Consider the following 56644-nt stretch of genomic DNA (forward strand, 5'->3'; position numbering starts at 1 on the left):
GCGCGAATTGCGCGGCGGGGGCGGGCGGTGGCGGTCGACGGTGACCTCCAGCGTCACCATGGTTCCCTGCACTGCGTCGCGGATCTTCGGCCGTGCCCGGCGGTCGATCACCTGGCTCGGCAGATGCAGCAGGAGATCGACGAGCCGCGGCGTCTCGCTGCGGCTGAGCAGGTACTGCAGCAGCTTGTCCTGCTTCGGACCGACGCCGGGCAGGCTGGTCACGGCAGCAAACAGCGGATTGAGCAGGCTTGGGCGCATGGATGCGAATCTAGGATCGTTTGGGCCCGTCTTGCCCGGCTTTGTGCTGGGCATCCACGTCTTTTTTTGTACCCTGAGCTCGCCGCTGGGCCATGCCAAATCGGGGGCTGACACGGCCCGGTCGAATGGCTATATCAACCCCGCCCGGCACGTCCGGGCTTTCTGCGTTTGACTGGATTTGAGACATGACGGGAACGACACGATCGAGCAGCGGGCTGGACGATCGCCGCAAGCGGCTTTTGTTCCGCTGCTGGCACCGCGGCACGCGCGAGATGGATCTGATCCTTGGCCGCTTCGCCGATGCCGAGATCGGCCATCTGTCGGATGACGAGTTGACCCAGCTCGAGGCGCTGCTCGAGGTCAACGATCCCGATCTCTATGCCGCCATCACCGGCGACAAGGTGCTGCCGGCTGACGTCACCGGCGCATTGTTCGCCCGCATCAAGGCCTATCCGATCGCGGACGGCGGCGTATGAAACAGGGCATGAAATCGCCGGCCGAGCTGCTTGCGCCCGGCCGGGCGCTGACGCTTGCCAATGTCGCGGAAGGCGCCGAGGGGCTCGTCGTCTCCGATCTCGCGCGGGCCATCGCGGCGCGGCCGAAGAAGCCGGCCGTCAGCCTGGCGGTGGTCTGCCGCGACGGCCCGCGCATGCAGCAGCTCGAACGCGCGCTGCAATTCTTCGCGCCCGATCTGCCGGTGCTGACCTTTCCGGCCTGGGACTGCCAACCCTATGACCGCGTCTCGCCGCATGGCGGCATCCTGGCGCAACGCCTGACGACGCTGGCGCGGCTTGCGTCCCTGACCGGCAGCGAAAAGCCGCTGATCGTGTTGACCACGGTGAACGCCGTCGTGCAGCGCGTGCCTGCGCGCGAGCTCGTCGCGGCGCAGGCGCTGTCGGTTGCCCCCGGCAATGTCGTGCCGATGGACACCATCGTGGCCTGGCTGGAGCACAACGGCTACAACCGCTCCTCGACCGTGCGCGAGCCCGGCGAATATGCCGTGCGCGGCGGCATCCTGGATCTGTTTCCGGCCGGCCTCGACCAGCCCGTGCGCTTCGACTTTTTCGGCGACAGCCTGGAATCGATCCGCAGCTTCGATGCCGAGACCCAGCGCACGCTGCTCGACATGCGCTCGCTCGACCTCGTGCCGGTCTCCGAATTCCAGCTCGTCACCGACACCATCCGCCGTTTCCGCATGGGCTATGTCGCCGAGTTCGGCGCGCCCGAGCGCGACGATGCGCTGTACGAGGCCGTCAGCGAGGGCCGCCGCCATCCCGGCATGGAGCACTGGCTGCCGCTGTTCCAGGACCGGATGGACACGCTGTTCGACTATCTGCAAGGCGCTCCGATCGCGATCGAGCCGCAGGCCGAGGACGCCGTCCGCGAGCGCTTCAAGCAGATCCAGGACTATTACGAGGCCCGCCGCGAGGCGATGGAGCATCCCGGCGGCGGCGCGATCTACAAGCCGCTGCCGCCCGATCGGCTCTATCTCACCGGCGAGGAATGGACCAAGCGCGAGAGCGAGATGCCGCTGGTGCGGCTGACGCAGTTCTCGGTTCCGGCCGATGGGACTAACGTCGTCGACGCCGGTGCGCGCAAGGGCCGCGACTTCGCGCCGGAGCGCAACGACACAACGGTCAACGTGTTCGAGGCCGTCGTCAGCCACGTCATGGCGCTGCACGCGCAGCGCAAGAAGGTCGTGATCGCACTGTGGAGCGAAGGCTCGCGCGACCGCATGACCTCGATGCTGCGCGACCACAAGCTGACCCATACCACCAGCGTCAACTCCTGGCGCACGGTGCAGGCGACCCCGCGCAACGAGACCATGCTCGCCGTGCTCGGTCTCGAGAGCGGTTTCGAAACCGACGAGATCGCTCTCATCAGCGAGCAGGACATCCTCGGCGACCGCCTGGTGCGGCCGCGCAAGGCCAGCCGCAAGCTCGACAATTTCATCTCGGAGGTGACGAGCCTTGCCGCCGGCGACATCGTCGTCCACGTCGATCACGGCATCGGCCGCTTCGTCGGCCTGCAGACGCTGGACGTCGCCGGCGCGCCGCACGACTGCCTCGAGCTGCATTATGCCGCCGAGACAAAACTGTTTTTGCCGGTCGAGAACATCGAGCTGCTGTCGCGCTACGGCTCCGACCAGACCTCGGTCGAGCTGGATCGCCTGGGCGGTGGCGGCTGGCAGACCCGCAAGGCGAAGCTCAAGAACCGCATTCGCGAGATCGCCGGCGAACTGATCAAGATCGCGGCCGCGCGCCATTTGCACGAGGCGCCGAAGCTGCCGGTGCAGCCCGGCCTCTACGACGAATTCTGCGCACGCTTCCCCTATGACGAGACCGAGGACCAGCTGGGGGCCATCGAATCCACACTGAAAGACCTCGAGCTCGGCCGCCCAATGGACCGGCTGATCTGCGGCGACGTCGGTTTCGGCAAGACCGAGGTGGCCCTGCGCGCAGCGTTTGCCGTGGCGCTCGAGGGCAAGCAGGTCGCGGTCGTGGTGCCGACCACGCTGCTCGCGCGCCAGCACGCAAAGACCTTCGCCGAGCGCTTCAAGGGCTTTCCCGTGAACGTGGCGCAGGCTTCGCGCCTGATCGCGACCAAGGAGCTCAACCTCGTCAAGAAGGGTATCGCCGACGGCTCGGTCGATATCGTCGTCGGTACTCACGCGCTGCTCGGCAAGGCCATCAAATTCCGCGATCTCGGCCTCGTGATCGTCGACGAGGAGCAGCATTTCGGCGTCACTCACAAGGAGCGTCTGAAGGCGCTGCGCTCCGAGGTGCACGTGCTGACACTGTCGGCAACGCCGATCCCGCGCACGCTGCAACTCGCGCTGACCGGCGTCCGCGAGCTCTCGATCATCGCTTCTCCGCCCGTGGACCGCCTTGCGGTGCGCACCTTCGTCGCTCCGCACGACCCGCTGATGATCCGCGAGGCATTGCTGCGTGAGCGCTATCGCGGCGGCCAGGCGTTCTACGTGGTGCCGCGCATCGACGACCTCGCCGAGGTCAAGGACTTCCTCGACAAGAACGTGCCCGAGATGAAGGTCGCGGTCGCACACGGGCAGATGCCGCCCGCCGTGATCGAGGACATCATGACCGCGTTCTACGACGGCAAGTTCGACATCCTGCTGTCGACCACGATCGTCGAGTCCGGCCTCGACATCCCGAACGCCAACGCGCTGATCGTACACCGCGCCGACATGTTCGGCCTCGCCCAGCTCTATCAGCTGCGCGGCCGCGTCGGCCGCTCCAAGCTGCGCGCCTATGCGCTGTTCACGCTGCCGGCGCAGCAGAAGATCACCGCGCAGGCCGAGCGCCGGCTCACCGTGCTGCAATCGCTGGAGACCCTCGGCGCCGGCTTCCAGCTCGCTTCCCACGACCTCGACATCCGCGGCGCCGGCAATCTGCTCGGCGAGGAGCAGTCCGGCCACATCAAGGAGGTCGGCTTCGAGCTTTACCAATCGATGCTGGAGGAGGCGATCGTCAACCTCAAGGCCGGCGTGTCCGAGCCCGCCGCCGACCGCTGGTCGCCGTCGATCACCATCGGGATGCCCGTGCTCATTCCCGAGGACTATGTCGGCGATCTCTCGGTGCGGCTGTCGCTGTACCGGCGGCTCGCAGATCTCGACACCGAGGAGGAGATCGAGAACTTTGGCGCCGAGATGCGCGATCGCTTCGGCGTTCTGCCCGACGAGGTGCGCTATCTGTTCAAAGTCGCCGCGATCAAGGCGTTCTGCCGCAGGGCCAATGTCGAGAAGATCGACGCCGGCCCGAAGGGCGCCGTGATCGTCTTCCGCGACAATTCCTTCGCCCATCCCGATCGCCTGGTGAGCTTCATCCGCAGCTACGGACAGGCCGCCAAGGTGCGCCCCGACATGAAGGTGGTGTTTTTGCAGGACTGGGAGACACCGGAGGAGCGACTTGCCGGCACGACGGAGATCATGCGGCAGCTGGCGCAGCTCGCGGAGAGCAAGAAGGCGGCGTGAGGCTCTTTGTGTCCCGGACAAGCGCAGCGAAGCGGAGCGCAGAGCCGGGACCCGGTTTTTGGAGGCAATGGTGGGCCCCGGTTCTGCAGCGCACCGCGAAGAGCGCTGCGCCCAGGGCACGAGAGCCGTTACGACGCCGCCCGTGACGCGTCCGCCGACAGCCGGGCCAGCAGCGACCGTGCCGTGTCCGACGGCGACAGCGAGTCCACGCTGACCACGGGCTCGCTGCGCATCTCGTGCTTGCCGTTCGAGGTATGCCGCATCACTGCCGACAAACGCCGCGCGATCATATGCGCGGTGCGGAAGTCGGTCTCCGCGAACACGACGATCACCGAGCCGTCCTTCTGCGCTACGCCGAAATCCATCTGCCGCATCAGGCGGCTCAAAATACGCGCGGCGTCGAGTTGGGCGCGGGAATTGCCGGGGTCGAAGGCGAAGCGTGCGACCGAGAGGCCGCCGCCGCGCGCCAGTGTCTGCTCGACCGCCTTGGCGAAATCGCGGGCGAAGGCTTCCGCCGTCAGCAGGCCGCTGCGCGGATCGAGCCAGCCGCCGGCATCGATCGAGCGCAGCGTGCGGCTCAATTGGGCTTCCATCGCGTGCTGGCGGATCAGCGGCAGCGCATTGGCCGCGACCCTGGCCGGCTCGCCGGGGATCAATTCGAGATTGGGCAGGTCGTAGGTCTGCGTCAGCTGGTGCGCGGTGACGACCACGGGCAGGCTGCGAAAGCGGGTGTCCTCGGCAAGCACCGTCAGAAAGGCGTCGGTGACGCGCGCGGTAAAGCCCTCGGCAAGGACGACGCCGTCGAGGTCGCGGGTGTTGAGGTGTTTCGCGGCGGCCTCGATCGAGAGCGCGCCGACGACGCCGACGCGTTCGCCGAGCGCGACGGAGAGTGCGGGGTAGGCCGCGCCACGGCCGATCAGCAGCACGGTGGCATCGCGTGCGGGGTCACCCTCCGGCAGCGCGACTTTCACTTCGGGCAGACGGCGCAGCACCGTGGCGTGCAACGTGCGCACGCGTAGCGCGGCGCGGAGCCGTGCGATCAGGCGGTCGGGATGGCCGCCGCGCGAGGAAAAGGGCAGGGCGTTGTGAGGCAGCGTGCCCGCCGCATCCACGGCGACGAAAGGAAGGTAGGGCGATTGCTCGGCGATCTTCCTTGCGAGCGATGCCATATGCGGCTCGTGTCCGCCCGACATCATGGCGAGAATCGCGGCCGGCTGCACCTCTTCGACCGCGCGTGCCGCGCTGGCCCAATCGATATCGACCACGGGAAACAGCCGGGCCTCGTCCAGCGCCCCGACGAAGGGCGGCCGATCGGCATTGGACACAAAGAGGATCGGGCCCGCCTGGGACATTCGACAAACTCTGATCACGCGACAGATGCCGCGCAATCTAGTTTGGCCGCCTTAATGCGGCGTCAACGTTCCTGGCGAAACTGCGCCTAGATCGGCCCGGAGCGGTCGCGAAAAGCTTCGACCATCAAAGGGTTAAGCCCGAGCTCGCTGAGCGCCTCGCGGGCGCGCGCATTGTCCTGGGCGCGCCCGGCCAGCCTGTGCCCGGACAACCGGTCGGGCAGCGCGGTGAGCAGCGCGCCCTGGCCGAGCCGGCGTGCCCATTCTTGCAAATCGTTCGAGAGGAAGCGGTAGCCGCCGACGGCCATGATGCCGGAGGGCGGCGCGGTGATGCAGATCGCGCCGCTCGGACGGTCGAGCCGCGCCGCATAACCGGTGTCGACAAAGTCGCGCGGCGGTTGCGCCGTCAGGGTGTCGCCGACCGGCTGGGGCGGCGCATAGGCCGCGATCGGCACCATCGCGCCGCGCAGGCCGAGCGTGCCCTTCGGCGTCAGCAGGATCTCGCCGGCAATGGACGAGCCGGACTGCTCGCGCGGAGCGCCGTGCGGCCCGGGCATCACCGCGACCGGCATGCCGTCCTCGCCGCGGCGGGCACCGAACAGGCCGGCTTCACCGAACAGATAGACGTCGGTCAGCGGCGCATGAGGCGCGATCCATGCTTCGCTCGCCGCCACTTGCTCGGGCGCGCGCCACAGGCCAATGATGTTGCGCAAGGAAGGCATCCGCGCCGCCAGGTCGGAATCGCCGAGCCGCAGCGCGAGCTGCGCCGGCGCGATGAGCACCTCGCATTCATGCTCGTTGATCTGCTGCTCCAGCACCTCGTTCTCGAACGGATGATGCAGCGCCAGCGCGCCGCCCGAGAGCAGCCACACCGCGAGCGAGGAGGCGAGGCCGGCGAACGACATCGGCGCGAAGGCCGCCATCACCGTCGCGCCCTGCCTGATGTCGGCTTCGAGCGACATTGCGAGCCCACCGGCGATCAGGCTGAAATGCGGCCGCGGGACCGGACGAAAGCCTTCCGCGGTGACGTCGAAGGAGATCATCGCCGCCTTGCGGCCGTCCTGGATCACGGTGCGCGTGGTGCCAGGCGGGCGTGCCAGCACGTCGTCGAGCGACGCCATGCCTTCGGGCAGATCGGTCCCGAAGCCGCAGACGTGGCGGATCGAGAAGGCCTCGGCCGCCGCATGCATCGCGAGGTCGGCATAGCCGACGCCGTCGACCTTGCTCATGGTGACGATGGCGCGAGCCGCCGTCCGGTTGAGCGCGGCGGTCAGTTCCGCATGGCGCCACAGCAGCGGCAGCACGGCGACGACGAGGCCGGCACGATGGGCGGCGAGCACCGTCAGCACGAACTCGACCGTGTTGGGCAGCTGGATCGCGATGACGGAATTGGCCGGCAGCCCCGATTCGACGAAATGGGCTGACAGCGCCTCGATGGCCGTGTCGGCCTCGGCGTAGCTCATTCGCCGCGGCTGGTGCCCGGTCACGCGTGCCTTGTTGAGGGGATCGAGCAAAGCGGCCGCGTGCGGCTGCCGGGTCAGCGTGCGCTGAAACAGCGTGTCGAGCGTCGGCGATGCGGCTGGCTGGTTCACGGCGTCACTTTGCTTGAGTGGCTTGCGGCTGCCCCTTCGACCACCAGGTCTCCGGCAAATAGCCGGAGAGCGAGGTGGCCTTGGGCCGTTCTATCCGATTCCAGCGCGCGATCCATTGCTCGGATACGTTAAACAGGGGGATTGTGTAGAAGCCTGCGATCAGAGCCCGGTCGAGCGCTCGCACAGACGAGACGAACTCCGTATGTTCACGGGCCTCGAGCAGGGCGGCGATCATGGCATCGACCGCCGGATCCCTGGCGCCCATGTAGTTGCGGGTCCCCGGATTGTCCGCGGCCGCGCTGCCCCAGTAGAAAGATTGCTCGTTGCCGGGCGACAGCGACTGGTCCCAGCGGTTCTGGATCATGTCGAATTCGTAAGCCAAACGGCGCTGGTCGAACTGCACGGGGTCGACCGACCGCACGCTCGGCTCGATGCCTGCGCGCTTGAGGTCGCGCTGGAACGCGAGCGCGATGCGCTCCTGGTCGCGGGTCGTGACCAGTATCTCGAAGCTGAAGGGCGCCTTGGTCGCGCGGTTGCGCAGCACCGTGCCGTCGAGATCGTAGCCGGCCTCGGACAACAGTTTCAGCGCCGCGCGCAACGTGGTGCGGTCGCGTCCCGATCCGTCGGTCACGGGAAGGCGGTAGCTGCCGTCCATGATGTCGGGTGGAATTCGAGCGGCGAACGGCTTGAGAAGCTCACGCTCGCGCGCGTCCGCTGGCCGGCCATAGGCCGACAGGTCGGATCCGGCGAAATAGCCGGCCACGCGCGAATAGAGCCCGAAAAAGTAGTTGCGGTTGACCAGCTCGAAATCGAACAGCAGCGTCAGCGCCTGGCGCACGCGGATGTCGGCGAAGATCGGCCGGCGCGTGTTGAACACCAGGAATTCGGATGGCTGCGGCAGGCCCGGCCTGACGGTGTCGCGGATCACTTCGCCGCTTTTTGCGGCGGGGAAATCATAGCCGTCGTGCCAGCGCAGCGGCTCGTGCTCGACGCGGAAATCGTAGAGGCCGCGCTTGAAAGCTTCGAACTGGCCATTGGCCTCGCGAAAATAGTCGAGCCGGATCTCGTCGAAATTGAAGAGCCCGCGGTTGATTGCGAGGTCGCGGCCCCAATAGTCGGGATTGCGAGTGAGCGTCACGCTGGCGCCGGGTCTCACGGCCGTGACGCGATAGGGGCCGGAGCCAATCGGGCTCGTCAGCGTCGTTTCCTCGAAGGTCGCGACGTCGACCGCGTGCTTGGGCAGGATCGGCATCAGGCCGAGGATCAGCGGTAGCTCGCGATCATTGGCGCCGGTGAGGTCGAAGCGGACGGTGAGTGGATCGGTCGCCTCGGCCTTGGCGACCTTGGCGTAATACTGCCGGTGGTTCGGCCGGCCGTGGTCGCGCAGCAGCTGCCAGGAGAACAGCACGTCTTCCGCAAGCACAGGCTTGCCGTCGGAGAAGCGGGCGCGCGGATCGAGACGGAACGTGACGAAGCTGCGCTCATCGTCGGTCTCGATGCTCCTGGCGAGCAGGCCGTAAAGCGTGAACGGCTCGTCATTGCCGCGGGCCAGCAGGCTTTCGACCACGTAGCTCCGCATCTGCTGCACGGCCAATCCCTTGACGATGAAGGGATTGAGGCTGTCGAAGGTGCCGAGAACGCCCCAGGTCAGGCGGCCGCCCTTGGGAGCATCGGGGTTGGCGTAGGGCATATGGCTGAAATCGGCAGGCATCGCCGGCTTGCCGTGCATGGCGATGGCATGGGTCTCGTCGGCGCGTGCGGCGCCTGTCGACGGTCCACTGACAAGCGCCAAGCCAAGGACCGAGGCCATCACCAGGGCCAGGACGCAAAGGCGGACACCGGGGCCCTCGAAGCGGCGTTGGAACATGAACATCAGCACACGTTGATTCGAAGACCCGCGGGTCTGAATCCTATCACAGGGAATTCACTGGGCTGAGCTTGCGGCGTGGCCAAAGGCGCTTGTCGGCATTGATCTTTTCGTCGGCCACGTTAAGAAGGCACCCAATCGCGCAAGAGCGTCGAGCCCGTCACTTATCCGCCTCAATTGACGGGGAGAGAGCCGCGCCCAAGGCGGCCAGGTTCGGCGCTTCGGAGCGGTTCGGGCACTTCCCGTTCAGAAAGGGTTTTCCGCAATGAATTTCCGTTACTTGGCCGCGTCCGTCCGGCCGCGCGGGCGACTTCTCGCCTTGTTGACGGCGACGGCGTTGGCCGTCCCGTTTGCCGCCGAGGCCCAAACCCCGGCACCGGCCCCCGGCGCGCCCAAGGCGACTCCGGCCCCGAAAGCGGCTCCCAAGGCTGCCCCCAAGGCTCCGGCGCCGGCCGCTCAGGCCCCGGCCCAGCAGGCTCCGGCCCAGGGCGCTCCGGCGCAGCAGGGCGCGGCCCAGCCGGCCGACCAGCAGATCCAGCTGATCTACGCTCCCTGGACCAAGTTCTGCCTGAAGGGTCAGGACGCCAATGCCAAGCAGGTCTGCTTCACCGGCAAGGACGGCCGCATCGAGTCGGGCCAGCCGGTCATCGCCGCCGTCATCATTGAGCCGGAAGGCGAGCCCAAGAAGATCCTGCGCGTGACGCTGCCGCTCGGCATGCAGCTCGTGCACGGCACCCGCATCATCGTGGACAGCAACGCGCCGCTGCAGCAGCCCTATGTGATCTGCTTCCAGAACGGCTGCATGTCGGACTACGAAGCAACGCCCGAGCTCATCAACAACATGAAGAAGGGCCAGAATCTCGTTGTCCAGGCGATCAATGCCAACGGCGCGCCGCTGACCCTGCCGCTGCCGCTCGCCGGCGAATTCCAGAAGGCCTATGACGGTCCGCCGACCGACCCGAAGGTGTTCGAGGAAACCCAGAAGAAGCTGCAGGAAGAGCTGCAGAAGAAGGCTGACGAGCAGCGCAAGAAGCTCGAGCAGCAGGGCACGCCTCCGGGCGCACCGCCCACGGGTCAGAAGTAATCGGACCCAATCCCGGACATGAAAAAGGCGCTCGTTTCGAGCGCCTTTTTTGCTGGCCGCTGTCGGCGGAGAAATCCTAGTTCAGCGAGGGATTGCGCGGGCGATAGCCGCCATCCTTGTTCTTGATGAAGATCTCGGCCACCTGGGAATGCCGGACCGGCTCGCCAGACTCGTCCGGCAACAGGTTCTGCTCGGACACGTAGGCGACGTATTCGGACTCCGCGTTCTCCGCGAGCAGGTGGTAGAACGGCTGGTCCTTATGGGGCCGCACCTCCTCGGGGATCGACAGCCACCACTCCTCGGTGTTGTTGAATTCCGGATCGATGTCGAAGATGACGCCCCGGAACGAGAAGATCCGGTGGCGCACGACCTGTCCGATCTGGAATTTGGCGGTCCGCGCTTTAATCATTCCCCGTCGATAGACCAGGATTGTGGCCGATGCTAGTGGCCTCATCTGGAATTAGCGTTCACTAAAGGGGCGGATAGCCCCCAAATCTTCAGAAAACACTTCATCAATGGTCGATATCCTCAATCTTGCGCTACCTTATTTCGGCCTGATCTTCGTCGGTTTCGCCTGCGGCAAGGTCAAATCCCTGCCGGAATCAGGCCTCGCCTGGATGAACTTCTTCCTGCTCTACGTGTCGCTGCCGGCACTGCTGTTTGCGATCATGTCCAAGACGCCGTTCTCGGAATTGAACAACCCTCCGTTCCTGGTTGCGACCACGCTGTCCACCGTCGCCGCCTTCACCCTGGCGCTGGTCGTGGGCAAGGTTTTCGGCCGGCTGACATTGCGCGAGGCGACGCTTGCGGGTCTGTCCGGCGGCTACGGCAATATCGGCTATATGGGGCCGGGGCTGGCGCTCGCCGTGCTGGGGACCAAGGCCGCGGCGCCGACCGCGCTGATCTTCTGCTGCGACAGCATCTTCCTGTTCACCATCGTGCCGCTGCTGATCGAGCTCTCCGACCGCGACCATCCCTCGATCGTGCACGCCTTCGGCGTCGTGCTGAAGCAGATCGTGCTCAACCCGCTGATCATGTCGGCCTGTTTCGGCGCGGCCTTCGCATCGCTGCATCTCGAGATGCCGGTCGCGCTCGATCGCACGATCACCTTCCTGCAGAACGCGGCGGCCCCGACCGCGCTGTTCGTGCTCGGCGTGACCGTGGCGCTGCGCCCATTCGACCGAGTGCCCTGGGAGGTGCCGGGCGTGATCGCGATCAAGTTGCTGTTCCACCCGCTCGCGGCATTCGGCCTGATGCTCGCGTTCGGGCCGTTCGCGCAGCCCTGGGCCGCGACCGCCGTGCTGATGGCCTCGCTGCCACCGGCGCTGAACGTGTTCGTGATCGCCCGGCAGAACGACGCCTGGATCGAGTCCGCCTCCGTCGCGGTGCTCCTCGGCACCTTCGCATCCGTGGTCACGCTGACCAGCGTGATGTGGCTGCTCCAGACAGGACGGCTGGCGTTTCCGTGAGCGGGCTTAGCGGCGCCAGAACTACCTTCGCCAGGTCGGCGTCAGGCCCTCGCGCATCGCAAGACGGCGGAGCGGGCCAATGGCGCCGAGCAGGTGCATGCCGACGGCACGGACCGGCTGCAGCGGCAGGAAATCGTTGAGCAGGGAGCGGTTGGCGATGTCGATCGCAAAGGTCCGGCTCAGAATGTCCGGGCGCCGTGCGCGGTCGTAACGCTTGAGCACCTCGTCCGCGCCGGGATCCTGTCCCGCAATGACGGCTTCGCCGGCGAGCCGGGCGATGTCGGCGGCGTCGCGCAGGCCGAGATTGAGGCCCTGGGCGCCGATCGGGGGAACCACATGGGCGGCTTCGCCGACCAGCGCGATGCGGTCGCGGCCAAAGGATTTGGGGCGTTCGATCGCCAGCGGGAACAGGTTGCGCCCAGGCTCCACACTCATGCGTCCCAGGATCGAATGCGACTGCTTCTCGATCTCGGCGGATAGCTCCGCATCATCGAGGCTCCGCAGCCGCTCGGCCTCGGCAGGAGCCGAGACCCAGACGACGCTGGAGCGGTTGCCGGGCAGGGGAACGAACACGCAGGGACCGTGCGGCGTGTGGAACTCGGTCGAGACGTTGCGATGCGGCCTGATGTGGCCGACGTTGAAGGTCAGCGCGGTCTGGGACAGCTCGCTTCGCGTCACCGCGATGCCGGCAGCCTCGCGGCACAGCGAATGCCGGCCGTCGGCGCCGACCACGAGGCGGGCGACGAGAAACTGCGCGGAGGCCGTGCGGATTGCGACGTCGTCGGCTTCGATCACGACGCTTTCGGCCTCGTCGTCGAACCGGACGAGATTGGGCAGCTCCGCCGCGCGCTCTTCCAACGCCAGCATCAGCGAGCGGTTGTCGATGTTGTAGCCGAAGGCGTCGAGCGCGATTTCGTGACAGGAGAACCGGACCTCGGGGCTGCGGAACAGCCGGCCGGTGTCGTCGACGAGGCGCATGACCTCGAGCGCGGCCGCCTTGTCCCTGCAGCGCGACCAGACGTCGAGCGTCTCCAGGAAGTCGACGGAGGCACCCAGTAACGCTGTAGTGCGGTTGTCGGCATAGGGAACGCGCCGCGCCACCAATGCGGTCCGGGCACCCGCCTGCGCCAGGGCGATCGCCGCGGCAAGTCCCGCCGGCCCGCCGCCGATCACGGCGGCGTCATGGAGTGTCGATGCGTCTGTCATGGAACGACAATTGACACGCCCGGCGGCAAATTCAAGCCCGACTATCTCCGCCGTCATTCCGGGGCGCGCGGTTGGCGCGAGCCCGGAATCCATCGGGCCGCAGAGACGGTTGAAGAATGGATTCCGGGCGCGACGCCCCGGAATGACGATGGGGGGACAGCGAGTTCGCGCTCCTGAGGTTTTTGCCTCGCTTTATGGCCAATTGTGCGACGGCGCGCCGCAATGGCGGATGTGCAAATCGGCCTCATTCTGATAGCAGAAGCCATGGATAGCCAAGAGGATTCCCTGAAGCCCACGCCCGCGATCCGCGCCGCGGCTTTCTCGGTGCACATCTTCACCGCGTTCGGCGCGGCAATCGCGCTGCTCGCGATGCTGGAAGCCGTGCGCGAGCACTGGGCGGCGATGTTTCAATGGCTGGGCGTCGCCCTGATCATCGACGCGATCGACGGTCCGATCGCGCGCCGGCTCGACGTCAAGAACGTGCAGCCGAACTGGTCGGGCGACGTGCTCGATCTCGTGGTCGACTTCGTCACCTATGTTTTCGTGCCGGCCTATGCGATCGTGGCCAGCGGTTTGCTGCTGCCGGTCGCAGCGCCCTTGCTCGGCGTCGCCATCATCGTCACCAGCGCATTATACTTCGCCGACCTGCGCATGAAGGCGGACGACAATCACTTCCGCGGCTTCCCGGCGCTGTGGAATGCGGCAGCGTTCTATCTGTTCCTGCTGCACTGGCCGCCGCTATGGTCGACGCTGCTGGTGACCGCGCTCGTCGTGCTGACCTTCGTGCCGTTCCACGTGCTGCATCCGGTTCGTGTCGTGCGGCTGCGCTGGCTGACGATGTCGCTGATCGCGATCTGGGCGGTGCTCGGCCTCTACGTGCTGGAGATGGATTTTCGGGTCGGCGCCGGCGTCACCATCGTGCTTTGCGCCATCGCGCTCTGGATCAGCTTCAGCGACGCCTTGATCCGCCTCGTCAGATCCTTCGCATGATGCACCTCATCACCAGCCCCGAGGCCTGGGCCGCGCTGCTGACATTGACCGCGCTCGAGATCGTGCTCGGCATCGACAACGTCATTTTCATCTCGGTGATCGTCTCGCGCATCCCGGAGAAGCAGGCGCATCGCGCCCGCCAGATCGGGCTGACGCTGGCGCTGGTGTTTCGGCTCATCCTGCTCAGCCTGCTGGTCTGGCTGATCGGCCTGACCGCGCCGGTGTTCTCGGTTGCCAATCAGGACTTCTCCTGGCGTGACCTCATCCTGATCGGCGGCGGCCTGTTCCTGATCGCCAAGGCGACGCACGAGATCCACGCCGAGGTCGAGGCCGATGACGACAGTAGCGACCAGAAATCCGGCGGCAGCGCGTTCTTCTGGGTGATCGTCCAGATCATCATCATCGACATCGTGTTCTCGCTGGACTCGATCATCACCGCGATCGGCATGGCGCAGGACATCGAGATCATGATCGCGGCGGTCGTGATCGCCTGCCTGATCATGTACATCTCGTCGGGTCCGGTGGCGCGATTCGTCGCAGAGCATCCGACCACGAAAATGCTCGCGCTGGCCTTCCTGGTGCTGATCGGCGTCGCGCTGGTCGCGGACGGATTCGAATTCCATATTCCGCGCGGCTACGTCTATTTCGCCATTGCGTTCTCGGCGGCGGTTGAATTCTTCAACGTGCTGGCCAAGCGCAATCGCAGGAAGACCGGCAAGAAAACCGGCGAGCCGTCCGCGTAGCCGTTCCAGCTGCCATCGAGTTGACAAGGCGGGCGCGATGTCTTTCGCTGGCCCTGGAGAAGAGGAGGTCAGGTGATGACCAAAGCGGTCCGTGTGCACAAGGTCGGAGGCCCCGAAGCCCTGGTCTATGAGAGCGTCGACGTGCCAGCGCCTGGTCCCGGCGAGGTGCGGATCCACCAGCATGCGGTCGGCCTGAATTTCATCGACGTCTATTACCGCACCGGTCTCTACAAGGCCCCGGGACTGCCCTTCATCGCCGGCAACGAGGCCTCGGGCGAGGTGGTCGCGGTCGGGCCCGGTGTGACGCATTTCCATCCCGGCGATCGCGTCGCCTACTACCACAATCTCGGGGCCTATACCGGCGAGCGCAACATCCCTTGGGAGAAGCTGGTCAAGCTGCCCGACCACATCACCCACGAGCAGGGTGCCGTGCTGATGCTGAAGGGGCTGACCGTCTGGTATCTGCTGCACAAGACCTTCAAGGTCGAGCCGCACCACCGCGTGCTGATCCATGCCGCGGCCGGCGGCATCGGCCTTCTGGCCTGCCAATGGGCGAGGGCGCTCGGGGCGCACGTCATCGGCACCGTCGGCTCGCGCGAGAAGGCCGAGCTCGCCGAAGCCAATGGCTGCGACCACGTCATCCTCTACAACGAGGAGGACTTCGTCGCCCGCGTCAAGCAGATCAGCCGCAACGAGGGCTGCGACGTCGTTTATGACGGCGTCGGCAAGGCGACCTTCCCGGGCTCGCTGTCCTGCCTGAAGCCGCGCGGGATGTTCGTTTCCTTCGGCAATGCCTCGGGTCCGGTGCCGCCGTTCTCGATCGCCGAGCTCAACAATCACGGCTCGCTGTTCGCGACACGGCCGAAGCTCAACGACTATGTCGGCACGCGCAAGGAGCTCCTGGAAGGCGCCGACACGCTGTTCGCCGCCGTCATCAACGGCAAGCTGCACGTGCCGATCAACCATGCCTACGCCCTCAAGGACGCGGCGAAAGCGCATATCGATCTGGAAAGCCGCAAGACCACGGGCGCGTCGATCTTGAAGCCTTAGTGTCGCGTCCCGGCTCAGCAGCGCACCGCCCAAGAGGCGCTGCGCTGCGTCCGGGGCACAAGCGGCTCTACGCCACCCGCCGTGCCGCGCCGGCCTTGGTCAAGATCCCGTCGAGACAATCGATCATCTCGGCGATCTCCGCCTTCGCGACGTTCAGCGCCGGCATGAAGCGCAGGGTGTCGACCTGCGGGGCGTTGAGCAGCACGCCTTGCTCGAAGGCCTGCGCGACGATGCCGGGTGCGATCGGCAGCTTGAGGTCGAGCGCGAGCAACAGGCCGCGTCCCCGCACGCCGCCGAGGCCGTGCCGGGCCGAGACCTTCTGCAGCTCGCTTTCCAGCAGGAGGCCGGTCTCGGTGACCTGTTTCAGAAAGTCCGGCTGGCTGACCTCCTCGAGCACCGCAAGGCCCGCGGCGCACATGATCGGATTGCCGTTGAACGTGCCGCCCTGATCGCCATGCTCGAAGCAGGAGGCGCGCTCGGTCGCGAGCAGGGCTGCGAGCGGGACGCCGCCGCCGATGCCCTTGCCGAGCGTCATGATGTCGGGCGAGATGCCCGTGTGCTCATAGTGGAAGAGTTTCCCGGTGCGGCCCATGCCGGTCTGGATCTCGTCGAAAATGAGCAGCAGGCCGTGCGCCTCGGTCAGCGCGCGGAGCTGCTGCAGGAACGCATCGGTGGCGGGCCACACGCCTGATTCACCCTGGATCGGCTCGAGCATCACGGCAACGGTGTTGTCGTTGATCAGCGCTTCGACCGAGGCGATGTCGTTGAGCTTGGCCTTCTTGAAGCCCGCGACCTTCGGCTCGAACAGCGGCTCGAACGCCTTCTTGCCCGAGGCCGACATCGTCGCCAGCGTCCGGCCGTGGAAGCCGCCTTCGAAACTGATGATCTCGAACGCGCCGCCCTTGTGCAGGCTGCCGTATTTGCGCGCGAGCTTGATCGCGCCTTCGTTGGCTTCCGCGCCGGAATTGGCGAAGAACACCTGGTCGAAGACGCTGCCGGCGACCAGCGCCTGCGCCAGCTTCAGGCTCGGCTCGTTGTAGAAGGCCGGGCTCGGCGTCAGGAGCCGCCTCGCCTGGGCGCCAAGCGCGTCGGCGACCACCGCCGGAGAATGGCCGAGGCAATTGACGGCCCAGCCCTGCACGAAGTCGAGATAGCGCTTGCGGCTGTCGTCCCAGAGGTAGGAGCCGGCGCCGCGGACGAACACGGCCTTTGGCCGTGCGGTGATGTCCATCAGCGCGTCGTACGGATGCGTCGTCATGTCGAACTCCTCTGGAGGCGGGTGGAAAAGGGGCGCAAAAAGCAGAAAGGCCGCACCTTGCGGGTGCGGCCTTCTCGAAAAACTCGGCTGAATTCAGTGGTTCAGCGGCGTCCTCGGACATGGCGCACCCTCTCGTCGTCGCGGGAGCGACGGCGGAGCATCTCGGTGCGCAGGTTGGTCCGGGCGTTGATCATGGGGCGCGGCAATACATGCGGAGGGCAGGGCTTGTCAAGCGGGCGTTTTGCGGATGCTCGCCGAGCGAGTGCGGTTGCACGCGGTCATGCGAGGGGATTTCGCGCGCAGTTCGTCGATGGCGGCGAGAAACCATCCTGTCGCTGGCGCGTTTGTGATCGAAGGATGCGACTTGGTTCGAACCGAACGCAACTCGGCTCAGACCAAGATTGGCGGGACCAACGAGACAGTTTCAGCCTTGTCCGATACGCCTTATCCAATCGACCTCGACAGCATTCGCGGCGCATTTCCGCCGGGCATCGAAGCGCCCCCGCTGCTGGTCGACTTTGCCACGTGGCTCGACGGACGCCCGTGGGGCAGCGTGGGCTGCTTTGCGCTGCAGGGCCAGTTCTCCGATCATGCGCCGATCGTCGACGGCAGTCCGTTGCGCGATCGGTTTTCGCTGTTCATGCGGCTGCCGGATGGTTCGGCCGTCGGCGGCTGGTACGGCGCAGGTCTCGACCGCGACAACCCGCCGATCGTGGGGCTGGGGTCGGAGGGCGATTACGAACTGCTGGCGCCGAGTCTCGATGGTCTGCTCGCCAAACTGACGTCGCAACAATTCGACAATGCCTGGAGCGATCTCAAGCCGCATGACGAGGTCGAGTGCCAGACGGTCGAGCTCGCACAGTGGCTCGCCGGACGGCCGTATGGCGAACCGACAACGCCCGAGGAGACGTCGTCGGAGCTGCCGGACTTCCGCGGCTTCGTGGAGAAGTGGAGCCGGGATCGCGAAGACTATTGGGCCAATCATCGGCTGATGGCCGAGCTCGGCTGGCGGCTGGCCGCCCATTTGCCGAAAGGCAAGAACCCCTGGGACAAGACCCGTTTCGAGGTCGCGATGGTCGGCAAGCAGTACCAGGCGCGCGTGCTGTCGCGCGGGCCCCAGCCGTTCGCAGAAGCCGATTCAATCGAATCTCTGCTGCGCGATCTGCGCGAGGAGATGCGCCGCGCGCAGCCCGAGCTTGGGCTGTGGTACGCGATGAATTTCGGCCTCTATGCGGACGGCCGCGTCATGCCCAGCTTCGAATACGATGTCCGCCCGACGATCGAGGGCGAACCGGCGCTGCTTGCTGAAGCCAAGGCCGATCTCGCCCGCGCCCCGCGCCCGGAGCGCTGGGTGCCGAAATGGCTGGCGTGACGGAGTGCGTCAGAATCCCGCGACGCTGCCGTGCAGATCGTATTGATCGGCGCGCTCGATCTTGGCGGTGACGATCTCGCCGACGCGCAAGGGGCGGCGGCTCGTGAGGTACACCGCGCCGTCGATCTCCGGCGCATCGGCCTTGGAGCGGCCCTTGGCGACAGTCGGTCCGACCTCGTCGATGATGATCTGCTGGCGCGTGCCGACCTTGCGCTTCAGCCGGCGCGCGGAGATCTTCTGCTGGCGGGCCATCAGCGCGTTGTAGCGCTCCTGCTTGACCTCTTCCGGCACCGGGTTCTCGATCGCATTCGAGGTCGCGCCGGCAACGGGCTCGTATTTGAAGCAGCCGAGGCGATCGATCTCGGCCTCATCGAGCCAGTCGAGCAGATAGGCGAAGTCGGCATCGGTCTCGCCGGGGAAGCCGACGATGAAGGTCGAGCGAAGTGCGAGATCGGGGCATTCCTCGCGCCAGCGCTTGATCCGCGCCAGCGTCTTGTCCTGCGCGGCCGGCCGCTTCATCGCCTTTAGCACGTCGGGGCTCGCATGCTGGAACGGGATGTCGAGATAGGGCAGCACCTTGCCCTCGTTCATCAGCGCGATGACCTCGTCGACATGCGGGTAGGGGTAGACATATTGCAGGCGGACCCAGGCGCCGAGTTCGCCGAGCTCGCGCGCAAGGTCCAAAAATCTGGCGCGGACCTGGCGATCCTTCCACGGGCTCTCGGCATATTTGAGATCGACACCATAGGCCGAGGTGTCCTGCGAGATCACCAAGAGCTCCTTGACGCCTGCGCCGACGAGGCGCTCGGCCTCGCGCAGCACGTCGTTGGCGGGGCGCGAGACCAGATCGCCGCGCAGCTTCGGAATGATGCAGAACGTGCAGCGGTTGTTGCAGCCTTCGGAGATCTTCAAATAGGCGTAGTGGCGCGGCGTCAGCTTGATGCCCTGCGGCGGCACCAGATCGACGTGAGGATTGTGCGCCGGGGGCAGCGCGCGATGCACGGCGTCCAGCACGCTCTCGTACTGCTGCGGCCCGGTGATGGAGAGCACGCCGGGATAGGCCTGCTCGATTTGCTCGGGCTCGGCGCCCATGCAGCCGGTCACGATCACCTTGCCGTTCTCGGCCATGGCCTCGCCGATCGCCGAAAGCGATTCCTGCTTCGCGCTGTCGAGGAAGCCGCAGGTATTGACGATGACGATGTCGGCCCCGTCATGCTTGCGGGCGAGCTCATAGCCCTCCGCGCGCAGGCGCGTGATGATGCGCTCGGAATCCACCAATGCCTTGGGACACCCGAGCGACACGAAGCTGACCTTGGGCGCAGCCGTCTGATCCATATCCAAATCTGCCTGATTGACCGGCCTGAGCTAGTCCCAATTGCCCACAATTACAACCCTTTGCAGGGCGTTCCGGCGTGCTATGGATGAATCACCTGCCGTGAGTGAGCCATGAGCGCCGACCAGTCGCCCAAAATCGTGATCGTCGACGAAAGCCCGATCCGGGCCGCGATCCTGGAGGACGGGTTGCGGGAGGCCGGATTCACTGAGGTCGTCCATATCCGCGAGATGCAGAGCCTGCTGGCCCGTATTTATGCGGTGGATCCCGACATCATCCTGATCGATCTGGAGAACCCCAGCCGCGACGTGCTGGAGGCGATGTTCCAGGTCAGCCGCGCCGTGAAGCGGCCGATCGCGATGTTCGTCGACCAGAGCGATTCCGCCTCGATCCAGGCCTCGGTCGAGGCGGGGGTATCCGCCTACATTGTCGACGGGTTGAAGAAGGAGCGCATCAAGCCGATCCTCGACCTCTGCGTGTCCCGCTTCAATGCCTTCGCCAAGCTGCAGGAGGAGCTGGAGCGCACCAAGTCGCAACTCGAGGATCGCAAGATCATCGAGAAGGCCAAGGGCATCCTGATGAAGGTGAAGGGACTGACCGAGGACGAGGCCTACGTGCTGCTGCGCTCCACCGCGATGCGCGAGAAGAAGAAAATCGGCGAGATCGCCCAGTCGATCATCACCGCGTCGGAGATGCTGAAATGACCGCCCCCCTGCGTATCGGGTTCATTCCGCTGGTCGATGCCGCCGCGCTGATTGTCGCCGTCGACAAGGGATTTGCCGTTGCCGAAGGGCTCGACGTCGAGCTGGTCCGCGAGGTCTCCTGGTCCAACGTCCGCGACAAGCTCAATATCGGCCTGTTCGACGCCGCGCATCTCCTGGCGCCCGTGGCGATCGCGTCCTCGCTCGGGCTCGGCCACGTGAAGGTGCCGATCGCCGCGCCCTTCAATCTCGGTATCAATGGCAATGCGATCACGGTGTCGCCGGCGCTCCACGCCGCGCTAATGGAGGAGATCGACGGAGACCGTTTCGATCCGATGGCTACGGCGAAAGCGCTCGCAAAGGTCGTGGCCGAGCGGCGCAAGGCAGGTGCCGAGCCGCTGACCTTCGGCATGACCTTCCCGTTCTCGACCCACAATTACCAATTGCGGTTCTGGATGGCCGCGGCCGGCGTCGATCCCGACGAGGACGTGCGCCTCGTGGTGCTGCCGCCGCCCTACATGGTCGACAGCCTCAAGAGCGGCCATGTCGATGCGTTCTGCGTCGGTGCGCCCTGGAATTCGATCGCCGTCGATCTCGGCATCGGGCATATCCTGCATTTCGTCTCCGACATCCTCGACCGTGCAGCGGAGAAGGTCTTGGCAGTCCGCCAGGTCTGGGCCGACAAGCATCCGGACGTGGTCGCGCGCCTGGTGCGTGCGGCGGTGAAGGGAGCCGAGTTCATCGAGAATCCTGCGAACCTCGCCGAGGCAGCGCATATCCTGGCGCAGCCCGAGCGGATCGGTGTCGATGCCGAAGTGGTCCAGCGCACACTGACTGGACGCCTGAAGATTTCCCCTGACGGTACCTTCCGCGAGAGCGGTCGCTACCTCCTGGTCGGGCGGGAGCAGGCGGGGCGCCCCGATCCGGTTCAGGCCGCCTGGCTCTATGCACAGATGGTGCGGTGGGGGCAGACGGCGCTCACGCCGGAGGGCGTCAAGACGGCCATGGCCGTGTTCAGGCCCGACCTGTACGATGCAGCCCTCGGTCGCCGGCCGCCCGAGCAGGCTCCCGCGGCGTTCGGCGCATTCGCCGGCCCAGTCTTTGATCCCGGCAACATCCGGGGGCATCTCGAGGCCTTCGAGGTCGGGCGTTGGAAGGCCTGATTCGCAGTTGCCTATTTTTTGTGCTGATGAGCGCATCGGCTAAATTTTGAGCCGCGTGCTCGAATTTCGTGAGCCGCGCGGCCACCGGGATGTTCCCGACCCCCGCGTAATCATCTGAAATCACTGAGCTTCCGTTTTGCTCCAAGCTGGCACGCAACTTGAATGTTGCAGTGCGGCCAGCTTGTCACAGGTGCCTGCTGAGCCAAGTCCCGCAGCAACGAAGCTGATCGGACCGCTGGGGTGGCGAAGCCGGCTCTTGGAGCCAGCCTAGGTCCTCGCGGGTCGCGCAATGTCCGTCGATGCCACCGAGGTGGCCGCAGGAGCTTCGTTACCGACCATGAAAATCGATACGCTCGCAGTCGACTTTACCGACGAGCAGAAACGCTATCTCGAAGGTTTCACGACCGGTCTGCAGATCAGCCGGGTCGGGCGCGGCCTGGGTGGAGGCGGCGGCAAAGCGAATGCCGAGCCTGTTGGCCCCGATGCCGTGCACATCAAGGCGCAGGACAAGGTGATCGCGTCGGGCAAGAAGCTCGCCGACCAAGAGAAGTTCAAGCGCGACGAGCATCCCTTCGATGCCTATCCGCGGCTGCGCCAGCAGGCACTCGACAATGCGCCGCCGAGCCCGGCGGACAATTTCCGCTGGCGCTATTACGGCATCTTCTACGTCGCGCCGACGCAGGACTCCTACATGAGCCGGCTGCGGATTCCGAACGGCATCATGAAGCACTGGCAGCTGTCGGGCCTTGCCGATCTCGCCGACGAGCTGTGCGGCCCCTATAGCCACGTCACGACGCGCGCCAACCTCCAGCTGCGCGAGATCCCGCCGAAGCATGCGATCAGGCTGCTCGAGGGCATCCAGGAGCTCGGCCTGTGCTCGCGTGGCTCCGGCGCCGACAACATTCGCAACGTTACGGGGACGCCGACGGCCGGCGTCGATCCGCAGGAAATCATCGACACGCGCCCCTATGCGCGCGAGTGGCACCACCACATCCTCAACGACCGTTCGCTGTACGGCCTGCCGCGCAAGTTCAACGTCGCTTTCGACGGGGCCGGCAGGATCGCGGTGCTGGAGGAGACCAACGACATCGCCTTCACCGCCTATGAGGTGAAGGACGGTTTCGGCGTCGAGCCGGGCGTCTGGTTCCGCCTCGGCCTCGGCGGCATCACCGGGCACAAGGATTTTGCGAAATATTCCGGCATTATCGTCAAGCCGGAGCAGGCGACCGCCGTTGCCGACGCCATCGTGCGCGTGTTCATCGACCATGGCGACCGCACCAACCGCAACAAGGCGCGGCTGAAATACGTGCTCGACGCCATGGGCCATGACGGATTCCTTGGGCTGGTCGAGGAGCGGCTGAAGACGCCGTTCACGCGCGTGCCGGAGGAGGCATTTGCGCCGCGACCGGCCGCCGACCGCATGGCCCATGTCGGCGTGCACAAGCAGAAGCAGGATGGCCTCAACTGGATCGGCGTGTCGCTGACGCTCGGCAAGCTCAGCTGCGACCAGATGCGGGGCCTCGCCAAGATTTCGCACGACCTCGGCGACGGCGAGATCCGCCTGACCGTCTGGCAGAACCTGCTGATTTCAGGAGTGCGCGATGAGAACGTCGAGCTCGCCATTGCAGCGATCAAGCAGATCGGGCTCGCGGTCGAAGCCTCGCACATCCGCGCCGGCCTGATCGCCTGCACCGGCAATGCCGGCTGCCGCTTCGCTGCCGCCAACACCAAGCGCCATGCCGCCGAGATCGGCGACTGGTGCGAGCCGCGCGTTGCGATGGACAAGCCGCTCAACATCCACGTCACCGGCTGCCACCATTCCTGCGCGCAGCATTACATCAGCGACATCGGCCTGATCGGTGCGCGCGTGCCGGTGAATGAGGACGACACGGTCGAGGGTTATCACCTGTTCACCGGCGGCGGGTTCGGCCCCGACGCCGACGTCGGGCAGGAGGTCTATCACGACCTCAAGGCCGAGGACGCACCGAAGACGGTCGAAAAACTGCTCAAGGCCTATATCGCCCATCGCTCGTCGCCTGACGAAACCTTCCTCTCCTTTGCGCGCCGCCATGACGGCGAAACGCTGCGCAAGCTTGCTGATGCCGAGGTGTCCTCATGAACCAGATCACGCCTCCGCCCAGGCTCGATATCATTCCCGCCAGCGCACCGTTCTCCGATGCGCAGCGCTCCTGGCTGAACGGCTTCTTTGCCGGGCTGCTGTCGCCTGACGTCGCCGCGCCGCTGTCGGCGGAGCAGGGCGCAGCCGTCATGCAGGGCGCAGCCGGTGACGGCGACGACGGCGAAGCGCCCTGGCACGACCAGACCATGCCGATCGCCGACCGCATGAAGCTTGCGGAAGGGCGCCCCGTCCGCCGCAAGATGATGGCGGCGATGGCGCAGCAGGATTGCGGCCAGTGCGGCTACAATTGCCACGACTATTCGGAAGCGATCGCCAGTCGCAGCGAAGCACGGCTCAATCTCTGCGTCCCCGGCGGCAAGGAAACCGCGCGGATGCTGAAGTCGCTGTACGAGGAGCTCGACAAGGCCCCGGCAGCCAAAGCGGCGGACAAGCCTGACGCTCCGGCGCCGGCCGTGACGGTCACGATCGCTGAACCCGGCCGCTCGCGCGACAACCCTGTGGCCGCGACCTTCCTGTCGCGCCGCTTGCTCAACAAGGGTAAGTCGGAGAAGGAAACCTATCACATCGAGTTCGATCTCTCCGCGAGCAAGCTCGACTACATCGTCGGCGACAGTTTCGGCGTGTTTGCGCGCAACGATGTCGGCCTCGTCGACCAGATCATCGCGCTGCTTGGCGCCTCCCACACCACCAAGGTCAACGGCAAGACGCTGCGCGAGGTCTTGATCGACGACGTCTCGCTGTCGCCGGCACCCGACACGCTGTTCGAGCTGATCTCCTTCATCACCGGCGGCGCGGCGCGCGAGAAGGCGCGTGCGCTGGCACAGGGTGAGGATCCCGATGGCGATGCCGCGACGCTCGACGTGATGGCGGCGCTGCAGAAGTTCTCCGGCACGCGGCCGCATCCGGAGGCCTTCGTCGAGGCGCTGGAGCCGCTGCAGCCGCGGCTCTATTCGATCTCGTCCTCGCACAATGCAACACCCGGAAAGCTGTCATTGACCGTCGATTCCGTGCGCTACGTCGTCGGCAAGCGCAAGCGACTCGGCGTTGCCTCGACCTTCCTCGGCGAGCGCATCAATGAGGGCGAAGAGCTCAAGGTCTATGTGCAGAAGGCGCACGGCTTCGGCCTGCCGCAGGATCCGAAGACGCCGATCATCATGGTCGGCCCGGGCACCGGCATCGCCCCGTTCCGCGCCTTCCTGCTCGACCGCAAGGCGACCGGCGCGCCCGGCAAGAACTGGCTGTTCTTCGGCCACCAGCGCAGCGATTGCGACTTCTTCTACCAGGAGGAGCTCAATGCGATGAAGACCTCGGGTCTGCTCACGCGCATGTCGCTGGCCTGGTCGCGCGACGGCGAAAAGAAGTTCTACGTTCAGGATCGCATGCGCGAGGTCGGCCGCGAGGTGTGGACCTGGCTCGCCGAAGGCGCGCATCTCTACATCTGCGGCGATGCCAAGCGCATGGCCAAGGACGTCGAGCGTGCACTGGTCGACATCGTCGCCCAGTTCGGCGCACGTTCGACCGACGAGGCCGTCAGCTTCGTCGCCGAGCTGAAGAAGACGGGGCGTTTCCAGGCGGATGTCTACTAGGGACGACTTCGTGGGGGTGGGGTGAGCCGAAGGCGTAACCCACCTCTTCTGTCACGGCCGATGCAGAAGTGGCGGATGACGCCTTCGGCTGATCCTCCCACCGAAAGCTGTCATCCCGCCGCCATCGATCTCGGTTCCAGCTCGGTCGGATCTTAACGAAAAAGATTCTTGGAACCGGCGCTTGGAAAGAATTTGCAACTGCAAGAGGGCTTTTGGAGAGAACCCTCATCGCTATTTGCTCGGAAGTCTTGCCTGATACCCCGGTTGATCTCTCATAATCCCGCAAATGGGGCGTTGGAGATCGACCATGCGCGAACTATCGGCGGAAGCCAGGTTGCACTTTTACGCGCGCTCGCTCTCGCGGCAGACCAGAGCGAGCGCCCATCATCTGGCGCTCTACAGCGCGTTTGCGGTTATCGCGGCCATCGTGCTCGGGTCGTTGTCGGTGCACCCGTTTTAGGATGTCGTTCCGGGGCGGCGAAGCCGAACCCCGAACCTCGAGATTCCGGACTGATGCTGCGCATCATCCCGGGATGACCATCATCACGCCCCGCGCTTGAACGGCGCGACCTCGATCCCGGCATCCTTCAACGCCTGACGCAAGGTTCGCGCGATCTCGACGGCGCCGTGGGTGTCGCCATGGATGCACACCGTGTCCGTGCGCATCTTGATGACCTTGCCCGTCACCGAGACCACCGCGCCGTCCTGCACCATGCGCACCACGCGCTCGGCAATCGCCTTGGCATCATGCAGCACCGCGCCGGGCTTCTTGCGCGAGACGAGGTTGCCGTCGTCCTCATAGGCGCGGTCGGCGAACACCTCGTGCACCATCGGCAAATTGGCGTCCTCGCCGGCCTTCACCAGCTTGGAATTGGCGAGCACGACGAAGATCAGGCTGGGGTCGACCGCTTTGATCCCCGCGGCGATCGCCTTCGCGGTCATGTCGTCCTCGCAGGCGACGTTGGAGAGCGCGCCATGCGCCTTGACATGCGTGACCTTGTGCCCGGCCGCGGTCGCGATCGCCTGCAGCGCGCCGATCTGGTAGGCGACGAGGTTCTCGATCTCGGAGGCTTTGAGGCCCGCGATCGGATGCCGGCCGAACCCATGCAGGTCGCGATAGCCGGGATGCGCGCCGACCGAGACGCCCCGCGCCTTCGCAAGCTCAACCGTCCGCCGCATGATGTCGGGATCGCCGGCGTGGAAGCCGCAGGCGACGTTGACCGAGCTTGCGAGCTCGATCATCGCGGCGTCGTTGCCCATCTCCCACGCGCCAAAACCTTCGCCGAGGTCGCAATTGAGATCGATCGTCTTCATGGGTGCTCTCCGCCTTCCGGTCTTGATGTTACGCTTAAGGCTCCGCGGTGACCTGCCAGGTGCCGGCATCGATCGCGTTCACCGCATGGCCGGCAACGTTGGCATCGCTGAGCGCCTCGATATTCAGCGCGACGCTGTCGGAGGAGCGCAGGCGATCGGGCAGGGTGCGGATCAATTGCGCGAACTTCTTCGCCTCGTCCTGTGCTTCGATCATGCTGACGGCCTTGAAGCGAAACGCCGTTCCTGCCGAGGTCTGTGCGAGGCGGCCGACATCGGCCGTGATGATGGTGGCGATCTTCGGATAGCCGCCGGAGGTGCCGCGGTCCATCATCAGCGCGATCGGCGCGCCGTTGCCGGGGACCTGGATGCTGCCGTTGACGGTGCCGTCGGAGACGATGTTGTGGCCGTGCAGATGCTTGATGGCGGGGCCTTCCAGTCGGTAACCCATGCGATCGGAGGTCGCCGATATCTTCCACTCGCTGTCCAGGAACAGCGCCTTGTTGGCATCGTCGAACTCGTCGTCCTGCGGCCCCAGCAGAATACGGATCGGGCCGCTCACGGGCTTCGGCAATTCGATGCGCATCTCGCCCGCGCCGCTCGCGGCATGGACGCTGAATTCGTCGCCGGCCTGGAGCGGGCGCGGGTAGGGGCTGCCGAGGCCGGCGCGGGCATTCACCGCGAGACTGCCGAACACCAGTTCGCCCGTGATGGCGCCTTCGATCGCCAGATAAGTGAAGGCGCCGCCGCGGGCAAAGCCCAGCGTCAGCGTCTCGCCGTCCTTCAGCGTCACCGAACTGTCCATGGCAACGGGGTTTCCGGCGACATCCGCGTTGCGCGGCGCGCCTGAAATGGCGACGCGCACGGCGCCGTCGCGGGCGGTGAAGGCGGCGCCGAACGGTCCGATCTCGACGGCAGCCGCGAACGGTTCGTTGCCGACGAGCGTGTTCGCCGCAGCCAGCGACAGCCGATCCATCGCGCCGCTGACTGTCAAGCCATAGCGCTGCGCGCCGAAGCGGCCGCCGTCCTGGACGGAGCTTGCCGGGCCGATGCTGGCGACGACGAGCCGGCTCATGCGACCACCTGCTCGGCGACGAGCTCGCCGGCCTCCGCGGCGCGATCCAGCTCCTCGAAGGTCTTGTGGTCGATGGCGAAGAACGTCACGCGATCACCGGGTTCGGTCAGGAACGTCGGGTTGCGATGGAGCTGATAGGTTCGCACCGGTGTGCGGCCGAGCAGATGCCAGCCACTGGGGGCGGCGAGGCACTGGATGCCGGCCTGGACGCCGCCGATCGAGATCGTGCCGGCAGGCGTCAGCAGCCGCGGATTTTGCCGCCGCGACATGTGCAGCGATTTGTCGAGGCCGCTGAGATAGGACCAGCCCGGCGTGAAGCCGATCATGGCCACCTTGTAGTCGCCGCCGGCGTGCCGGGCGACGATGTCATCAGGCGTGGTGCTCAGCGCCTTGGCGACATCCTCGAGGTCAATGCCGTGCTCGCCGCCATAGGCGACGGGAATGCGCCAGCGGCGCGCCTTGGTCACCGGCGGCGGCGGCTGGATTGCAATTGGCAGCAGCTTCTCGCCAAGCGCGTCGAAGCCGATCTTGCAGGGGTCGTAATGCACCAGCAGCGAGCGATAGGTCGGCACGGTCTCGGTGATGCCGTCGATGGGGCTTGCAGCCAGCGCCTTGTCCAGCGCCAGCACGCGCTGGTTCGCATCCTCGTCGATGGTGCGGCTGAACTCGACCGTGACGGCGCTGTCGCCACTGGGCAGAAGGCGGGGCGGGGGAAGCGTCGCGGCCATTGGGCTGTCGAAGAGCTGTCGAAATCGGGCTGGAAAGCGCGGGCTCGACCTTGAGTTCCGCGTCACCCTGCTTCGCGTAAATGCGCCCGCAAGTCCAATAAATTAATGCAGGGGGAGGCGATAAAGCCTTGTTATCGCGTCGCATAAAGGCCCATCGGCCCTGCGTAATTGCTAGCCTCTTGGCCCTTGACGCAAGGGCTGCGGCTCGCAAGATGCGCGCGTTCTTTCCCGCACCTCCGGAGCTCTGCTGTTTCCATGTCGCTGTCCCCCGAAGCCCGCAAGACCCTCGCCGGCATCACCACTGCCACCATCACCACGGTCCTGCTGAAGAAGGGCCTGCGCAATGTGTGGATGCGCGGAGCGCGGCCGCTGCGCCCCGGGCTGCCGCGGCTGGTGGGACCGGCCTTCACGCTGCGCTTCGTGCCGGCGCGCGAGGACCTGGCGACCCCGGAATCCTGGTCCTCGCCGATCTCCACCCGCACCGCGATCGAGGCGATGCCCGACGGCTGCATCGCCGTGGTCGACGCCATGGGCATCACCGATGCCGGCATCTTCGGCGACATCCTCTGCGCCCGCATGGTCAAGCGCGGCGTCACCGCGCTTGTCACCGACGGCGTGGTGCGTGACGTCGAGGGCGTGCTCGGCACCAATCTGCCGGTGTGGTGCGACGGCTATGCCGCGCCGCCGTCAGTTGCGGGCCTGACTTTCGTCGGCTGGGGCGAGCCGATCGGCTGCGGCGGCGTTGCCGTGTTTCCCAACGACATCGTGGTCGCCGACCAGGACGGCTGCGTGCTGATCCCGCAGGCAATGCTCGACCACGTGCTCAACGAGGGCGTCGAGCAGGAGCGCATGGAAGCCTGGATCGTCAACGAGGTGAACAACGGCGCGGTGCTGCCGGGCCTCTATCCCATGAACGCCGAGACCAAGGCGCGCTACGCCGCCAGCAAGAAGTAACCGGGAAGCAAGCGAGGTAATCCCATGGAGATCACTGTTGCAGGCACGCGGCCGACCCGCCGCGCGCCCAAGGAAAACTTCACCGGCACCGTATGGCAGGACCCCGTGATCATGGCGCCCGCGCCGGCACGGCTGAACTGCTCGCGCGTCGCCTTCGAGCCGGGTGCCCGCACCAATTGGCACCATCATCCGCTGGGACAGACGCTCTACGTGATTTCGGGCGTCGGCCGCGTCCAGACCAAGGGCGGTCCGGTCAGGGAGATCCGCCCCGGCGACACCGTCTGGATTCCGCCGGGCGAATTGCACTGGCACGGCGCCTCGCCGACCAACGGCATGTGCCACATTGCCATGCAGGAAGCGCTCGACGGAGTCTACTCGACCTGGCTCGAGCCGGTCACCGACGCAGAGTATGGCGCGGCGTTGGGCTAATTCGCGTGCCCCGGACTAGACGCATCGCCTGAAGGCGATGCGTCGCTGAGCCGGGCCCAGAGATTTTAGCGACCAAGATGCTGGGTCCCGGCTGTGCGCAGCAGCGCCAACGCGCTGCAGCACGTCCGGGACGCAGCGACTACATCCTCTCCGCCGTCCACGTGCCCGTGCACAGCGCGCCGCGCCACGTACCGGAGCCCGAGGTCCCGCTGAGGCGGCCGAAGCCGACGGCGCGCTTGATGCCCGTGCTCAAGGTGACGTTGATGCCGCCGGCGTCGGCCACGCGGCCCGATGCCGTCACCGCCGCGCTCGTCGATGCGATCTGCCCGTTGTTGATACCGATCGCGACGGTGGCGCCGTTGCCGCAGGTCTCGCTCGAGGACGAGATCCGCACATTCCAGGCGCCGTCGAAGCTGGTCGATGCCGCATTCGCTTGGCCGCAGAGCAGGGTGACGGCGCAGATCGTGGCGAAAATACCCTTGTAGAGATGTCTCATGACACGCCCCATTGGCTGAACCTGCCGGGCATCGTGTCACGACACGGAAGGGACCGATGTGAGGGGTGTCACGCATGCGGACGGTGCCAGCGCCCGCGTCCGGACGCCGTCTCATCAGCCAGGCAGAGCCTCGAAAGGCTCGTTCACCTCACTGTCTTGCTGTCACGGCACGATTGATCACGCGCGCCAGTGAGACGGCGGAGTCCGTACCGACCGGGGCGGCCTTGCCGATCGTCTTTCGCAGTGCGAAGGCCTCGGACGCAAACAGCCTGTCCGGGTCCTCCGGGGCGTCCTTGATGCCGGTGAGCAGGCGGATCTGCATGCCCTTCAGAAGCTCCGTCACGGCCGGTTTGGCGGTCGCCTTGTCGGCGGCGTCGGCCAGAAGAGGCTCCTGCCAGCCGCGGTGGGCATTCTTCGGCGTCACGCGCTCCACGAGCTTATCGTAGCTGGTTTGGTAGGCGCCAATGGCGACGAGACGATCGTTCTCGGCAAGTTCCGGCGATGTGATCACCTCGGAGCGCAGAGCCAGCATCTGCTCGTCCGCATGCTCCAACTCACGCTTCATGATGCTGCTTGCAACACCCTGCCAGTGTCGATGAAATCCGAGCTGCGTGAGGGGATTGATCGTATCAGGCCCCTCGGGCAGCAGGCTGGCCGTGAACTCGATGGCCAGGAGGCAATAGTCCAATCCGGAGACACGTTGGCCGTCGAGCAGCAATCTGTCGTCGGTCACCACCAGCCGCTTGGCAACCGCCTCGTCGAGATCGGAGCCGGCAACCAGGAGATAGCCGCTGCGGCCGAGCGCATTGCCGTCGGCATACGAGAACAAGGGCGTGACGATGTTGAGCGCGAACAGGCCGGCGACCCGGTCGTAGATCTTTTCAGCCACGCGCAACCCCTCGGAAACACCCGGCGCGAGCCCTGTCTGCGTGGTCAGGTCGGCGGCCAATTGCAGGACCTGCTGCGCGACGTCGTGAAAGGGAAGGCGGAACAGGCCGACGAACAGTGACAGATTGTCCTGCTTCATGGGCGCGCGCCTGACGGCGTAGATATTCTTGAAATCGACATAGCCTGGAGCGGCGCCGGCCGCCTTCAGCTGGGCGGCGATCTCGTCATTGCTCAAGATCGTGGGCCGGCGCTGGCGCCCGTCGCCGAAGCTGAACTCGGTGAGCACGACGCCGAGCGGAAGGAACGAGCTGAAGAACTTGCCGCCTTCCCGCAAGCCCATTTCGACCATGCGCACCCCGAAATAGCTCGCTTCGGGCACGAAGGTCTGTCCAGCCGTCATTGCATTGCCGCCGCCCGAAGCGACGTAGCCGACATAGGGGCGCCGCAGTTCGCGGCTCGCCCAATGCTCCACGACGTTCTTGAGTGTGGTCCAGACGGTCATGACATTCATCCACTACGAGCGGTTCATTGGCAGCGTGCTGCCCAATCGGTCGACTGCGCCAGCAGGATCGGCGAGAGCCAGATCGGGCTTTCCTCGTCGTAGTTCAGGCTTTCCCACGATGCGCGGCACGCCTTCCGGAACGCGACGCAAACCGACCGCGTCTTGTGGAGTTCGTCATAGAACTCCTTGGCGAACTGCGGCGCGCGTTCGTCCTCGACATTCCATCGGAAGCCCAACGCATAGGGGATTCCGTTCATCACCAATTGCTGAACGCAGCCCTTCGAGATGCCACGGCAGGCCGAGAGGTAGACCAGCGTCGTCGCTGACAGGCCGTCGGAGGCCGCCACCCTATCGAGTTTCAGGCCGATCGCCTGCTCCGGCTGCATCCCGGGAAGGACCAGGGTCGCGGTCTGCTGGCCATCGCTGAAGGCGTGACCGGCATAGTGCAGAATGGTCGGCCGGAATGCGTCGAGCTGCTTCAGCAAATAGGCGGCCGCCTCGCCCGGAGGGGCATCCGACAGGTTGACGACCTTCAAATCGAAGCAGCCCGCGGCGCCCAGCTCTTCCACGTGCTTCAGTTCGATGTCGATATTGCCGAGCTTGTCGAATCTCTTGCCGGCGCAAATCGCGCTGTCGAGTTTCATATCGGGATGCTCGCCGATCTGCGAACGCACGAACATCAGTTTTGCGCCCGGCTTGATCCGCGCTCGCTCGCTGGCCCTTCCACGGACGAACGAGGGAATGCGCCGGACAATCGGCGCATAGAGAAGCACGAATGGTCCGTTTTCCTCCGAAAGATATCGGACGCTCGCCTCGAAGGGCACCGGGTAGAAGCCTGCGTCGCTGATGACAAATCGGAACGACAATCCCACCAGTCCACCCGCGGACTTCTCGATCTGCGAGAACAGATGTTCGCCGATCGCTTTTACGACGAAGCTCTTGAACAGGCGTGTTCCGACGTCGCGCGTCTGGCCGAGCCAATTGTTCGGCGGCATCTCATCGCGCGCATAGGCCAGAGCTGCAGACTTGAGGTCATCGAGATCGCTGATGGTGTTCCAGCGAAGCATCGAGCAGCCGTCTTCACCCGTTCCGAGCCGGCATTCCACCTTGGCGCTGTGGATTTCGATCTCAACCACCCGGAATGCGCCCGGAATGGCGTTCGTCTCGTCGGGGTGACCGGTGAGCATCGCAATGAACGGGCGCAGGATCCGGTGGCGGTGCAGCTGCAGGGCGTCCATCGGCAGGATCAGCGCATTGCCGGCGGCTCTGCACTCTTCCTCCAGGTCCGCGCAGGTCCCGAACGAGGGGGCGACCACCAGCACGGAGGTGTGCGGGTCCTGTGCCAAAACCACGGTGTTGAGCAAGTGCTTTGCACCGAGAGTCGTGCGTGTGTCGTAGCCTGCGCTCGGATCGATCGGCAACCGGGCATCGAGCACGAGCAGTTCGGTCTCGTTCGCGATGAGCCACTCGCTCGTCTGCGCCGGGGTCATCAGGGGCTTGTCGTACAAGTGCTCCGGGGCCACGCCTGCCGCGAGCAGATGTCCCCGCAGGGTTTCGAACATGTTTGGCTCGGCGGTGGCGATCGCAATCTTGGCTGTCATGCCGGTGCCTCCTGCGCGCACAATGGCAGTTCGAACTCGAATCCCGTGCCGTCCAGCTCGGCCAGGGTACCGTCGTGCTGCTCGACGGTCTTGCGTATCGCCTCGACCGCGATGCTGGCCATCTGCCGTGCCCGGTGCTGGCTCTGCTCGATCGGGTCCACAGCCGACGGAGCGATGGTGTCGGCAATCGTCGCGGGCAAGCGCATGGATACCGAGAGGCGATGCGGCTGCCGTTCTGAGATCGTGACGGTCAGCTTGTCGTTCGGCGTGATGCGCAACGACAAGAGGGAGCTGAGGGCGGAGCGAAACGCAAAGCTCAACCGCTTCGTCCAGCCCCTGACCAATAGGGTACGTCGGATCGCAATCTCGTCGACGAGGTGGATGGCCTCACGATCCTCGACGGGAAGGCCCTCGACCTCCTGATAGAGAAGTTCCAGGACGTCGAACTGTTCGGGCGCTTCCTGCGGGGTCTGCTGAACGACAAGACGCTCGGCCAGGCGCTCGAAGGTCAGATCGGCCCGAAGCAAATGGTTGGCCGCCTGCTCGAGCAGACCGGAGCAGTTTCTCATGAGGTCCGGCTTGCCGAGGAGCGAGGCGGCGCTGCGCAGCAGGCCATCGGCCATCAACAGCGGAGCGCGGGTCTCGCGCGCGACAGCCGTGACGGTTTCCTCCAGATAGCCCCAGTCGCTCTCCCGGCTTTGGTCGGCGAGGCTGGTGAACAGCCAGAGCTGATGACCATAGTCGTCGTTCAACGGCTCGCGATTGGCGAGAACCGTCAGCTCGGTGCGCGGCGCATCTCCGATCGCCAAATGGACCCGCAGCCGGTGCTGGATGCCGGTTTCCGCCAGTTGCACGGAGTCTTCGTCCCGAGCGCCAAATGACGAGAGCTTCTTGTCACGTGCCTGGCCGAAGATGTTCGCCGCGGCACCATTCATGTGGCAGATCGTGCCGACGGCATCCACGATGACGGCTGCCTGCTCGATCCTGTTCATGAGCGCATACTCGATCGCTTCGTGCCAGCGAGCCGCAAAGATCTGTTCGCAGTCGGCGGCAAGCCCGCTTGCCGCGTCCCGATCAGGTCCGCGGAACGCGTTCAGCTCCGACGATTCCATGTCCAGAATGAGCTCGATCTTGCCATTCACGAACAGAGGCACGGTCATGGCAGATCGTTGATCGGGGGCGGTCTGGATGAAGCCGTAATTCCGCTCGGTGTCGCTGATATCAGGAACGACGAGAATGTCTCGCGCGGTCAGGCAGCTGCCGAGCATGCCGCTGGACAGTTCCTGAGTGTATTCGGCCTTGCGGTCGGCCGATTTCACCAAAAGGTTTCTGTCGTTCTTCACGTGCTCGGAAACCAGCACGAACCTGCTGCGCAGGCGATCGACCCGGAACACGCCGACATACTCCCAGCCCAGGCATTTTGTGGTGCCGGTGGCCAGCAGTTCGGCGATGGCGCGCGCACTCGGCGCCTTGTTCAAGTCATCCTTGAGCTTGCGCAAGGCGTGCGCCTGAGCATGTTCCATGGCCGCGTTTGCGGCCTGCAAGATCTCCTCGACGCCGAGATTTTGCAGCGTGCGCAGGTCAGCGGCGGTGTATTTGTGCTTGCGGGACAGCAGAGCCAGCGAGCTTCCGAACCGGCCTCCCGCCTTGCGTATCGGCAGCACGAGCATCGACTCGAACTTGTCGTCGATGATGGCCTTGCTCACCGGATTGTCTTTTTCCTCCGGATTGCGGCTCTCGACGAACCCGGCCAGATCGTTGTCCCACGTCTTGCCCTGCTCGAGCCACTCGATCACGCCAGGCGGCACCTTGAACCAACGTGTGCTCCACTCCCAGCTGGGTCGTGGAGAGATAGTGACGGCTCGCCAATAATCGTTGAGATCGTTGTAGACCCCGAACGTGCTCATTTCGAATGGGATGACCTTGCCGATCGCCTGAAGCGTCGCCTCGATGATCTCTTGCGGATCATCGTGCCCGGCGAGAATCGTCTTGAGCTCGTGACGTGCGCGATCCTCGGCAAGAGGAGCGAACAGCACCAACAACCCTGCCGAGCTGTTCGGTGCTTCCATGTAGGGCGTTCCGCTGACCCTTGCCAGAACGGAACGACCGTCTTTTGGACGGAGCCGGACGAAGCTGGAGAAGCCGGTCTGCTTGGTGATCCATTCGGCGAACAGGTTCGTCGTTCCGTCGTCGTCTGGCCCGAACACGTGAGAGAGCGACACCTCCTTGAGCTCTGCTTCCGAGAACCCCAGGACCTGCGCGGCTCGCTCGTTCGCGAACCGGATCTTGCCGGTCAGGTCGGTGCGCAGCACGCCATCCTGCAAGGCATCGAGGCGGCTCTGTTCCGCGCTCTGATCGAGCAGGAGGGCGTAATTGCCCGGTTTGCCATCTTCGTCGCGCAACGGGCCGATCTCGACTCTGACCTGACGAACCGTTTCGCCGGTCTGGATGTCGGCCCGCAAGCTCGTGTTGTGATTTGCCCGGAGCGCCATGTACACATCGGCCGCACGGGATCCGAACAAGCCGGAGAAGGGAGCGCCGCGTTTGCCGGGAATGAGCTTGTCGAATGCCGCATTGGAATAGACGATGCGACCGTCATTCGCCAGTTCGACGAAGGGAATCTCGCTGTAATGCGCGGCTTCATCAAGCGCGTCATACCGCTCCGACAAAACGTTCAGCACGGTGTTTTGCGATTGCAGGATTTTGCCGACGGTGTGAGCGTCGAAGCCGAATTCCGAGACGAGCATTCGCGCTTGCTCGTTGACCAGAGGCTGCAGCGCGGTGGTCAGGCTGGTCTGCCGATTTCGGAGCGCGCCGATGACGTGGCGCCTGATGACTTCCTCCGACGTCAACGAGCGAGGGCCCCAGTCACCTGAGACTAGCGATGGTGTCGCACGGAGTTCCTCCATAACAACCTCGCTCGCTTACGCATACCGGCGCCGACAGAGCGTCGAGAAACGGCTCTTTTCGGTCTACTCATCTCGGCGAAACGGTGCCTACTGCGTAGTATGAAAGTCGCAAATAGTCTGGCGATCAATCCAGACTAGAAGCAACGATCGCGTGCGGAGTATGAAATGGTTCACAATGGAGCCCTTGAATCGAGCAAGCGCACCACATGAGGCTCTGGCTCATGGGCGGGAGATCGCGACTGACATCTGACAGTCGCGTCATCCATTGCAGCGAGAAACGAAAGAAGGTCAGCCGAGCTGTGCCATATTGACTTCGGCGCCGCCTAGTTGACCCGTGTCCATGTCTGGCCGCCGCAGAACATGCCGCCGAAGGCGCAGCCCTGCACGCGCAGGCGATCGGTGCCTTTCATCGCGATCGTCGAATCGTAAGTCGAGCCGGAGTTCGGATCGAGGATGCGCCCGGACCACTTCTGGTCCTTGCCGGGCTTCATGTTGATCAGAACCTGCTCGCCGTTCTGGTTCGATTTGCCGTCGACCGAATAGCCGCACAGATTGGTCCCGCATTGCTCGATGCGGACCTTGCCTTCCTTCTCCTCGGTGAGCCAGACGCCGAGCGGTGAATTGAGATCGCGCGTGGGGGCGGCTGCTGGAGCGGGCGGGGCGACGGCAGCGGCCTGAACGGGAGCAGGGGCCGGCGCGGGAGGCGGAGGCGGAGCCGGTGGCGCCGCAGCCACTGCGGGGGCCGGCGGCGGTGCTGCGGCGGGCGCTGCCTGCTGCTCGACTTGCGCAGGTGCCGGAGGAGGCGCGGCCGGCGGCAACACGGCCGTCTCGGCCGGCGCGTTGCTGGCCGTTGCCGCCGCAGGCGGAGCCGGCGGTGGGGCTGCGGCAGCGGGTGCGGGCGCCTGCACGGCGGCGGCGGGCGGTGTGGTGACGGGCGCGGGGGCTGGCGCGGCCGGCGCTTGCGGCTCGATCGTGGCTTGCTGCGGCGGCTGCTGGCCCGGAGACGCCTCGTTCTTCTTGGCCTTCTTGGCCTTGGGCTGGGGGGTGTTGTCGTACACGCCGGGGATTTGCACCGTGCCGCGGTCCGGGTCGATGCGAATGGTGCGCCCGCCATATTCGAAAGTGTACTGCGCCTGCGCAGCGGTGCTCGCCAAAAGGAATGCGGCCGTGGCCAACAGCTTCCTCATTTCCATCTCCTGAACAGGTGGTCCCCGTACCGACGGCTTACGCACCGGCGGCATTCCAAAACGTGATCTAGATCACTGTCACGGTATGAGTCGTCGTCCTGCGGTGTCGGGTTCAATAGGCCAAGGGCCCGTCCAAAGTTTGGCCGGGGCAAGCGACAGGAGGACGCGGCCGGAAGCGCCGTTCCACCGCAGTCGGAACGGGATTCCAGCTCCTCGCGTCACCGCGTCTGTCCTGACGCGACCGGTCCTTGAGATCGCTCTAATCGAACCAGGCGGCGTAGATCTTCCTGTAGCTGCCGTCCTCCATGGAAATGTGCAGCCACTGGTCGACGAAGGCCTTCAGCGCCATGTCGCGTTGGAGCCAGTAGGCCTTCTCGGAAAAATCGAAGGGTTTTTCCGGATGCACGGCGCACAGCACGCCCTGATGCTGCTTCTGCTGGTAGCGCGTCTCCGAGGCGTCCGTCATCATGAGATCGGCATTGCCCTTGGCGATCTCGTCGAAGATCACGGTGTTGTCGGGGAAGACGGTGATGTCGGCGTCCTTGATGTTGGCGCGTGCGAAGCGCTCGTTGGTGCCGCCGGGATTGACGATGACGCGGGTGCCCTTCTTGTCGATGTCGGCGATGCTCTGGTATTTGCCGACGTCGGCGCAGCGGGCGATCGGCGTCTTGCCCTCGCGCATGATCGGCGTCGAGAAGAAGCCTTTCTTCTGCCGGTCGAGCGTGACCGAGACGCCGCCCATCGCGATGTCGAACTGATCGGCCTCGAAATCCTTCATCAGCTTCGGCCAGGCGGTCGGCACGAACTCGACCTTGACCCCGAGCGCCTTGCCTAGCGCCTCCGCCATGTCGACGTCGAAGCCGCTGAATTTCTGCGTCGCCTTGTCCAGATAGGCGAAGGGCTTGTAGTCGCCGGTCATGCCGACGCGCAAGGTGCCGCGCTTGACGATCTCATCCAGGCGCGAGGGCGCCTGCTGCGCATGGGCCGAAAGGGTTGCCAGCAGTGCGACGGCCATAGCCAATGCGATTCGAACGATCATCTCTTCTCCACCCCAGCGCAAGCTGTCATTGTGCAGCTCATTACGGCGTGGATTTAGACCAGATGGGAGCTTCTGGCGAGGCGGAATTGAAAGGAATCTCGACGTGACAATCTCGATGTACGAGGCCTCGGTCGGCCTCTTCGTGCCGTATTTGCGTAACCTGTCGGTCCTGCTCGACAAGGGTGTCGCCTATGCGGAGGCCCGCAAGTTCAATCCGGCGGTCCTGCTCGGCATGCGCCTTGCGCCGAACATGTACGATTTGGCGCTGCAGGTCGGCGAGGCCTGCCGCCACGCCACTGTCGCGCCGGCCTTGCTGGCAGAGTGCGAGCCGGTGGCGCTGCCGGCACTGGAGCACGACATGGCCGGGCTTCAGGCGCGCATCGCGACCTCGCTCGAGTTCATTGGAAGCCTGCCCCGCGCGGAGATCGAGGCGGCGGCGGAGCGCAATGTCTTCTTCAAGCTGAAGAACGGGACCGAGCTGCCCTTCACAGGGCGGACGCTGCTGCTGACGTTCAGCGTCCCGCAGTTCTTCTTTCACGTCACGACCGCCTACGACCTGTTGCGGCACGCCGGCGTCGAGCTCGTGAAGAAGGATTATCTCGGAAGAAAATAGAGGCTTGGCGTGCACTCTCCCAGCGGGGAGAGGTGCACGGAGAAAGGCGGCAGCGCTAGGCTTCGCCCTTGCGCTCGTAATCGGCAAGTGAGCTGCGGCCGGCGATCTCGCTGCGCAGCAGCTCGAAGCGCCGCTGCGCCTCGTCTTCCTGGGTGTCGACGAAATGCACCGCGGCCTCGCTCGTCATGGGGCCGCTGACCACGGGCGCGGATTGTTCGCCGATGGTCTCGTGGACGTAATACTGTCCGTCATCGCCGCGATGGACCGTCCATTTGAGACGGATCGCCACCATCGGGCCGGGCCCCACCTTGCTGTAGCCGTCGGCATCGGTGTGCTCCGGCACCAACGGCTGCTCCTCGACAACAGGATGTTGTTCGAGAGCCGGCTGCTCGTCGATCACTGCCTGCTCATCGGAAGCCAGATGCCCACGGTCTCCAGCGACCACGATTTCGGTCTCGGTGTGACGGACCACTTCGGTCTCGGTCTGGCGGACCACGAGGACGGGCTCGGGGTTCTCCAAAATGCTGGCGATGGTCGCCAGCGCGTGGTCGGTCGGGTCGATATCTGACAAGGGTCCATCCTCCAGCTCGACGCGGCCGGCTAGTTTTGTCCCACTGCCGCCGCGGCCTCGCTTATTACGCGCGTTTGATTAAGGCTGAGTTGGGGCTCGATCTGCACCAAAATGGGACGCTTTCTGGCGTTCCGAAGGCGGGCGCTTGCGTCGCCCGCCCGGAGCTCGCTCAGCCCAGCACGTCCTGATTGATCACGTTCTGCCGGATCGGATCGCCGTCCAGCACACTCAGGATGTTGCGCGCGGTCTGCTCGCTCATGCGCTGGACCGCCTCGACCGTGACGCCCGCGACATGTGGGGCGATGATGACGTTGGGCAGGGCAAACAGCGCGTTGCTGACCGGCGGCGGCTCCACCTCGAACACGTCGATGCCGGCGCCGGCGAGCTTGCCGGAGACCAGGGCGTCGTAGAGCGCCGCTTCCTTCACGATACCGCCGCGCGCGGTGTTGATGAGATAGGATCTCGGCTTCATCCGGCCGATCCGCATCGCATCGAACAGGCCGATCGTCTCCGGCGTCTTCGGGCAGTGGATGGTGACGAAATCGGCATGAGGCAGCGCGGCATCGAGGTCGGCGACGGGCTCGCAGCCCGCGGCCTTGATCTCCGCGGCAGGCTTGTAGGGATCGTAGACCTGCACCTTCATTTCCAATGCCAGGCAGCGCTTGGCGGTACGGCTGCCGATGCGCCCGAAGCCGATGACCAGCAGGGTCTTGCCGTAGAGATCAAATGGCAGCATGCCGAGCCGGTCGGCCCATTTGCCGTCCTTGACGCAGGCATGCAGCTCCTGTGCGCGCTTGGCCAGCGTCAGCATCATGAACAGCGCCGCCTCCGCAACCGAGGGCGAGTTTGCGCTGCCCGCGACCATCAGCGGCACCTTGCGGCGGGAGAGGGCGGGCACGTCGACGGCGTCGTAGCCGACACCGATGCGGGTCACCACCTTCATGTCTTTCGACGCTTCGAGCTCGGTCTCGCCGAAGGCGGTGGCGCCGAGGGCGACACCGTGGACCGGCGCATGGCTCTTCAGCAAGGCCTCGAAGTCTTTCGCCGAGATCAGGTTCGGAAACTCGACGAGCTCGATATCGTCGCGCTGGGTGAGGAGGGCGCGTGCCCCTTGCGACAAAGTTTGCGTAACGAAAATCTTCTTCTTGTTGGTCGCCATCGTCCCCTGCCTGCGCGAGTTTCTTGAACCGGCGTCACAACACGACGCCGGTCGCCTCGTTTAGCAGGTGCATATTGTTGAGGTCCATCGCCAAACGCATGGGTGCCCCGTCCTTGGCGCCGGCATTGGGATTGACACGGCCGCAAACCGGCGTGCCCTCGAGCCCGAAATAGACCAGCGTCTCCATTCCCATCGGCTCGGTGACGTCGAGCACGGTGTCGAAGGTCTCGACGCCGGGCTCGAGATGCGCGTGCGCCTCGGTGAGATGCTCGGGCCGGAGGCCGAGCAGCAGCTTCTCGGTGCGCGGCAGCGCGTTATAGCGCGCGGCCCGGGCCGGCGGCAGCGCGAAGGCGATGCGGTCGGTGATGCGGATCTGCAGCGTGCCGCCGACATCCTCGAGCCGGCACGGGATGAAGTTCATCGCGGGCGAGCCGATGAAGCCGGCGACGAAGCGTGTGGCTGGCTTGTGATAGAGCTCGTTAGGCGTGCCGATCTGCTCGATCCGTCCCTTGTTCATCACGACGACGCGGTCGGCCAGGGTCATCGCCTCGACCTGGTCGTGGGTGACGTAGACGGTGGTGGTGCGCACCTTCTGATGCACCTTCTTGATCTCAATCCGCATCTGCACGCGGAGCTTGGCGTCGAGATTGGACAGCGGCTCGTCGAACAAGAAGACTTTTGGGTTGCGCACGATGGCCCGGCCCATCGCGACGCGCTGGCGCTGGCCGCCGGAGAGCTGCTTCGGCTTGCGGTCGATCAGGTCGGTGATGTCGAGGAGGCGGGCGGCCTCCGTCACCCGCGCCGTGATCTCGGCCTTGGGATAATGCTTCAGGCGCAGCCCGAAGGACATGTTCTCCGCGACCGTCATGTGCGGATAGAGTGCGTAGTTCTGGAACACCATCGCGATGTCGCGGTCCTTCGGCGGCACGTCGTTAACGACGTCACCGCCGATCATGATGTCGCCGTCGCTGATGTCCTCGAGCCCCGCGATCATGCGCAGCGTCGTCGACTTGCCGCAACCGGAGGGACCGACCAGCACGATGAACTCATGGTCTGCGATGTCGAGATCGATGCCGCGCACGGCTTCGACGTCGTCGTAACGCTTAACTACCTTCCGCAAAGCAACGTCAGCCATGAGATATCAACCCTTTGTCGCACCGGCGGTCAGGCCGGCAATGTAGTAGTCCATCAGGAAAGCGTAGATGATCAACGGCGGCGCGGCGCCAAGCAGTGCGCCGGTCATGATCTGTCCCCAGTTGAAGACGTCGCCCTTGATCAGCGTGGTGGTGATGCCGACCGGCAGCACAAGCTGATCCACCGACGTCGTGAACACCAGGGGATAGAGGAACTGGGCCCAGGACACCGTGAAAGCGAAGATGGTTGCGGCGATCAGGCCGGGCAGCGCGACGGGGATGAAGATCCGCGTCAGGGTCTGGAGCCAGGAGGCACCGTCGATGAGGGCGGCCTCATCCAGCTCCTTCGGAATCGAGGCGAAGTAGCCGATCATGATCCAGGTGCAGAACGGCACGGTCAGCGTCGGATAGATGAACACCAGCACGTACCATCGGTTGAGCAGCGTGATGCCGGTCAGGTCCTGAACCATCCCGAGCACCTTGAACAAGGGAATGAACAGAAGGCTGTCCGGAATCAGGTAGGTGAGGAACACACCGGTCGCGAGTGTCGCCGAGCCCCAGAACTTCATCCGGGCCAATGCGAAGGCCGCGGGGATGCTGATCATCATGGTCACGATCACCACGATGATCGAGATGATCGACGAATTCCAGAAGAAGCGCAGAAACTGGTTCGAGCTCAACAGCTCGACATAGTTCGAGAGCGTTGGGTGAAATACCCACCACGGGTTGGTTGCCGCCGAGATCTCCGCACTGCTCTTGAGCGAGGTGATCAGCATGTAGACCGGCGGCGTCAGGAAGAAGATCGCGAACAGCACCAGGAAGAAATAGGACCAGCGCAGCGCCCAGATGCGGTCGCGGCTCATGCTGCCGTATTTGACCTTGCGGGACGGTCCGGCCTTGTCGATTGCGAGTGTGCTCATCAGGCTTCGTTTCCGCGTTTGTTGACATCGCGCAGGATGAAGATCGCAGCGACCGCCAGGATCGGCACCATGAACAGCGAGACGCAGGCGCCGAGCGGAATGTCGCTGCTCTGGATGCCGACCTGGAACGCCCAGGTGGCGAACAGATGCGTCGTATCCAGCGGGCCGCCCGATGTCAGGATGCGCACGATGTCGAAATTGGCGAAGGTGACGATCAGCGAGAACAAGGTGGTGATCGCGATGATATTACGCATCATCGGCAAGGTGATGTGCCAGATCTTCTGCCACCAGTTGGCGCCGTCGATTTCCGCGGCTTCGTACAGCTGGTCGGGCACGGATTTCAGCGCGGCCAGATACATGATCAGGAAGAACGGCGCGCCGTACCAGACGTTGACGAGGATGACGGAGAAACGCGCCCAGAAGGTGTCGCCGAGCCAGGGGATGGGCCCGACACCGAAGAAGGAAAGCGTGTAGTTGAAGGCGCTGTAGGAGGGATCGAACAGCCACAGCCATGCCAACGTGCTCATCGCCGGCGGGATCACCCAGGGCACAAGCAACATGCCACGCCATTTGCGTTGTTTCTTGCCCGGTATGTTGTGGACGAAATGCGCGACGATGAAGCCAATCAGCGCCTTGAAGATCACGGCGGTGACCGCGAAGATGCAGGATTGCCGCACCACCATCCAGAACGTCTCGCGCTTGAACAGGAAGGTGAAGTTGCTGAGGCCGACGAACTTCGTCATCGCCTTGTTCAGCGTCGCGAGGTGAATCGAGTAGAGGGCGGGATAGAGCACGAGCAGCAGGATCAGGAGGATCAGCGGCAGCGTCAGGAAGAACGCAACCGTCGATTTTCGCCCAAGCACGTTGCGCAGGCTCGATCCCTTTCGCGCGCCCGTCGCACGGACAACGCGACCTTGCTCGACGACGACATCAGCCATCTCAGCTTCCTTAAGTCAGCATTCTTGCAACTCTCCAGCCGCGAAGCCGGCAGAGGGTCGGCTTCGCGGTCATGCGGATCGGAGAACGGGATGCGGGCGGGCGCACGCACATGGCGTGAACCCGCCCGGTCAAGCCCCACCTAGCTCCGCATGAAGCCTTCGCACTCGCCCTCGGCCCAGGCGAGCGCCTGATCCATGGTTTCGCCGCGCGCAAAACGCAGCGCCATCTTGGTCAGCGTCGCCTGGAAGTAGATCTGCTGCGCGATCTTGGGCGGCGCCGGCGACGCTGCGATCGACAGCGTCTGGTGCTTGTAGGGGTCCGGATAATGGAAGAGCGTTCCCTTCGGCGGCCCTTCCTCCTCCCAGGTCTTGAGCTTGGTCATGTTCGCATAGGCCGGCAGATCGTAGCCGCCGCTCACCGCGACGAACTTGGCGATCGACGAGGGCGATGACATGTGAACCAGCAGGCTCTTGGCCGCCTCCTTGTTCTTGCCAAAACTCCAGACGCCCCAGAAGTAGGGCAGGTATGGCGCGAACCGTCCCTTCGGCCCGGACGGGAAGCCGTGCGTCCAGCATTGCTCGGCGACCTGCGGTGCGTCGCGCTTGGCAACGGCCCATGCGCTCGGCGGGTTCAGGATCATCGCGCCGCGGCCGGAGATCAGCCATTTGTTGTTGGAGGCATCGTCCCAGGACGGCGCATCCGACGGCAGGAAGGCGATCAGCTTCTTGTAGAACTCCATGGCCTGGCGAACCTGATCGGTCTTCACCGTGATATCGCCCTTGGCGTTGACGAGCTCGGCGCCGAACGACTGGAAGATCGCGCCGGCGGTGTCGACGCTGTCGGTGGTCTCGCCGAGACCGATGCCGAAGGGAACGCCGGCCTTGTGGCAGGCCTCGGCGGCCTTCAGGAAGGTCTCCATGGTCCAGTTCTCGACCTTGGGGGGACCACCGGCCGGATACATCTCCTGCACGTCGATGCCGGCATGCTTCTTCATCAGATCGATGCGCGAGCAGGGGCCCTTGATTTGGCTGCCGGGTGTCGCGGGCACTGCGAGCCACTTGCCGCCCGATTGCCCGAGATATTTGACGGTGCCGTTGACCTCGCCATTCTGCTTGAGCAGCGGCTCCATGACGTCGTTGAGCGGTTCGAGATTTTCGGAATAGGCCTGCGGCCACCAGCTCGGCATCTGAAGGATGTCGTGACCGGACTTGGCCTGGGCTTCCGCCGCGGCGGTGAGCTCGATCTTCTTGTTGTTGCTGGTGATGTAGTCGATGGAGACCTCGACCTTCTCCTTCGCGGCCCATTCATTGACCAGATCGGTCGAGGCCTTGTTGGCGCCTGGCACCCAATGATCCCAGAAGCCGATCGAGAGTTTGCCGGCGGCGTAGGCGCCCCGGACATAGGGCGCCGTGATCAGCGCCGCGGAGGACATTGCAGTGGCAGCCACAAATTGACGTCGCGTCAGTTTCTTGCGTGACATCTCGTTTCCTCGCCTGGGTGTTGTTGTTGGAGTTTCCTCTAAGACTTCTTTTTCAAGTTCTTGTTGTTCGATTTTCTTATTGATGCCGTCGGCCACATGGCAATGCATGAAGCCGCGGCAAATTGGTAGCGCGATCAGATCATGATTGACTGCGTCTGTCGAGAAAGCCGAACGGCCTGCACATAGAACTAACGTTGTGTCCCGGAAGGTCGGCGTATTGTGCCGGTCGTGAGCTGCGCGCGCATGTTTTTGCGACGCACACTTGGCATGAACCGGCCAGGACCGCGCCGTGCGCAATTACGCCGCAGTTTCGAATAAGCCTGCATAAACGCTTCGCGCGAAAGACTTTTCCCGCGTGGACAGCAATTGGCTGCGGCTGGACCGCGAAGCGGCGGAAACGATAGAGTTGCGGCGGGCGCCCCGGCTGCCCAACAGGCGAGTCAGATCGAGGATGGAGACGAGAATGATCAACCCGGCGCCGTCAGCGCGGCTTCACATGCGGCGATGCTTCGCGCTGGGGGCCGTGCTCGCGCTGCTGCTCGGTGCCTCCGCGGTGTCCAATGCCCAAGGTTTGGTCAAGGGCGTTCAGGATGGTGCGGCGGCCGGCAACAAGGCGGCAGGTCCGGTCGGTGGCGTGCTGGGCGGCGCAATTGGCGGCGTGGTTGGCGTTTTCACCGGCGTGCTCGGGGTCGGCAACAACAATGGCAATCAGGCCCCGGCCGCCAAGGACGCTGGCAAGGATGCGGGCAAGGACGCCAAGCAGCAGGGCGCCGCCAAGGACAAAGATGCCAAGGGGGCCAAAGCGGGCAAGGGCTCCAAGGCGAGCAAGGAGGCGAAGAACGCACCGCAAGGCAAAGACAATAATAAGGACGTTACAGTCCTCACCCAGCCTGGCGCGCCGCAGCAGACCGCCGAACAGATCGTCGCCAACAGCGATGCCTATATCGAGCGGATCAAGACCGAGCTGAATCTCACGCCCGATCAGGAGAAGCACTGGTACGGCTTTTCGAGCGCTATGCACTACCTGGGGCATAATGGCGCGGAGCGGCTCAACTTGCGGGTTGCGCGCGCCAAGCGGGATCCGCCCGACGACATCATCGAGCAGATGCGCAACGAGTCGCAATTCCTGATCGACCGGGCCGCCGATCAGCGCAATGTCGCGGATGCCGCCGAGCCGCTGTTTTCGAGCCTCGACGACAAGCAAAAGCAGGTCTTCATTCAGGAGATGGTGCGCCTGAGCCACGAGCGCGGATTGGATTGATCAAGTTGAATCGGATCGGGCGCGTCTGAATTAACGGCGCCCGCCACGATTTCGTGAATCCTTTCCGCAATTGATGTATGGTTAGCTTCGCAAGGCTGACTGCGGGGTTGATATGGCGGACGGACTCTCCGTTTTCCTGGTCGAAGACGAGGCGTTGATCCGGATGATGATGGCCGACATGGTGGTGGAACTCGGCCATCACGTCGTCGCGGAAGCGGACAATGTACGGGACGCGAGCGCGTTCGCCATGACCGCGCAATACGATCTGGCGATCCTCGACATCAATCTCATGGGCGTCTACGTCGATCCCGTCGCCGATCTGATCGAACGTCGCGGAAAGCCGTTCCTGTTCGCCACCGGCTACGGACCTGAATTGCTGCCGTCCTTGCTCCGGCGCCGGCCGATCCTGCGCAAGCCGATCGCGATGGATCAGCTGAAGGCGATGATCGATTCGATGTTTCCGGGAGCTCCGGTCAACGCGCCGCATTAAGTTACGGCAAGGGCGCCGGCCACGTGACGGCGAGAACGCCGCCAACGAAAATGGCCGCCCTTTTGGGGCGGCCATTTGGCGACGGATCTTGTCGCAATCTCACATCAGGCCGGCACCGAGGTCGATGCCATGTGCCATCAGGCCGAACGAGGCGACCAGGCCCGTGCAGCAGAACAGCAAGATGGTCTTGAAGGACGAATTTGCGAAACGCGTTTCGACGACGGCCGGCATCGCGGCGATCGAAATCATGCTCATGTTCATTGCCCCCTTGTTGATCCTGAATTGCATCAGGTGAGGGAACTTCTAGAGCAAAAAGTTTGACATGAGATTGCGAGGCGTCGTTAACGGAGTCGCAATCCAATCCCGCGTTCTCATCGGCCGCGGCCGGATTGCAAGTCTCAGTTGCGGCCGTTCTTCAGCACCGTCGCAATGGTGTGGGCCGTCATGGCCGCGCGGTCCGAAGCGCGCTGGGCGGCCAGCCGGTCTCGCGCCTTTTCCTCGATCAGGAGGTCGATGAGGGCCAGCCGCTTGTTTTCGTCATCCGCCTCGCTCAGCAGGCGATGATAGCGGTGATAGTCGAAACCGAGATCCTGCTTACGCATGTTACGCCCCCGCAACCACGCCACATACAAGGCAGGATTGTTTCTCATCTGGAACACGCACGCAAGCAGGATCCCGTGGGGAACCATGCGTGCGCCGCATTCAGCTGTGAATTGCTGGAACCGGAAGCAGGACCGATAACCTGATCTTAATCCAGATTGGACTCGGCAAACATCTTCAGGCCGACGAAGCTGGCATCGGGCTTGGTCACCAGCCTGGTCGGGATGTTGCGCAAATAGTCCTGGAACCGGCCCTTGGCTTCGAAACGTGCCCGGAACGGGGAGTCCATCAGAAACTCGGGAAAGCGCGGGACAATTCCCCCGGCGATATAGACGCCACCGCGGGCGCCGAACGTCACCGCGAGATTGCCGGCGACCGAGCCGAGGATGGCGCAAAACATATCGAGCGTGGCGCGGCTGACGGGACAACTGCCTTCGAGGGCGGCTTTGGTGATGGCCGCAGCGTCGCGATGCGGCACCTGAGCGCCGTCGACCTCCGCCAAGGCTTCGTAGAGATTCTGTAGTCCGGAACCCGAGAGCGCGCCACGCTCGATCGAGACGTGGCCGAGACGTCGGCGCAAGCACGCGATCACGCGTTCCTCGCGCTCGTTCTCCGCCGGCAGGGTCGCGTGTCCGGCTTCGGTGACAACGGCAAGGCGCGCGCCATGGCGTTCGACCAGACAGGAGACGCCAAAGCCGGTTCCAGGTCCGACCACCAGCAAGGGCTCTCCGGGCAGGCCCTCCTGGCCGCCGAGCGAGATCAAATCGGCAGGCTGCAAGGCGGGCAGGGACCAGGCGACCACCTCGAAATCGTTGAGCACGTGGACGCTCTCGAAGCCCAGGGCCGGTTGCAGCTCGTTGCCGTCGATGACCCAGGGGCTGTTGGTCATGACGCAGCGGTTGTTGGTGACGGGACCCGCCACGGCCAGCACGGCCCTGCGGGGCTGCTCGCCACCGGCCCGGCGCGCCAGGACATCCGCGATGGCCTCCCGGACGGTCGGGAAGTCGGCGACCTTCACATACTCGATCGGTCCGTCTTGATCGCCTTGAGCCAATTCGCTCCGGCTCAGCGCGAAGCGTGCATTGGTGCCGCCGATATCGGCGAGAAGAATCTGTCCTGTCTTGCCGATATTCATGCCGCCCTCATGGCTGCCGCCGCCTCGCGGCCGCGGCACCCCTGTCCTCGACTTTTCAACCCGATCCGCCTGCGCGAACAGTGCGAGAATCCGCCCTCGGGTGCGCCTAGTCAACACGGACGAGGCCAAAGCGTTGCATCCCGGCAGTCCTCCGGTGACCAATTCGCGCAAGCTTTGCACGGTGCCGGCGGTTGCGAAGCTGCGCGGGAAGACCGACACTCAGGCAGCTTGTCCTGGCGCCGGCGCGCCGGGCACATCGAATGAGACAGGCGATGAAGATTTCCGACTGCGACGTGCTGCTGGCGATCGACGTGCAGAACGACTTCTGCTCCGGCGGAGCGCTCGCCGTTCCCGGCGGTGAGAAGGTCGTCCCCGCCATCAACCGGATCGCGCAAAAATTCGCCAATGTGGTGCTGACCCAGGACTGGCATCCGCGCGACCACGTTTCGTTCGCGCCGAACCATGCGGGCAAGCAGCCGTTCCAGACCATCGAGCTCGACTACGGCACCCAGGTGCTCTGGCCGGCGCATTGCGTGCAGGGCACTTCGGGCGCCGAATTCCATCGCGATCTCGACGTCGTCAGGACGAGCCTGGTGGTGCGCAAGGGATTTCGCCGCGGCATCGATTCCTATTCGGCATTGTTCGAGAACGACCATCAGACGCCGACGGGCCTGCTCGGCTATTTGCGCGAACGTGAGCTGAAGACCGTCTTCCTCGCCGGTCTCGCGCTGGATTTCTGCGTCCGCTTCTCGGCGGAGGATGCGCGCAAGGCGGGGTTACAGGTGGCGGTGATCGAGGATGCCTGCCGCGGCATCGATCTCGACGGCTCGGTGGCCGCGGCCCATCGCAGCTTTCGCGACCTCGGCATCTCCGTCGTCAGCCTCGAGGCGTTTCTATAAGGATCTTGAGAACGTCATGGTGGACAAGATCGGCAAACAGCCGGGCAGACCGGATCATGCTCCTGATGAGCCGCTGCTCTGGCCGTTCACGGCAGCCCGGCTAGCCATGGACGCTTGCTTCTGGTGGGTCGAGCGCGGCCGGGCCGAGCAGGATGAGAGCAACCTGCCGTGGACGACGCCCAACCGCGTTGCGCTGGAGCTCGCGACGATGCACCTGCGCGATTGCTCGCGAGAGCGCTCCGGTCAGCCGGTGCTGGTCTGTGCGCCCTATGCGCTGCATCGGGCCTTGATCGCCGATTTCGCGCCGGGCCACAGTGTGGTGGGGTCCCTGCAGGACGGCGGCATCGGCCGGATCTACCTCACCGATTGGCGGTCAGCCAAACCTGACATGCGCTATCTCTCGATCGACAGCTATCTCGGCGATCTCAACGTCGCCGTCGACGAGATCGGCGCGCCGGTCGATCTGGTCGGCCTGTGCCAGGGCGGCTGGCTGTCGCTGCTCTATGCGGCGCGCTTCCCGGCCAAGGTGCGGCGGCTGGTGCTGGTCGGCGCGCCCGTCGACCTCTCGATCGAGTCCTCGCTCTCCCGGCTCACCCGTAACGCGCCGGACGTGGTCTACGACCAGCTCGTCGCGCGCGGCGGCGGCAATGTCAGCGGCGGGGAGATGCTTCGCTTGTGGTCCAAGCCGCCGAACCGCGATGATATCGTGGCAGCGTTGCAGAGAGACCTGTTGGACGAGGAGGGCGCGGCGCTGCTCGCGCGCTTCGAGCGCTGGAACGCGGAGACGCTCGATCTGCCGGGCACCTATTATCTGGAGATCGTCAACCGGATCTTCCGGGAGAACCAGATCGCCGGCGGCAGCTTCAAGGCTCTTGGCCGCACGGTCGATCTGAAGGATGTCAAGGCGCCGGTGTTCATGCTTGCCGGGCTCGACGACGACGTCGTGCCGGCTGCGCAGGCGCTCGCCACAGCCGGTCTCCTCGGCACACCGCCGGCCTTCATTGCTGCGGCTTCCGAGCCGAGCAATCACCTCGGCCTGTTCATGGGCGCGCGCACCCACGCGCATGCCTGGCCGCGGATCGCCGAATGGCTGCGCGACGACCTGTCGGGCGTGCTGGCCCGCAGCGCCTGAGCTCGGCGGGCGCTGAACCGGCGGCCCTGCAAATCCGTTATGCATGACGGCGGATGGCCTGCACGGGACCCGGCCAATGGGCTACATATGATCCGGAGCTGACGGCTTCGGCAGCGAAGAGATCAAAGGTACTGCGCTCGATGACTTTCCACTCGATCTACGCCCACGGATTTGCGCGCGTGGCCGCCTGTGTCACCACCTCCCACGTCGCCGACCCCTCGGCCAACGCCAAGGCCGTGCTGGCGGCGGCCAATGCCTGCCACGAGCAGTCGGTGGCGGTCGCCGTGTTTCCCGAGCTGTGCCTGTCCGGTTACGCGATCGAGGATCTTGTCAAGCAGGATCCGCTGCTCGATGCGGTCGAGCGCGGCCTCGCGGGCCTCGTCGAGGCCTCCGCGGGTCTGCTGCCGGTCCTGGTCGTCGGCGCGCCGCTGCGCTTTGGCCATCGCATCTACAATTGCGCCGTCGTCATCCATCGCGGCAACGTTCTCGGCGTGGTGCCGAAGTCTTACCTGCCGACCTACCGCGAATTCTACGAGGGCCGGCATTTCGCCTCCGGGGCCGGCATGGTCGGAGAGACGATCTCATTTGGCGGGCTGCATGCACCGTTCGGCGTCGACTTGCTGTTTTCGGCCGAGGACGTCCCGGGCCTCACCATCGGCGTCGAGATCTGCGAGGACATGTGGATCCCGGTGACGCCGTCCGCCGAGCTCGCGCTTGCGGGCGCGAGCGTGCTGATCAATCTTTCGGGCAGCCCGATCACGATCGGCCGGGCGCGCTCGCGCGCACTGCTGTGCCAGTCGACATCGGCGCGCTGTCTCGCGGCTTACGTCTACGCGGCCGCTGGCGCCGGGGAATCGACCACGGATCTGTCGTGGGATGGTCAGACCTCGATCTACGAGAACGGCGTGCTGCTGGCCGAGGGCGAGCGGTTCCGCCAGGGCGGCCAGATCACCACTGCCGATGTCGATCTCGATCTGCTCAGGCAGGAACGTGTGCTGATGGGCACGTTCGACGACAACCGCAGGCAGCGCGAGTCGTTCTATCGCAAGATGACGTTCGCGCTGAAGCCGCCGGCCGCCGACATCGGCTTCCTGCGCAAGATCGAGCGCTTTCCATTCGTGCCGAGCGACGAAAGCCTGCTCGAGCAGGATTGCTACGAGGCCTACAACATCCAGGTCGCCGGCCTCGTGCAGCGCATGCGCGCCACCGGCACCAAGCGCGTGGTGATCGGCGTCTCGGGCGGGCTCGATTCCACCCACGCCCTGATCGTCGCCGCAAAGGCGGTCGATCTGCTGGGCCTGCCGCGCGAGAACATCCTAGCCTACACCATGCCGGGCTTTGCCACCGGCAGCGAGAGCAAGACCCATGCGCTGGCGCTGATGCAGGCGTTGCAGACGAGCTGGCAGGAGCTCGACATCCGCACCACCGCGACGCAGATGCTGAAGGACATCGGCCATCCCTTCGGCAAGGGCGAGAAAGTCTACGACGTCACTTTCGAGAACGTGCAGGCGGGCCTGCGCACGGACTATCTGTTCCGGCTCGCCAACCATCACGGCGGCATCGTGATCGGAACGGGTGACCTCTCAGAGCTCGCGCTCGGCTGGTGCACCTATGGCGTCGGCGACCAGATGGCGCATTACAACGTCAATGCCGGCGTGCCGAAGACGCTGATCCAGCATTTGATCCGCTGGGTGATCTCCTCGAAGCAGTTCAGCGACGACGTCAACCGCACGCTCGGCGCGATCCTCGTCGCCGAGATCTCGCCGGAGCTGGTGCCGGTGGAGCCCGGCCAGAAGCCGCAGAGCACGGAAGCGTCGGTCGGGCCATACGAGCTGCAGGACTTCAACCTGTTCTACACGCTACGCTTCGGCATGCGGCCGTCCAAGATCGCCTTCATGGCGCAGCACGCCTGGAAGGACGTGGCCAAGGGCGAATGGCCGCCGGCGTTCCCGAACGACCGGCGCAAGGCCTATGACCTCAAGGATATCAGGCGCTGGCTCGAGGTGTTCCTGCGCCGCTTCTTCGCCTTCAGCCAGTTCAAGCGCTCGGCGATGCCGAACGGCCCCAAGGTCTCGGCGGGCGGTTCGCTGTCGCCCCGCGGCGATTGGCGCGCGCCGTCGGATTCGAGCGCGGCGGCATGGCTAGAAGATCTCGAGCGGAACGTGCCGAACTGATCGAGGCGGCGGAGCGGTGGGGGAGATAATCGGATGGCGGCGGGGGACAGAGCACAAGCGGAGGAAGAGGCCCGCGTCGTCAACGGCCTCTACATCTTCGACATCGAGATGCGCGACGGCAAACGCGGGCAGGCGAGGGGCGTCGTCGTACTCTGCGACGGGCGCATCATGGGCGGCGACAGCTTCTTCTACTACACCGGCAGCTACACGTTCCGGAACGGCAAGTGGCGCGGCGACATGATCGTCAATCAGCATACCGAAGCCGTCGGCAGGATGCTCGCATTCGGCGGCCGGGAGGTCACCTGCGGTTTCTCGGGCGACTATTCCGCCGGCGGCGCCGAGGTCGAAGGCATGGCGCTGGTCGGCAAGACCACCGTGACATTCACGGCCCGCCTCACACTCAAGGACGCGATGTAATCCCCATTCCTCCTTCGTTCCTTCTGAGGAACCTTCGTCGCGAAAGTGCGTTCGCGTCTGTTGCTGCGACATTGTCGAGGAGAGGGATCATGCGTAAACACTTGATGTTATCGACTGCGGCCGTCGGGCTTATGCTCGCGTCCGGCTTGGCCTATGCCCAGGCCCCCGGTGAGCGCCGAGATGAGCCGCGCCGGACCGAAGAACCGGCGAAGGGCGCTGCCCAGCGCGGCGGCGCCCAAGAACGAGTTCAAGAACGAGTCCCGGAGCGCGCACAAGGTGCCCAGGAGCGATTGCAGGGCGCGGGCCGCGAAGAGAAGGGCGGCGCTGCCAAGCAGGAAGCCGCCGACGACAAGCGCCAGCCGGCCAATTCCGCCGATCGTAACCAGCCCAAGACGAAGGATCAGGCACACGAATCCCGCGAGCCCGCGCGCGATCGCAACCGTGAAGCGGAGAGCACCAAGCCGGGACGCGACAGCGGCAAGAGCAGCGCCGAGACCAAGCAGGACAAGTCTTCGCCGCAGAAATCGACGGCCGAGTCCGAGAAATCCAAGACCGGTCCTGCTGCTCAGCAGAACGAGCGGACTGGCGCTGCTGCCAACCAGAAAGAGCAGAACCAGCCGCCGCGCAATGCAGCCGAGCAACAGCCGGCGCAGCAGAACAACCGGCCGGCGACCGCGACCGACACCAACCGGACGGCTCCGACCAACAATGCGCAGACCGCCCCCGCCACCTCGGGCACGCAGACCAATCAAGCCAATCAGACCACGCAGACCAACACGCAGGTCAATCAGCAGACCCAGGTGACGTCCGAGAAGCAGGTGCGGATCTCCGAAACGGTGAGTCGTACTCGTCTGGCGCAGCCGGAGCGCAACCTGAACATCTCGATCCGGATCGGCGAGACGATCCCGCCACGCGTCCGTCTCTACCGGGTTCCGCCCGAGATCGTCTCGATCGAACCGGAATATCGGGACTATGAATATTTCGCCACGGAGGATGAGGTCGTCATCGTGGAGCCGCGCACGCATCGCATCGTCAGCCAGGTGCCGCGCGATCCGTCGCGGGCCCGGGCGCAGATGAGCGGCGGTGCTGCCTCGTCGAGTGTGGCCGCCGGCGGCAGCGCGACGGGCAACAACGTGAACTGTCAGGTCATGCGGCGTGACCCGTCGGGCAATGTCGCCCAGGCAGAACCGTCGACCGTCGGCTCGACCGCGCGCACGGATTCGCTGAGCGTGATTGTCCAGATGCCCGGCGGCGGCTCGTCGGCCCCGATCGCCCTCGGTGCCCCCGCAGGCAACATCGTCGTCGCGACGCAAGGGCAGGGCGACTGCACCGTGACGCTTGAGCCGCAGACGCGCTGATCGAACAACCACGCCGAAACGACAACGCGCCGCCCGGATGCCCCACCGGACGGCGCGTTGCTGCGTTCGATTAGAAAGTTTCGAGGTCCGGAGTGCCTAGGAGTCCGGACCTCGTCACCTTGCCCCAGCCTTCAATCCCCCGCCCCATGTGGTCCCCCAACCCCATGTAGCGCGATCAGAGGGTGATGCCCGTGGAAGTGGCCGCCGATCGATGTCCCGCGATGTACGCGAAGGCTGATTAGGATTCCATTCCGGATCACTACGGACACGAATACCGATTGCCATGTCTTTCGACATCGGCATCGCGATCCCGGTCGTCTGAATCCGGAGCGCGCGACCGGCAGGATGTCCACATCTCCTGGCGCTACCGGAACCCAGGTTTCACCGGCCTGTCATTGAACTGGTCTAGCGCTGCTCCCGTCATTGCTGACGGCCAAGGAGCAAGCCATGTCGCAGCCGGTGCTGGGCGCCGCATTGTCCATCAAATCGATCCCTGCGCATCGCGACTGGCTTCTGGAGCGGCAGCGCGATCTCGAAATCCAGGACTTCTTCCGTGCGGATCTTCTGGACGGCGACTGGCGCAGCACGGCCGGGGAGATCAAGCAGATGCTGTCGGGCCATACCGGACGGCTCGGCATCCACGGCCCGTTCTGGGGCTTCAAGATCGACAGCCACGATCCCATGATCCGCCAGGCGGTGACCAAGCGCCTGCTTCAAGGCCTGGATGCCGCAGAATTCCTCGGCGCGACGCAGATGGTGATCCATTCGCCGTTTACGACCTGGGATCACAACAATCTTGATCTTTATCCCGATAACCGCGCCAACATCGTGGAACGCGTCAAGGCGACGCTGGCGGAGGTGATCGCACGCGCCGAAACCATCGGCTGCGAAATCGTCGTCGAGAACATCGAGGACAAGGATCCGCGCGAACGCGTGCGTCTCGCCAAGGCGCTCGAAAGCGCCAAGGTCCGCGTCTCGCTCGATACGGGTCACGCCAATTACGCCCACATTTCCACCGGCGCTCCGCCTGTCGACTATTACGTGGAGACCGCCGGCGACATGCTGACCCACGTGCATCTGCAGGACACTGACGGCTTTGCTGACCGGCACTGGGCGCCGGGCGAAGGCAACATCCCCTGGGTCGCCGTATTCCGCGCGCTGGGACGGCTGACGTCGAACCCGCGCCTGATCCTCGAGCTTCGCAATCACGACGACGTCCGCGCCGGCGCAGCCCATCTCGCCGCGCTCGGCCTCGCTGAATAACCGCACCATCCAGGCAGGGGTCACCGCAATGAGCAGATTTACCCGTCGTACCATCCTGAAATCCGGCGGCGCGGCCGCCAGCACATTGCTGCTGCCGCGCTTTGCCATCGCGCAAGAAGACAACCGTCCGGCGGTGACGATCGCCGTGCAGAAGGTCACCAACGCGAATGTGCTCGACGTGCTGCGCGAGCAGTCCAATGTCGGCGAGCGCGTGTTCTTTTCCTCGATCTGGGAAGGCCTGATCTCGAAGAACTGGCGCGGCAACCTCGAAGCCGTGCCGGGCCTTGCCACCGAATGGCGCCGCATCGACGACCAGACCGTCGAGGTGAAATTGCGCCAGGGCGTCAAGTTCCACAATGGCGATGAGCTCACGGCCGAAGACGTCGTCTTCACCTTCAGCCGCGAGCGCATGTTCGGCGAGACCGAGGCCAAGAGCCGCTCCACCATCCAGGCCTTCGAGAAGATTCCGACGCCGCGGCCCGGCAAGGAGCTGCCGCCTGACGTGCCCGCCGTCGCGCGCCGTATCTGGCCGGACCTCGTGCGCGTCGATGCCGTCGATAAATACACCGTGCGCTTCTACAACGCGACGCCCGACGTCACGATCGAAGGGCGGCTGTCGCGCTACGGCTCCGACATCATGAACCGCCGCGCCTGGGACGAGTCCGCGAGCTATCTCGACTGGGCGCGCAAGCCGGTCACGACCGGCCCCTACAAGGTCGTCGAGCTCAAGCCCGACGTGTCGCTGACCCTGGAAGCGCACGACGAATATTGGGGTGGCCGTCCGCCGCTCAAGCGCATCCGCTTCCTCGAAGTGCCTGAGGTCGCGAGC

The 56644-nt window shown here is 64.9% G+C and carries 51 protein-coding genes (2 of these 51 only partly in view); 25 read left to right on the top strand and 26 right to left on the bottom strand.

The window, feature by feature from the left end; all coding sequences use genetic code 11:
* On the bottom strand, nucleotides 1-258 hold the start of the coding sequence (gene recG, locus AC0WRY_RS17005; protein WP_491120011.1) for an ATP-dependent DNA helicase RecG. The gene continues 1851 nt to the left of window position 1, outside the view; the window shows 258 of its 2109 coding nt (coding positions 1-258); its start codon is at nucleotides 256-258; its stop codon lies beyond the left edge, outside the window.
* A 185-nt stretch (nucleotides 259-443) separates the two neighbouring features.
* Between recG and AC0WRY_RS17010 the strand changes: the two genes are divergently transcribed.
* Both AC0WRY_RS17010 and mfd read left to right on the top strand, forming a co-directional pair.
* The gene (locus AC0WRY_RS17010; RefSeq protein ID WP_194408069.1) at nucleotides 444-734 is read left to right on the top strand and encodes an FAD assembly factor SdhE; all 291 of its coding nucleotides are present in this window, start codon (nucleotides 444-446) and stop codon (nucleotides 732-734) included.
* The gene (gene mfd, locus AC0WRY_RS17015) at nucleotides 731-4249 is read left to right on the top strand and encodes a transcription-repair coupling factor (RefSeq protein ID WP_491120013.1); all 3519 of its coding nucleotides are present in this window, start codon (nucleotides 731-733) and stop codon (nucleotides 4247-4249) included. Before AC0WRY_RS17010 ends, mfd begins: the two co-directional genes overlap by 4 nt.
* A gap of 128 nt (nucleotides 4250-4377) precedes the next feature.
* Here mfd and AC0WRY_RS17020 read toward each other — a convergent pair whose 3' ends face one another.
* The 3 genes from AC0WRY_RS17020 to AC0WRY_RS17030 form a co-directional block, all read right to left on the bottom strand.
* Nucleotides 4378-5601 carry a GGDEF domain-containing protein gene (locus tag AC0WRY_RS17020; protein WP_194408071.1) on the bottom strand — a complete coding sequence of 408 codons (1224 nt, stop codon included), beginning with the start codon at nucleotides 5599-5601 and terminating at the stop codon, nucleotides 4378-4380.
* Between the two features lie 86 nt (nucleotides 5602-5687).
* Nucleotides 5688-7190: an AMP-binding protein gene (locus AC0WRY_RS17025; protein ID WP_491120015.1), complete on the bottom strand. Its 1503-nt coding sequence runs from the start codon at nucleotides 7188-7190 to the stop codon at nucleotides 5688-5690.
* Nucleotides 7191-7194: 4 nt separating this feature from the next.
* Nucleotides 7195-9063, bottom strand: a complete 1869-nt coding sequence (locus AC0WRY_RS17030; protein ID WP_491120017.1) for an extracellular solute-binding protein — start codon at nucleotides 9061-9063, stop codon at nucleotides 7195-7197.
* A 259-nt stretch (nucleotides 9064-9322) separates the two neighbouring features.
* Between AC0WRY_RS17030 and AC0WRY_RS17035 the strand changes: the two genes are divergently transcribed.
* Nucleotides 9323-10141: an invasion associated locus B family protein gene (locus AC0WRY_RS17035; protein ID WP_491120019.1), complete on the top strand. Its 819-nt coding sequence runs from the start codon at nucleotides 9323-9325 to the stop codon at nucleotides 10139-10141.
* Between the two features lie 76 nt (nucleotides 10142-10217).
* On the opposite strand, the gene hspQ is transcribed toward AC0WRY_RS17035, so the two are convergent.
* A complete protein-coding gene (hspQ, locus tag AC0WRY_RS17040; protein WP_028136346.1) occupies nucleotides 10218-10550 on the bottom strand; it encodes a heat shock protein HspQ in 333 nt (110 codons plus the stop codon).
* A gap of 106 nt (nucleotides 10551-10656) precedes the next feature.
* Between hspQ and AC0WRY_RS17045 the strand changes: the two genes are divergently transcribed.
* Nucleotides 10657-11610 (top strand): AEC family transporter, encoded by a 954-nt coding sequence (locus AC0WRY_RS17045; RefSeq protein WP_211416983.1) that lies wholly within the window; start codon nucleotides 10657-10659, stop codon nucleotides 11608-11610.
* Between the two features lie 21 nt (nucleotides 11611-11631).
* On the opposite strand, the gene AC0WRY_RS17050 is transcribed toward AC0WRY_RS17045, so the two are convergent.
* Nucleotides 11632-12816 (bottom strand): UbiH/UbiF family hydroxylase, encoded by a 1185-nt coding sequence (locus AC0WRY_RS17050; protein WP_491120022.1) that lies wholly within the window; start codon nucleotides 12814-12816, stop codon nucleotides 11632-11634.
* A gap of 222 nt (nucleotides 12817-13038) precedes the next feature.
* Between AC0WRY_RS17050 and pcsA the strand changes: the two genes are divergently transcribed.
* The 3 genes from pcsA to AC0WRY_RS17065 all read left to right on the top strand — a co-directional run bounded on the left by pcsA (nucleotide 13039) and on the right by AC0WRY_RS17065 (nucleotide 15599).
* Nucleotides 13039-13806, top strand: a complete 768-nt coding sequence (gene pcsA, locus AC0WRY_RS17055; protein ID WP_491120024.1) for a phosphatidylcholine synthase — start codon at nucleotides 13039-13041, stop codon at nucleotides 13804-13806.
* The gene (locus AC0WRY_RS17060; protein WP_491120026.1) at nucleotides 13803-14549 is read left to right on the top strand and encodes a TerC family protein; all 747 of its coding nucleotides are present in this window, start codon (nucleotides 13803-13805) and stop codon (nucleotides 14547-14549) included. Before pcsA ends, AC0WRY_RS17060 begins: the two co-directional genes overlap by 4 nt.
* Before the next feature lie 75 nt (nucleotides 14550-14624).
* Entirely contained in the window at nucleotides 14625-15599 is a 975-nt protein-coding gene (locus tag AC0WRY_RS17065; RefSeq protein ID WP_491120028.1) for a quinone oxidoreductase family protein, read from the top strand.
* Between the two features lie 67 nt (nucleotides 15600-15666).
* On the opposite strand, the gene AC0WRY_RS17070 is transcribed toward AC0WRY_RS17065, so the two are convergent.
* On the bottom strand, nucleotides 15667-16857 hold the full coding sequence (locus tag AC0WRY_RS17070; protein ID WP_194408080.1) for an acetylornithine transaminase: 1191 nt from the start codon (nucleotides 16855-16857) through the stop codon (nucleotides 15667-15669).
* 430 nt (nucleotides 16858-17287) lie between these two features.
* Here AC0WRY_RS17070 and AC0WRY_RS17075 point away from each other — a divergent pair, with 430 nt between their 5' ends.
* Nucleotides 17288-18229 carry a hypothetical protein gene (locus AC0WRY_RS17075; protein ID WP_491123477.1) on the top strand — a complete coding sequence of 314 codons (942 nt, stop codon included), beginning with the start codon at nucleotides 17288-17290 and terminating at the stop codon, nucleotides 18227-18229.
* A gap of 9 nt (nucleotides 18230-18238) precedes the next feature.
* Here the strand turns inward: AC0WRY_RS17075 and rimO are convergent, their stop codons facing one another.
* Nucleotides 18239-19564: a 30S ribosomal protein S12 methylthiotransferase RimO gene (rimO, locus tag AC0WRY_RS17080; RefSeq protein WP_211416988.1), complete on the bottom strand. Its 1326-nt coding sequence runs from the start codon at nucleotides 19562-19564 to the stop codon at nucleotides 18239-18241.
* A 111-nt stretch (nucleotides 19565-19675) separates the two neighbouring features.
* Between rimO and AC0WRY_RS17085 the strand changes: the two genes are divergently transcribed.
* From AC0WRY_RS17085 to AC0WRY_RS17105, 5 genes are all read left to right on the top strand, one after another.
* Nucleotides 19676-20266 carry an ANTAR domain-containing response regulator gene (locus tag AC0WRY_RS17085; protein ID WP_194408083.1) on the top strand — a complete coding sequence of 197 codons (591 nt, stop codon included), beginning with the start codon at nucleotides 19676-19678 and terminating at the stop codon, nucleotides 20264-20266.
* Nucleotides 20263-21426 (top strand): CmpA/NrtA family ABC transporter substrate-binding protein, encoded by a 1164-nt coding sequence (locus AC0WRY_RS17090; protein WP_194408084.1) that lies wholly within the window; start codon nucleotides 20263-20265, stop codon nucleotides 21424-21426. The genes AC0WRY_RS17085 and AC0WRY_RS17090 overlap by 4 nt, the downstream gene beginning before the upstream one ends.
* Nucleotides 21427-21763: 337 nt before the next feature.
* The gene (locus AC0WRY_RS17095) at nucleotides 21764-23545 is read left to right on the top strand and encodes a NirA family protein (protein WP_194408085.1); all 1782 of its coding nucleotides are present in this window, start codon (nucleotides 21764-21766) and stop codon (nucleotides 23543-23545) included.
* Nucleotides 23542-25152, top strand: coding sequence for a sulfite reductase subunit alpha (locus AC0WRY_RS17100; RefSeq protein WP_194408086.1), 1611 nt, complete (start codon nucleotides 23542-23544; stop codon nucleotides 25150-25152). Before AC0WRY_RS17095 ends, AC0WRY_RS17100 begins: the two co-directional genes overlap by 4 nt.
* A 307-nt stretch (nucleotides 25153-25459) precedes the next feature.
* Nucleotides 25460-25612 (top strand): hypothetical protein, encoded by a 153-nt coding sequence (locus AC0WRY_RS17105; protein ID WP_194408087.1) that lies wholly within the window; start codon nucleotides 25460-25462, stop codon nucleotides 25610-25612.
* Nucleotides 25613-25695: 83 nt separating this feature from the next.
* Here AC0WRY_RS17105 and AC0WRY_RS17110 read toward each other — a convergent pair whose 3' ends face one another.
* From AC0WRY_RS17110 to pxpB, 3 genes are read right to left on the bottom strand one after another with little or no spacing between them, the layout of a single operon-like run.
* The gene (locus tag AC0WRY_RS17110; protein WP_211416992.1) at nucleotides 25696-26466 is read right to left on the bottom strand and encodes a LamB/YcsF family protein; all 771 of its coding nucleotides are present in this window, start codon (nucleotides 26464-26466) and stop codon (nucleotides 25696-25698) included.
* 34 nt (nucleotides 26467-26500) lie between these two features.
* Complete coding sequence (locus tag AC0WRY_RS17115) at nucleotides 26501-27538, bottom strand: 5-oxoprolinase subunit C family protein (RefSeq protein WP_194408089.1); 1038 nt, start codon at nucleotides 27536-27538, stop codon at nucleotides 26501-26503.
* Entirely contained in the window at nucleotides 27535-28266 is a 732-nt protein-coding gene (gene pxpB / locus AC0WRY_RS17120; protein WP_483069959.1) for a 5-oxoprolinase subunit PxpB, read from the bottom strand. The genes AC0WRY_RS17115 and pxpB overlap by 4 nt, the downstream gene beginning before the upstream one ends.
* A 255-nt stretch (nucleotides 28267-28521) precedes the next feature.
* Between pxpB and AC0WRY_RS17125 the strand changes: the two genes are divergently transcribed.
* Complete coding sequence (locus AC0WRY_RS17125; protein WP_008564879.1) at nucleotides 28522-29220, top strand: ribonuclease activity regulator RraA; 699 nt, start codon at nucleotides 28522-28524, stop codon at nucleotides 29218-29220.
* A 24-nt stretch (nucleotides 29221-29244) separates the two neighbouring features.
* On the top strand, nucleotides 29245-29649 hold the full coding sequence (locus AC0WRY_RS17130; protein WP_028144578.1) for a (R)-mandelonitrile lyase: 405 nt from the start codon (nucleotides 29245-29247) through the stop codon (nucleotides 29647-29649).
* Between the two features lie 139 nt (nucleotides 29650-29788).
* Here AC0WRY_RS17130 and AC0WRY_RS17135 read toward each other — a convergent pair whose 3' ends face one another.
* The 6 genes from AC0WRY_RS17135 to AC0WRY_RS17160 form a co-directional block, all read right to left on the bottom strand.
* Complete coding sequence (locus AC0WRY_RS17135) at nucleotides 29789-30145, bottom strand: hypothetical protein (RefSeq protein ID WP_491120035.1); 357 nt, start codon at nucleotides 30143-30145, stop codon at nucleotides 29789-29791.
* A 148-nt stretch (nucleotides 30146-30293) separates the two neighbouring features.
* Complete coding sequence (locus AC0WRY_RS17140) at nucleotides 30294-31535, bottom strand: hypothetical protein (RefSeq protein WP_491120037.1); 1242 nt, start codon at nucleotides 31533-31535, stop codon at nucleotides 30294-30296.
* Between the two features lie 23 nt (nucleotides 31536-31558).
* Complete coding sequence (locus tag AC0WRY_RS17145; protein WP_491120039.1) at nucleotides 31559-33136, bottom strand: CHAT domain-containing protein; 1578 nt, start codon at nucleotides 33134-33136, stop codon at nucleotides 31559-31561.
* Nucleotides 33133-35988 carry a PAS domain-containing protein gene (locus tag AC0WRY_RS17150; RefSeq protein WP_491120041.1) on the bottom strand — a complete coding sequence of 952 codons (2856 nt, stop codon included), beginning with the start codon at nucleotides 35986-35988 and terminating at the stop codon, nucleotides 33133-33135. Before AC0WRY_RS17150 ends, AC0WRY_RS17145 begins: the two co-directional genes overlap by 4 nt.
* A gap of 380 nt (nucleotides 35989-36368) precedes the next feature.
* Nucleotides 36369-37232, bottom strand: a complete 864-nt coding sequence (locus tag AC0WRY_RS17155; RefSeq protein ID WP_491120043.1) for a DUF2147 domain-containing protein — start codon at nucleotides 37230-37232, stop codon at nucleotides 36369-36371.
* A gap of 259 nt (nucleotides 37233-37491) precedes the next feature.
* Nucleotides 37492-38271, bottom strand: coding sequence for a transporter substrate-binding domain-containing protein (locus tag AC0WRY_RS17160; protein WP_491120045.1), 780 nt, complete (start codon nucleotides 38269-38271; stop codon nucleotides 37492-37494).
* A gap of 115 nt (nucleotides 38272-38386) precedes the next feature.
* Between AC0WRY_RS17160 and AC0WRY_RS17165 the strand changes: the two genes are divergently transcribed.
* Nucleotides 38387-38884, top strand: a complete 498-nt coding sequence (locus tag AC0WRY_RS17165; protein ID WP_491123478.1) for a DUF1993 domain-containing protein — start codon at nucleotides 38387-38389, stop codon at nucleotides 38882-38884.
* 55 nt (nucleotides 38885-38939) lie between these two features.
* Here AC0WRY_RS17165 and AC0WRY_RS17170 read toward each other — a convergent pair whose 3' ends face one another.
* The 6 genes from AC0WRY_RS17170 to AC0WRY_RS17195 all read right to left on the bottom strand — a co-directional run bounded on the left by AC0WRY_RS17170 (nucleotide 38940) and on the right by AC0WRY_RS17195 (nucleotide 45086).
* Nucleotides 38940-39455, bottom strand: coding sequence for a hypothetical protein (locus AC0WRY_RS17170; protein WP_194408097.1), 516 nt, complete (start codon nucleotides 39453-39455; stop codon nucleotides 38940-38942).
* 169 nt (nucleotides 39456-39624) lie between these two features.
* Nucleotides 39625-40614, bottom strand: coding sequence for a hydroxyacid dehydrogenase (locus AC0WRY_RS17175; protein ID WP_491120047.1), 990 nt, complete (start codon nucleotides 40612-40614; stop codon nucleotides 39625-39627).
* 34 nt (nucleotides 40615-40648) lie between these two features.
* Nucleotides 40649-41749 (bottom strand): ABC transporter ATP-binding protein, encoded by a 1101-nt coding sequence (locus tag AC0WRY_RS17180; RefSeq protein ID WP_194408099.1) that lies wholly within the window; start codon nucleotides 41747-41749, stop codon nucleotides 40649-40651.
* 6 nt (nucleotides 41750-41755) lie between these two features.
* Entirely contained in the window at nucleotides 41756-42667 is a 912-nt protein-coding gene (locus tag AC0WRY_RS17185) for a carbohydrate ABC transporter permease (RefSeq protein WP_194408100.1), read from the bottom strand.
* Complete coding sequence (locus AC0WRY_RS17190) at nucleotides 42667-43605, bottom strand: carbohydrate ABC transporter permease (RefSeq protein ID WP_194408101.1); 939 nt, start codon at nucleotides 43603-43605, stop codon at nucleotides 42667-42669. Before AC0WRY_RS17190 ends, AC0WRY_RS17185 begins: the two co-directional genes overlap by 1 nt.
* 140 nt (nucleotides 43606-43745) lie before the next feature.
* Nucleotides 43746-45086 carry an ABC transporter substrate-binding protein gene (locus tag AC0WRY_RS17195; protein ID WP_194408102.1) on the bottom strand — a complete coding sequence of 447 codons (1341 nt, stop codon included), beginning with the start codon at nucleotides 45084-45086 and terminating at the stop codon, nucleotides 43746-43748.
* 463 nt (nucleotides 45087-45549) lie between these two features.
* Here AC0WRY_RS17195 and AC0WRY_RS17200 point away from each other — a divergent pair, with 463 nt between their 5' ends.
* Together AC0WRY_RS17200 and AC0WRY_RS17205 are read left to right on the top strand one after the other, a co-directional pair.
* Entirely contained in the window at nucleotides 45550-46347 is a 798-nt protein-coding gene (locus AC0WRY_RS17200) for a Spy/CpxP family protein refolding chaperone (protein ID WP_194408103.1), read from the top strand.
* Between the two features lie 112 nt (nucleotides 46348-46459).
* Entirely contained in the window at nucleotides 46460-46837 is a 378-nt protein-coding gene (locus AC0WRY_RS17205) for a response regulator (RefSeq protein ID WP_194408104.1), read from the top strand.
* 99 nt (nucleotides 46838-46936) lie between these two features.
* Here AC0WRY_RS17205 and AC0WRY_RS17210 read toward each other — a convergent pair whose 3' ends face one another.
* The 3 genes from AC0WRY_RS17210 to glk all read right to left on the bottom strand — a co-directional run bounded on the left by AC0WRY_RS17210 (nucleotide 46937) and on the right by glk (nucleotide 48572).
* Complete coding sequence (locus tag AC0WRY_RS17210; RefSeq protein WP_194408105.1) at nucleotides 46937-47092, bottom strand: hypothetical protein; 156 nt, start codon at nucleotides 47090-47092, stop codon at nucleotides 46937-46939.
* A gap of 143 nt (nucleotides 47093-47235) precedes the next feature.
* Nucleotides 47236-47439, bottom strand: coding sequence for a hypothetical protein (locus AC0WRY_RS17215; RefSeq protein ID WP_194408106.1), 204 nt, complete (start codon nucleotides 47437-47439; stop codon nucleotides 47236-47238).
* Nucleotides 47440-47585: 146 nt separating this feature from the next.
* Nucleotides 47586-48572, bottom strand: a complete 987-nt coding sequence (gene glk / locus AC0WRY_RS17220) for a glucokinase (RefSeq protein WP_194408296.1) — start codon at nucleotides 48570-48572, stop codon at nucleotides 47586-47588.
* A 260-nt stretch (nucleotides 48573-48832) separates the two neighbouring features.
* Between glk and pncA the strand changes: the two genes are divergently transcribed.
* The 7 genes from pncA to AC0WRY_RS17255 form a co-directional block, all read left to right on the top strand.
* A complete protein-coding gene (pncA, locus tag AC0WRY_RS17225; protein ID WP_491120051.1) occupies nucleotides 48833-49471 on the top strand; it encodes a bifunctional nicotinamidase/pyrazinamidase in 639 nt (212 codons plus the stop codon).
* Between the two features lie 16 nt (nucleotides 49472-49487).
* Nucleotides 49488-50603, top strand: a complete 1116-nt coding sequence (locus tag AC0WRY_RS17230) for an alpha/beta fold hydrolase (RefSeq protein WP_491120053.1) — start codon at nucleotides 49488-49490, stop codon at nucleotides 50601-50603.
* 140 nt (nucleotides 50604-50743) lie between these two features.
* The gene (locus AC0WRY_RS17235; RefSeq protein ID WP_491120055.1) at nucleotides 50744-52777 is read left to right on the top strand and encodes an NAD(+) synthase; all 2034 of its coding nucleotides are present in this window, start codon (nucleotides 50744-50746) and stop codon (nucleotides 52775-52777) included.
* 33 nt (nucleotides 52778-52810) lie between these two features.
* The gene (locus AC0WRY_RS17240) at nucleotides 52811-53194 is read left to right on the top strand and encodes a GrlR family regulatory protein (RefSeq protein ID WP_491120057.1); all 384 of its coding nucleotides are present in this window, start codon (nucleotides 52811-52813) and stop codon (nucleotides 53192-53194) included.
* A gap of 146 nt (nucleotides 53195-53340) precedes the next feature.
* Complete coding sequence (locus AC0WRY_RS17245) at nucleotides 53341-54552, top strand: DUF1236 domain-containing protein (protein ID WP_491120059.1); 1212 nt, start codon at nucleotides 53341-53343, stop codon at nucleotides 54550-54552.
* Nucleotides 54553-54999: 447 nt separating this feature from the next.
* Entirely contained in the window at nucleotides 55000-55815 is an 816-nt protein-coding gene (locus tag AC0WRY_RS17250) for a sugar phosphate isomerase/epimerase family protein (RefSeq protein ID WP_491120061.1), read from the top strand.
* A gap of 28 nt (nucleotides 55816-55843) precedes the next feature.
* Nucleotides 55844-56644, top strand: the start of a protein-coding gene (locus AC0WRY_RS17255) for an ABC transporter substrate-binding protein (protein ID WP_491120063.1). It continues 837 nt past the right edge of the window; 801 of the gene's 1638 nt are visible here — the first part of the coding sequence; the start codon lies at nucleotides 55844-55846; its stop codon lies beyond the right edge, outside the window.

This window comes from Bradyrhizobium sp. T-12 (assembly GCF_058314695.1).

Bases quoted from the DNA above. Each gene is read 5' to 3' on its own strand.
- AC0WRY_RS17010 (WP_194408069.1), top strand. From the start codon at position 444: ATGACGGGAACGACACGATCGAGCAGCGGGCTGGACGATCGCCGCAAG.
- mfd (WP_491120013.1), top strand. From the start codon at position 731: ATGAAACAGGGCATGAAATCGCCGGCCGAGCTGCTTGCGCCCGGCCGG.
- AC0WRY_RS17020 (WP_194408071.1), bottom strand. From the start codon at position 5,601: ATGTCCCAGGCGGGCCCGATCCTCTTTGTGTCCAATGCCGATCGGCCG.
- AC0WRY_RS17030 (WP_491120017.1), bottom strand. From the start codon at position 9,063: ATGTTCATGTTCCAACGCCGCTTCGAGGGCCCCGGTGTCCGCCTTTGC.
- AC0WRY_RS17035 (WP_491120019.1), top strand. From the start codon at position 9,323: ATGAATTTCCGTTACTTGGCCGCGTCCGTCCGGCCGCGCGGGCGACTT.
- hspQ (WP_028136346.1), bottom strand. From the start codon at position 10,550: ATGATTAAAGCGCGGACCGCCAAATTCCAGATCGGACAGGTCGTGCGC.
- AC0WRY_RS17045 (WP_211416983.1), top strand. From the start codon at position 10,657: ATGGTCGATATCCTCAATCTTGCGCTACCTTATTTCGGCCTGATCTTC.
- AC0WRY_RS17050 (WP_491120022.1), bottom strand. From the start codon at position 12,816: ATGACAGACGCATCGACACTCCATGACGCCGCCGTGATCGGCGGCGGG.
- pcsA (WP_491120024.1), top strand. From the start codon at position 13,039: ATGGCGGATGTGCAAATCGGCCTCATTCTGATAGCAGAAGCCATGGAT.
- AC0WRY_RS17060 (WP_491120026.1), top strand. From the start codon at position 13,803: ATGATGCACCTCATCACCAGCCCCGAGGCCTGGGCCGCGCTGCTGACA.
- AC0WRY_RS17065 (WP_491120028.1), top strand. From the start codon at position 14,625: ATGACCAAAGCGGTCCGTGTGCACAAGGTCGGAGGCCCCGAAGCCCTG.
- AC0WRY_RS17070 (WP_194408080.1), bottom strand. From the start codon at position 16,857: ATGACGACGCATCCGTACGACGCGCTGATGGACATCACCGCACGGCCA.
- rimO (WP_211416988.1), bottom strand. From the start codon at position 19,564: ATGGATCAGACGGCTGCGCCCAAGGTCAGCTTCGTGTCGCTCGGGTGT.
- AC0WRY_RS17085 (WP_194408083.1), top strand. From the start codon at position 19,676: ATGAGCGCCGACCAGTCGCCCAAAATCGTGATCGTCGACGAAAGCCCG.
- AC0WRY_RS17090 (WP_194408084.1), top strand. From the start codon at position 20,263: ATGACCGCCCCCCTGCGTATCGGGTTCATTCCGCTGGTCGATGCCGCC.
- AC0WRY_RS17095 (WP_194408085.1), top strand. From the start codon at position 21,764: ATGAAAATCGATACGCTCGCAGTCGACTTTACCGACGAGCAGAAACGC.
- AC0WRY_RS17100 (WP_194408086.1), top strand. From the start codon at position 23,542: ATGAACCAGATCACGCCTCCGCCCAGGCTCGATATCATTCCCGCCAGC.
- AC0WRY_RS17105 (WP_194408087.1), top strand. From the start codon at position 25,460: ATGCGCGAACTATCGGCGGAAGCCAGGTTGCACTTTTACGCGCGCTCG.
- AC0WRY_RS17110 (WP_211416992.1), bottom strand. From the start codon at position 26,466: ATGAAGACGATCGATCTCAATTGCGACCTCGGCGAAGGTTTTGGCGCG.
- AC0WRY_RS17115 (WP_194408089.1), bottom strand. From the start codon at position 27,538: ATGAGCCGGCTCGTCGTCGCCAGCATCGGCCCGGCAAGCTCCGTCCAG.
- pxpB (WP_483069959.1), bottom strand. From the start codon at position 28,266: ATGGCCGCGACGCTTCCCCCGCCCCGCCTTCTGCCCAGTGGCGACAGC.
- AC0WRY_RS17125 (WP_008564879.1), top strand. From the start codon at position 28,522: ATGTCGCTGTCCCCCGAAGCCCGCAAGACCCTCGCCGGCATCACCACT.
- AC0WRY_RS17130 (WP_028144578.1), top strand. From the start codon at position 29,245: ATGGAGATCACTGTTGCAGGCACGCGGCCGACCCGCCGCGCGCCCAAG.
- AC0WRY_RS17135 (WP_491120035.1), bottom strand. From the start codon at position 30,145: ATGAGACATCTCTACAAGGGTATTTTCGCCACGATCTGCGCCGTCACC.
- AC0WRY_RS17140 (WP_491120037.1), bottom strand. From the start codon at position 31,535: ATGACCGTCTGGACCACACTCAAGAACGTCGTGGAGCATTGGGCGAGC.
- AC0WRY_RS17145 (WP_491120039.1), bottom strand. From the start codon at position 33,136: ATGACAGCCAAGATTGCGATCGCCACCGCCGAGCCAAACATGTTCGAA.
- AC0WRY_RS17155 (WP_491120043.1), bottom strand. From the start codon at position 37,232: ATGAGGAAGCTGTTGGCCACGGCCGCATTCCTTTTGGCGAGCACCGCT.
- AC0WRY_RS17160 (WP_491120045.1), bottom strand. From the start codon at position 38,271: ATGATCGTTCGAATCGCATTGGCTATGGCCGTCGCACTGCTGGCAACC.
- AC0WRY_RS17165 (WP_491123478.1), top strand. From the start codon at position 38,387: ATGTACGAGGCCTCGGTCGGCCTCTTCGTGCCGTATTTGCGTAACCTG.
- AC0WRY_RS17175 (WP_491120047.1), bottom strand. From the start codon at position 40,614: ATGGCGACCAACAAGAAGAAGATTTTCGTTACGCAAACTTTGTCGCAA.
- AC0WRY_RS17180 (WP_194408099.1), bottom strand. From the start codon at position 41,749: ATGGCTGACGTTGCTTTGCGGAAGGTAGTTAAGCGTTACGACGACGTC.
- AC0WRY_RS17185 (WP_194408100.1), bottom strand. From the start codon at position 42,667: ATGAGCACACTCGCAATCGACAAGGCCGGACCGTCCCGCAAGGTCAAA.
- AC0WRY_RS17190 (WP_194408101.1), bottom strand. From the start codon at position 43,605: ATGGCTGATGTCGTCGTCGAGCAAGGTCGCGTTGTCCGTGCGACGGGC.
- AC0WRY_RS17195 (WP_194408102.1), bottom strand. From the start codon at position 45,086: ATGTCACGCAAGAAACTGACGCGACGTCAATTTGTGGCTGCCACTGCA.
- AC0WRY_RS17200 (WP_194408103.1), top strand. From the start codon at position 45,550: ATGATCAACCCGGCGCCGTCAGCGCGGCTTCACATGCGGCGATGCTTC.
- AC0WRY_RS17205 (WP_194408104.1), top strand. From the start codon at position 46,460: ATGGCGGACGGACTCTCCGTTTTCCTGGTCGAAGACGAGGCGTTGATC.
- AC0WRY_RS17210 (WP_194408105.1), bottom strand. From the start codon at position 47,092: ATGAGCATGATTTCGATCGCCGCGATGCCGGCCGTCGTCGAAACGCGT.
- AC0WRY_RS17215 (WP_194408106.1), bottom strand. From the start codon at position 47,439: ATGCGTAAGCAGGATCTCGGTTTCGACTATCACCGCTATCATCGCCTG.
- glk (WP_194408296.1), bottom strand. From the start codon at position 48,572: ATGAATATCGGCAAGACAGGACAGATTCTTCTCGCCGATATCGGCGGC.
- pncA (WP_491120051.1), top strand. From the start codon at position 48,833: ATGAGACAGGCGATGAAGATTTCCGACTGCGACGTGCTGCTGGCGATC.
- AC0WRY_RS17230 (WP_491120053.1), top strand. From the start codon at position 49,488: ATGGTGGACAAGATCGGCAAACAGCCGGGCAGACCGGATCATGCTCCT.
- AC0WRY_RS17235 (WP_491120055.1), top strand. From the start codon at position 50,744: ATGACTTTCCACTCGATCTACGCCCACGGATTTGCGCGCGTGGCCGCC.
- AC0WRY_RS17240 (WP_491120057.1), top strand. From the start codon at position 52,811: ATGGCGGCGGGGGACAGAGCACAAGCGGAGGAAGAGGCCCGCGTCGTC.
- AC0WRY_RS17250 (WP_491120061.1), top strand. From the start codon at position 55,000: ATGTCGCAGCCGGTGCTGGGCGCCGCATTGTCCATCAAATCGATCCCT.